Here is a 54,606-nt window from a genome sequence, read left to right on the forward strand (position 1 = left end):
ATCGGCAGCCGGGCAAATTCATTCGTATGCAAATGATATCAAGCCGGCAGGAATTGTCAAAGCCGGAGTTTGCGACAGCTCGGCCGGCACGCATTTGTTATATCGGCAGAGGTTGACGCGGCCGGCCATCTGGTAAAGTTTCTGCCTCCGGTCGCGGCAGCGGCATCGAGACAGAGAGAAGGAAGCCGCATGGCCGACGAAGCGCTTGTTGTCATCGACCTGCAGAACGACTTTTGTCCGGGCGGCGCGCTGGCGGTTGCCGGCGGCGATGAGATCGTGCCGCTGGTCAACGACCTGATCCGGCGGACCGACCATGTGGTGCTGACGCAGGACTGGCATCCGGCCGGTCATTCCAGCTTTGCCTCCAGCCATCCGGGCGCGCAGCCCTTCACGATGATCGAAATGCCCTATGGCCAGCAGACGCTGTGGCCGGACCATTGCATCCAGGGCAGCCTGGGCTCGGATTTCCATTCCGGCCTCGCCTGGACCAAGGCCGAACTCGTCATCCGCAAGGGGTTTCGGCCTGATATCGACAGCTATTCGGCCTTCTTCGAGAATGACCGCGCGACGCAGACTGGCCTTGCAGGCTACCTCCGGGAGCGCGGCATCGACACGCTGACCCTGGTCGGCCTGGCGACCGATTTCTGCGTCGGCTTCTCAGCGCTGGACGCAGTCAGCCAGGGCTTCAAAACCACGGTCCGGCTCGATGCCTGCCGTGGCATCGATCTCAACGGTTCGCTCGAGGCCATGCTGCAGCGCATGCGCGACGCCGGCGTGACGCTCGAAGACCATTTGTCGGATTGAGCTGACCGTGGGGCGCAAGAGGGGCTTTTTGCCGACCGCGGCGGCTGTGATGGCCGGTGCCGCAGTCGCTTTCGCACTGCTGCTTCCGGCACAGGCCTTGGCGGCAGAGGAGCACGGCCTGCCCGGTGCTTCGATGTCGCTGTGGTGGGCGCTGCCCTTCGCCGGGCTGCTGTTGTCGATCGCCACCGGTCCGCTGCTGTTCCACCATGTCTGGGAACACCACTACGGCAAGATCACGGCCCTGTGGGCGGCGCTGGTGATCGTGCCGCTGGCGCTTGCCTTCGGCATCCCCTCGGCGACCGAAGCGGTGCTGCATGCGCTGCTCACCGAATACATGTCGTTCATCGTCCTGCTGTTTGCGCTCTATACGATTTCAGGCGGCATCCTGCTTTCCGGCAACATCCACGGCACGCCGCTGGTCAATGCCGGGCTGCTGCTGGTCGGCGCTATTCTCGCCTCGGTCATCGGCACGACCGGCGCCTCGATGATCCTGATCCGGCCGATCCTGCGCGCCAACGACAACAGGCCGTTCAACGCCCATGTCGTCATCTTCTTCATTTTCCTGGTGTCCAACATCGGCGGCTCGCTGACGCCGCTTGGCGATCCGCCGCTGTTCGTCGGCTTCCTGCGCGGCGTCGACTTCTTCTGGACGACGACGAACCTCTGGCGCGAGACGCTGTTCGTTGTCGTCGTCGTGCTGGCCGTCTTCTTAGGCATCGACATCATCCTGCATCGGCGCGAAAACGGTGCGCCGAAGATCAAGGATCCGACGCCGGACACGAAGGTGCGTCTGCGCGGCCTGGCCAACCTTCCGCTGCTGGCGGGTGTGATCGGCGCCATCCTGCTGTCGGCGGCCTGGAAGCCGGGCGTGAGCCTTTCCGTGTTCGGCGTCAGTCTCGAACTGCAGAATCTGGTGCGCGACGCCATCATCCTGGCGCTGGCCCTGCTGTCGCTTCCCCTCTCCTATAAGAGCCACCGGGAAGCCAACGGCTTCAACTGGGGTCCGATATCGGAGGTGGCGAAATTGTTTGCCGGTATCTTCATCTGCATCGTGCCGGTCATCGCCATCCTGAGGGCCGGACATGATGGCGCGCTGGCGCCATTGGTCGCCCTCGTCACTTCGCCCTCGGGCGCGCCCAACGATATCGCCTATTTCTGGCTGACCGGTGCGCTGTCATCCTTCCTCGACAATGCGCCGACCTATCTGGTGTTCTTCGAGCTTGCCGGCGGCGACCCCCGGCACCTGATGACGGAATTCGCCTCGACTTTGGCGGCGATCTCGGCGGGTGCCGTGTTCATGGGCGCCAACACCTATATCGGCAATGCGCCGAATTTCATGGTCTACGCCATCGCCCGACATCGCGGCGTGAAGATGCCGGGCTTTTTCGGCTATATGGCATGGTCGGGCCTGGTGCTGATCCCGATATTTCTGGTTGCGGGCTTTCTGTTCTTTGGCTGATCAGCCCACGCCGACATAACGGCGAACCGCCGACGGGTCGGCGCGCAGCTCCTCGACATCGACCGTTTCTCGGTTGCGGCCATTTTCGATGAAACAAACCCGATCGGCGACCGAAAGCACCGCATCGACACGCTGCTCGACCAGGATGGTCGACACCCCCATGCCGCGCAGCTTCGACACCGTCTCGCGGATCTTGGCGATCATCGACGGCATCAGCCCTTCGGTCGGCTCGTCGAGCAACAGCACCTGCGGCTCGAGGCAGAGTGCACGCGCCATCGCCAGCATCTGCTGTTCGCCGCCGGACAGCGTACCGGAGCGTTGCCTGAGCCGCTGGCGCAGCAGCGGGAAGAGATCGAGCACGGCCTCCCGCGTCGCCTTGCCCTTGCCTCGCGCCATCAGGCCGATCTCGATGTTTTCGGCCACCGTCATTTCAGCGAACAGCCGCCTGCCTTGCGGCACATAGGCGACGCCTGCCTTGGGCACCTCGTGCGCCGGCAGCCCGGTCAACTCTTGGCCAGCCAGTTTGATCGAGCCGGCGCTTGAGGGAACCAGCCCCATTATGGCTTTGAGCGTCGTCGTCTTGCCGGCGCCATTGCGGCCGAACAGGCACAACACCTCGCCCTTGTTCAGCACCAGGTCGAGCCCATAAAGCACCTGGACCTCGCCATAGAAACAGTCGAGCCCCGAAATGGTGAGTGCTTGAGACTTCGCCCCGGCCTGGCTTGTTTCGGTCATGGGGCGGTCCCCAGATAGGCTTCCTGCACCGCCGCGTTCTCGCGGATCGCTTCGGGCGTGTCTTCGGCGAGAATCTTGCCGGCATTGAAGACAGTGATGCGGTCGGCCAGTTGCATGACGACCGGCATGTTGTGCTCGATCAAAAGCACGGTGGCGTTCTTGGCGATCTCGCGCACCAGGGTGATGAAATTGTCGATCTCGCTGTCGGCCAGGCCTTGCGTCGGCTCGTCGAGGATCAGCAAGCGCGGCTTCAGCGCCAGGCCCATCGCCACTTCCAGCAGGCGTTGATGGCCGTAGGACAATTGCCCGGCCGGCATGTGGGCACGATCGGCCAGGCCGGTGCGTTCGAGCGCCGCCATCACACCTGTCCGCACTGCACCCTTCGAACGGCCATCGCTCAAGGTCCGCTGCACCGGCAGCGCGACATTGTCGTAGGCGGAAAGATTGGCAAAGACGCTGGTGATCTGGAACGTGTAGGCGATGCCCTGGCGCACCCGGATATAGGCCGGCAGGCCGGTGATGTCGGCACCGTCAAAGACGATCATCCCCGATGACGGCTGGATGCGGCCGCTGACCAGGCTGACGAAGGTGGTCTTCCCCGCCCCGTTGGGGCCGATGACGGCGCGGATCTCTCCCGGCATCAGGGCGAAGTCGACACCGTCGACAGCACGCAGGCCACCGAAGTTGCGCGACAGGCCCTTGGTCGTCAAAAGCGGCATCATGGCAGCCACCCGAGCCAGCGCTGGCGGATGCTGCCCAGAATGCCTTTGGGGAAGAACAGCACCAAAAGGATGAGCGCGATGCCGACGATCAGCAGATAGGCCGAGGTGTAGCCGCTTGTGATGTCGATGACATAGTACATGAACAGCGTGCCGATCAGCGGCCCAAGCGTTGTGGCAGCACCCCCGAGCAGCACCCACAGCAGCGGCAGGATCGAATACTGCACCGAAGCGAAGCTCGATCCGACATAGCCGAACAGCAGCGCATAGGCGGCACCCGAGGCCGCGCAGATGGTGCCGGAGACAACGACGGCGGCGAGCTTGTTGGAGAAGGTGTCATAGCCGAGCATCTTCGTCCGCTCCTCGTTCTCGCGGATGGCGACCAGCACGCGGCCATATCTGGAGCGGACGATGGCTGATGTGATGAGCAGCACGATCGAAAACAGCCCCAGCGCCGTCATGTAACGCACGGTTGGATTGGTGAGCTCGAGCGATGTCGCGCCGAGGCTGAGCACCCGCGCCGGCTGCGGCACGACCATGCCCTGGTCGCCGCCGGTCCACGCCGCAAAATAGAGGATGAGCAGGTAAAAGACCTGGGCGAACATCATGGTGACGATCATGAAGGCGACACCCGTGGTGCGCAGCGCCAGCAGGCCTATCACCAGTGCCAGGGCCGCGCCGCAGGCAATTCCACCGAGGAAGGCCAGCGGGACGCTCCAGCCGAGCTGGATGACGGCAAGGCCGGCGCCGTAGAGCCCGGCGGCGAAGAACATGGCGTGGCCGAGGCTGAGCAGGCCGACATAGCCGAACAGCATGTTGTAGCCCATGGCAAAGACGGCCAGCACCATGATGCGGGCGAGCAGGCCGTGATAATACTCCGGCAGCAGGAAGCTCAGCACGAACAGCAGCGCGATGACGCCGAGATGCAGGGCATAGGCTTTTGCGGGCGAAGCTTCGCTCATCGCGACGCCGTCCCGAACAGGCCTTGCGGGCGGAACACCAGCACCATGGCGACCAGCAGCGTGGCGATGATCTTGGCCAAAGTCGGCGAGAAGAACATCGAGATGATGCCGTCCGACAGGCCGATCAGCACGGCGGCGACGACCGTGCCGCGCAGCGAGCCGAGGCCGCCGATGATGACGACGATGAAGGAGAGCAGCAGCGGGTCCTGCCCCATCAAATAATGCGCCTGGCTGATCGGCACGATCAGCACCGCGGCAATGGCCGCCAGCATGGCGCCAAGCGCGAAGACGCCGCCATAGACACGGCCGACGGGGATGCCGAAGGCCTGCGCCGTCTCGCTGTCATACTGCGTGGCGCGCATGATGAGACCGATCTTGGTGCGCGTCAGCACCAGCCAGGTCGCGATCAGCAGCAGCGCCGAAGCGGCGATAACAGACAGTTTGTAGCCGGAGTAACCGAACCACGGCAGAAGGATGCGGTAGCTGAACGGCGGCTCCACCGGTCGCGCCTCCGGACCATAGAAGGTCAGCGCCAGCTGCTGGATGATGTAGAGCATGCCGATGGTGGCGACGATGGTGGCTTCCGGATTGTAGTTGAGCCGGCGCAGCACCAGCCGCTCGGCGACCAGTGCAATGGCGCCGACGATCAGCGGCGCAATCACCAGCGCCGCCAGGAAGCCGAGCGCCGGATGGCCGCCGATCGCCGTTGTGATCGCCCAGGCGAGCACGGCGCCGAGCATGAAGAACTCGCCATGCGCGACATTGACCACTCGCATGACGCCGAACACCAGCGACAGCCCAAGCGCCGTCAGCGCCAGCACCGCTGAGGTGACGAGGCCTTCGAGGGCCGCGAGGAGGAGATGGGGACCGAAGTGCATTCAGGGCGCCCTTACCCTCCCCCTCGTGGGGAGGGTGACCGCGAAGCGGTCGGGTGGGGGGTGGGGCATGGGCCGTCGCGACCCCCACCCCGTCTCATAGGCTTCGCAAAAATGCGAAGCCTATTCGCCGACCCTCCCCACAAGGGGGAGGGTAAGGCGCCTCACAGCGCCTGCGTCGTATAATCCCCTTCAGCCTCGTAAAGACCATCCTCGATCTTGGTCTTGTGCACGACCTCGAGCTTGCCGCCTTCGACCTTGGAGATGTTCTGGATGCCAAAGCACTGGTGGATCTTGCCGTTGAAGGTCTTCGGTCCCTGCGGATGCTCGGGACCTTCGGCGAATGCGGTCAGGGCTTCGGTCGCCTCGACCAGCTTGGCGCGGTCTTCCGGTCCCTTGTAGCCGGCATCTTCCATCGCCTTCTTGACGACGTAGAGCGTCTCCCAGCAGCCGAACATGTGGGCCGCGGTAGAGACGTCCTTGGGATCGCCAACGGCGGCGCCATTGTCGTCGATGCCGACGGCGGCGCGATAGGCTTTCTGTGCCTCGGAATCATCGGCTTGCGCATAGCGCGGCGAGCCTTCCCAGAAATGGCTGCCGTCGAGGAATTCGAGGCCGGGGCTGTTGATGTCGGTGGCCTCGAGCGAATCGATGAAGCCGAACAGTTGCGGCCGGTTGGAGCCGTAGAACTCGCCGAGCTCCTTGACGAAGGTAAGCACGGCCGGGCCGACCATGACGTGGTAGATCACATCGGTCTCGGCCGGGATCTGCGGGAAGTATTTGGTGAAGGACGATTCCGTCGGCGGGATGGCGATCTGCGCGATGACCTCGGCGCCTTGCGCCTTCAGTGCCGGCGGCAGGTAGTCGCGATGATCGTAGCCGAAGGCGAAATCGGGGAAGATCTGCGTCACCTTCTTGCCTGCATTGGCCGCGATCCACGGCGCCATCGACTGGATCTGGCTCTTCACGTCGGTGATGCCGGGCTGGAAGACATAACGGTTCAGCTTGGTCGAGGCGACGTGGTGGCCTTCGCTGACGACGAAATAGGGCATCTTGTTTTCGCCGGCCGCGGGCGCCGAGCCGATGACGACATGCGAGAACAGCGTGCCGAAGACGATGTCGGTCTTGTGCTGGGTGGCGAACTTGCCGACCACTTCGGCGCCACGGCCGGGATCGGTGCCGTCATCCTCGATGATCACCTCGACCTGGCGGCCATTGATGCCGCCGGCGGCATTGATCGCCTTGACCGCGGCGGCCGTGGTCTTCTCGTACCAGCGGCCATAGGCGGCGCCGATGCCGGTGCGGTGCGACTGGAAGCCGATCTTGATCGGCGCCGAACTCTGCGCCTGGGAATAGCGGACGAAGCCGGGAGCAACGGCGAGGCCGGCGCCCGCGGCCAGACCCTTCAGCGCCGTTCGGCGGGTGAGGGCAGTCTTGGAGGTGAGGCCAGTCTTGGAGAGGTCGAAAAATCCGTTCTTGTCAGCCATGTTCGTTCCCCTGTTTTTCAGTCTTGACCAACGATAAGGCGGCTTCGGCATCCTCGCTCAGAGGACGCAAAAAATTGCATGTGTACAAACTAAATCACCAAAGCCCTGGTGTGGCAAGCGAGCTTCCCCAACGATATCGAGGTCGCCCTTTTCTCATCCGACGGTCGGCGTGGCAAGCAACCAGAGGCCGAAGACCGTATAGGCGATCATCAGCAGGGTGAGCGGGAACTGGCTGAGCGCGGCACAGGCAGGCTGCGGATGCAGCCGCCAGGCGAAGCTGTGGGCGACGAGGACTGCGAGCACATGGCCAAGGATGATGGCGCCGGCCTGGACATTCCACAGCCACCACGCCGAGTCCGCCCCGGCAACGATGCCGGCCTCGATCTGCATGTCGGCGGTGCCGAACAGGTTCCAGCCCAGTGCGAACGGATCGGACAGTGCGGCAAGCGCATATTGGCCGTCGACGAGCAGCGCCGTCAGATAATGCGCGACATGGTAGGCGAGCGCGATCGGCACGATCGACCAGACCAGCAGGCCTGCAGCCTGGCCGAGAGTGTGATCGCTCCTTGCGAGACGGTGGCCGAGCCAGACGGCAAGCAGGAACACAGCCGCCAGCAGCGCGAATGTCAGCACGAGCCCGAAAGTGCCGCCGCCGATCATCGCGGTGCGGCCGGGAAATTCGAGCGGATTGATGCCGAACAGGCCAAGCCAGAAAAAGGTTTTCGACAGGCCGTCGAAGGAGACCGACGATAGAGCCAGCAGCAGAAAGGCAATGCCGCTGGTCGGCAGCGGCTCCGCGGCGAGCAGTTTGGCGCCCGGCCAGCAAAGTGCAAGCCGACCGTTCTCGTCGCGCTCGACGATGGCGAAACGTGCCACCATCGAGAAGAAGACGGACAGAAATTCCCCGCTTCTGCTCCATTGCCGATGTCCGAACGCCAGCATGGCCAGGAAGGTGAACAGCCAGTAGAGACCGGCGGCCAAGGCCAGCCGCGCCGGATCGTCGGGCGCCGGATCGATGAGTTCGAACCAGGCAAAGGCGAAAAACAGCAGGACGGCCGGCCAGCAGCCGAGCCATCGAGGTAGACGCCATCCTCCTTCATCATTTGCACCGAACAGGCGCGAGGCGAGACGCCACGGGCCAACCCAGGGGTCCAGCCATGACCAGAGATCGCCGAAGACGCCCTGCAGCAAGGTGATGCCAGCCCATAGCAGGGTCCAGATCACCAGAGGCAGCGGGTTGGAGAGCGGATCGCGACTGCCGAAAAGGCCTGCGGCGATGAGAATTGCAAAGCCGGCAAAGGATATCAGGCTGATCGCTGTCCGGAGGGCGTCGCCAAAGGCGAAGAGCGGCAGGCACCGGCGCCAGAAACGATCGAGCCTATTCGCCGGCAGCAGCGCCAGCACGAGGAAGCTGATGGCCACGGCAAAGGCGCCGCCGACCAGATAGTAGCCGGTGGGTAACAGTAGGACGTGGCCACGGTCGGAAGCGTGGGCCAAGGCGGGGGTGGGGAGGAGGATCAACGAAGTGACGAGGCAAATGAGCGGGATTCCCGCAGGGCGGCGTTCTACGACGCCCCCCTCTGTCCTGCCGGACATCTCCCCCACAGGTGGGGAGATTGGCAGTTCGGTCGATCGGCGCTTTTCTTGCGATGTTGAAAATTGGCGAAAGCGTAGATGAAGGCGGATCTCCCCCCAAGTGGGGGAGATGGCCGGTAGGTCAGAGGGGGGCGCCAAGGAACTCATCCTATCCAGATTGCCATCTTGGCTGGCGTAGCCACCCCTCACACCTTGACCAGTTGCTCCACGCGATCCTTCTCCCCGAAAATCCTGAGATACCGCTCGATCTCTTTCTCATCACCCGTCGCCTTGGCCGGGTTGTCGGAAAGCTTCACCGCCCGCCTGCCATTGGCCTCGGTGACCTTGCAGACCAGCGATATGGCGTCGAGGCTGTTGGTTTCCGTCGGCGCGCAGCCTTCGAAATCATTGGTGAGGTTCGTGCCCCAGCCGAACGACATGCGCACCTTGCCCTTGAAGTGGCGGTAGGTCTCCTCGATGGTTTCGACCTCGAGCCCGTCGGAGAAGATCAGCAGCTTCTGCCGGGGATCCTTGCCCTTGTCGCGCCACCAGGACAGGATTTTTTCGCCGCCTTCGATCGGCGGCGCGCTGTCGGGGCGAAAGCCCGTCCAGTCGGCCACCCAGTCCGGCGCGTCGCGCAGGAAGGAGGCGGTGCCGAAGGCGTCGGGCAAGACGATCAGCAGATTGCCGCCATAATAGCGCTGCCAGTCCTGCAGCACCTTGTAGGGTGACTGTTTCAGTTCCTTTTCCGAATTGGCGAGGGCGGCGAACACCATCGGCAGTTCATGCGCGTTGGTGCCGAGGGCTTCGAGGTCGTTGTCCATCGCCAGAAGCACGTTGGAGGTACCGGTGAAGGCTTCGCCGATGCCTTCCTTCAGCGCTTCGACGCACCAGCGCTGCCACAGGAAGGAATGGCGCCGGCGCGTGCCGAAATCGGAGATGCGGATGCCGGGCAGCGCCTTCAGCCGCTCGGTCTTGGCCCACATCTTGGCCTTGGCGCGGGCATAGAGCACATCGAGGGCGAACGGGCCGAACGCCCGCATGGCGGCGCGCGAGCGCAATTCGTTGATGATCGCCAGCGCCGGGATTTCCCACAGCGTGGTGTACATCCACGGCCCGCTGAAGGTCAGCTCATACTGGCCGTCGCGCTTCGACAGCTCGTATTCGGGCAGCCGGAAATTCTCCAGCCAGGCGAGGAACTCCGGCTCGAAGATCTGCTTGCGGCCGTAGAAATTATTGCCGCCGAGCCAGATCATCTCCTTCTTGGAGAAGCGCAACGTGCGGGCATGGTCAAGCTGCTCGCGCAGTTCGCCCTCATCGATCTCGTTGGCAAGGCGCACCGAAGTTGTGCGGTTGATCAGCGAGAAGGTGGTGTCGACCTTGGGATACATGCCCCAGATCATCTGCAGCATCAAAAGCTTGTAGAAATCCGTATCGAGCAGGCTGCGCACGATCGGATCGAGCTTCCAGGTGTGGTTGTAGACCCGCCGCGCAATATCGGTCTTAGCCATGTTTCAACACCGCCTTCGCTGCCTGCCATCCACAACCGCGACAGGCCTCATAGCATCGAATTGGCCAAAGCGCTGCCCGGTTTCAGGCTGGCCCGACAAAAAGAAAACCCTGCATGGACTGACGATCACCGACGGTCGCGGGCAAGCACGGGCCGATCTCAGCTCCCGGTCTTCGCGCCGATGACCTTGAGCGCCGGACGCTTGCGGCGGCTGACGATGCGGCCCGCCACCGGCGCGTCGGCGCGGCCGTCATCCCCGGCCTTCTCGGCAAACAGCCAGTCGATGAACACCTGCACGATCGGCGTCGCCCGCATCTCGTTGCGGCAGACGACATAGAAATCGTCGACCGCCGGCACCGACAGGCTGAACGGCGCGACCAGCATGCCCCTGGCCAGCAGCGCGCTTGCCGTCACCGAATCGCCCAGCGCCACGCCATGGCCATGCACCGCCGCCTCGGTTGCCATGCGCGCATCGCCGAGATGATGGCGGCGGCCCCTCTCCAGGTCCAGCGCATCGGCCGCCGCCAGCCAGGTGTGCCACTCGCGGCCGTCATCGCCATGCAGGAAGACATGGTCGGCAAGGTCCCTGACGCTGCGGATCGGGCGGTTGTTGATCAAGGTCGGGCTGACCACGGGGAACAGTTCGAGGCCCGACCATTTGCGCATCCAGCAATCGGTCCAGCTGCCGTCGCCATAATGCACGCAGACATCGACGTTAGGCGCCCGCAAATCCCTAGGATCGTTGGAAGGGATAAGTGTCAGCCTTATGTCGGGATATTGCGCCATGAAACTGCCGAGCCGCGGTGTCATCCACAGCAACAGCAGCGCCGGCACGCAGGAGACGGAAAGCGTGCCGCTGCTCGCCGGCCTTGTCATGCGCTGGGTGGCGGCTGCGATGCTGTCGAAGGCGCTCGATACCGCCGGCAGCAGTTCGGCGCCATGCGGTGTCAGTTTGACCCGCTGGCCGACCCGCTCGAACAGCTTGACGCCGAGCGACTGCTCGAGCGCCTTGATCTGGTGGCTGATGGCGCCATGCGTGACGTTCAGCTCACTCGCCGCCTTGGTCAGCGAGCCATGCCGGGCCGTTGCCTCGAAGGCGCGCAGCGGATTCAGCGGTGGCAGGCGTTTGGCCATGGGTATGAACTTTATTGTGAGATTTTCTCACAGAAAACACCCTAACAATATCAATTGATTTTTCAATGCCGCTGCCAGACACTTGAGGCCGGAACAGCATCAAGACGTGAAATCTGCAGGCAGCCAGCGGGACAGCGACCCGGCCGGATGACGGTCAGTTCGCCAGGCATCGCCAACGGTCGCACTGCATCAGCCGGCAGGAGGAGTGCAGATGGGTTACGATCGCGGCAAGCTCGACGCGTTGCGTCGCAAATATGGTGAAAGCCATGGCGGCGAAATGTTCGACCCGAAGTTCCGCAAGGTCGCCGACAAGATATTTTCCAAGAGCGGCACGCGGCTGGCGCCCTATTCCGGCATTCCGACCTTCCTCGCAGCGCCCTACCGCGAAATATCAGCCGACAATCCGGATTTCGGCGATTTGCAGGTGGCGATGATCGGCGTGCCGATGGATCTCGGCGTCACCAACCGGCCAGGCTCGCGTTTCGGGCCGCGCGCTCTGCGCGCCATCGAGCGCATCGGTCCCTACAATCACGTGCTGGAATGCGCGCCGACGCATGAGCTCAGGGTCGCCGACATCGGCGATACGCCGTTCCGCAGCCGCTACCGGCTGGAGATCAGCCATGAGGATATCGAGCGCCGCACCAACCAGATCGTCGATGCCGGCGTCATCCCGCTTTCGATCGGCGGCGACCATTCGATCAGCCATCCGATCCTGAAGGCGGTCGGCAAGAAGGCCCCGGTTGGCCTGATCCATATCGACGCCCATTGCGACACCAGTGGCCTGTTCGACATGACCAAATTCCACCATGGTGGGCCGTTCCGCAACGCCGTGCTTGACGGCGTGCTCGATCCGACACGCACCATCCAGATCGGCATCCGCGGCTCAGCCGAATATCTGTGGGAGTTCACCTACGAGTCCGGCATGACCGTGGTCCATGCCGAGGAGGTGACCGGCCTCGGCATTTCCGCCATCATCGAGAAGGCGCGCAAGATCGTCGGCGACGGCCCGACCTATGTCTCCTTCGACATCGACAGCGTCGATCCGGCCTTCGCACCCGGTACCGGCACGCCGGAAGTCGGCGGGCTGACGACGCGCGAAGTGCTCGAACTGCTGCGCGGCCTGAAGGGCCTCAACATCGTCGGCGGCGACGTCGTCGAGGTGGCGCCGCAATACGACGCCACCACCAACACGGCGCATGCCGCCGCACAGGTGCTGTTCGAGATACTGAGCCTGATGGTGTTCAGCCCGGCGATAACAGGCAAGGGAGCCTGACGTTCAGAAAAGCAAAGGCGGCCGCCGTGCTGGAGCCGACGGCCGACCCAAACGAACAACGCGTCCAGACAGGGGAATAACAATGACAATCCGCAAGACATTTACATCCATTGCCACCGTGCTGATGCTTGGCACGGCCGGTTTCGGCCTCGCAATTCAGGCCGCCAGCGCCGATGCGCTGGCAGACATCACCAAAGCCGGCGCCATCAATGTCGGCGTCTTCGCCGATTTTCCGCCCTTCTCCTCAGCCAGCGCCGACATGAGCCTCAAGGGCTATGACATGGACGTCGCGCAATACATTGCCGACACGCTCAAGGTGAAGCTCAATCCCGTCGCCGTCACCGGCCAGAACCGCATCCCGTACCTCAACGACCACCGCGTCGATATCCTGATGAGCGTCGGCTATTCGAAGGAGCGTGAGCAGGTCATCGACTTCGCCGCCGCCTACGCACCCTACTACATCGCGGTGATCGGTCCGGCCGCGATGGCGGTCAAGGGCAAGGAAGACCTTGCCGACAAGTCGATCGCCGTCAACCGCGGTACGCTCGAAGACACCTCGCTCACCGAGGCAGCCCCCGCGTCGGCCGACATCAAGCGCTTCGACAACTACAATTCGGTGATCCAGGCCTTCATCTCCGGCCAGACACAACTGATGGTCGTCGGCAACGACGTCGGCGCGCAGGTGCTGGCCAAGCAGGACGCGCTGAAGCCGGAGCAGAAGTTCCAGCTTCTGACCTCGCCTTCGCATATCGGCCTCAACAAGAACGAGGACAGCCTGAAGAAGGCGGTCAACGATGCCGTCGCCAAGATGCTGGCGGACGGCAAGCTGGACGAAAGCTCGAAAGCCTGGCTGAAGACGCCGCTCAACCCCGACAACCTCAAGGATTGAGTTTCCGTGGCCTTTGCCTGGCTTCCAGGTGCTGTCGGCGACATCGCGCGCGGAGCACTCACGACGATCCTGTTGATCGCCGTGACCACGCTCGCGGGAACGGTCCTCAGCATCCTGGGCGCCGCCGGACGCCGAAACGGCCCGGTGCTGCTCAGGCGGGCCATCGCCTGGTATGTCGAAGTCATCCGCAACACGCCGTTCCTGGTGCAGCTCTTCTTCATCTTCTTCGGCCTGCCCAGCCTCGGCATCAGGCTCGATCCGGTGCTGGCCGCCATCCTGGCGATGACGCTCAATATGGCGGCCTACACCATCGAGATCGTCGGCGCCGGGCTTGACGCTGTGCCCGGCGGGCAGACGGAAGCAGCCCTGGCACTGGGCTTGAGGCCACGCCAGGTATTCATCAAGATCGTGCTGCCGCAGGCACTCAAGGTGATCTTTCCGGCGCTGACCAGCCAGATCGTCATCATGATGCTGGAGTCCGCGGTCGTGTCGCAGATCGCGGTGCGCGAGCTGACCTACGAGGCCGACATGCTGCAGGCACGCACCTTCCGCTCCTTCGAGACCTATTTTGTCGTGACGATGGTCTATCTCGTCCTGTCGATGGCACTGCGCCGGCTGCTGGTGACAGGCGGACGCCGCGTCCTGGGGGCTGGCGTGTCATGATCGAATTCACCTTCTGGGACATCGTGCGCAACCTGTTGCTTGCCGCCCGCTGGACGGTGCTGTTGTCGCTGGCCGCTTTCATCGGCGGCGGCATCGTCGGCCTGATCGTCCTGTTCTTCAGGATCGCCAAGAACAAATGGAGCCGGCGCATCGCCTCCGGCTACATCGCCCTGTTCCAGGGGACGCCGCTCTTGATGCAACTGTTCCTGATGTTCTTCGGCCTGCCGATGCTCGGCCTGCGCATCGAGCCATGGACGGCAGCGGTGCTCGGCCTCACCTTCTTCGCCAGCGCTTATCTGGCCGAGATCTGGCGCTCCGGCGTCGCTGCGCTGCCATTGGGCCAATGGGACGCCGGCGCCAGCCTCGGCCTGCACTATCTGCAGGAACTGCGGCTGATCATCCTGCCGCAAGCCTTTTCGATCACCCGCGCGCCGACGGTCGGCTTCCTGGTGCAGCTGATCAAATCGACGGCGCTGACCTCGATCATCGGCTTCGAGGAGCTGGTGCGGACCTCCAACGCCATCAACAATGCGACCTTCGAGCCGTTCAAGGTCTATGGGCTTGTGGCGCTGATCTTCTTCGTCATGTGCTTTCCGTTGACGCAATACGCGCGCAAGCTCGAAAAGCAGATGCCGGCGCGCTGAGCCGAAGGCATGTTGTGTTGACCACCACCAACGGCGACTGCAAGCCAGGAAGCTGTGCTTCCGGTTAGCGTTCGAATGCCTCCTTTGGCCATTTGATGACGTTAGGATTCGTCAGCTTCTGACCCAAGGAGACTCTCACAAGTGAAAGCGCGCACGACTGCATTGTGCCTCATGTCGGCCGCCTTGATCCAGAATTGCTTCGCCCAATAGCAGACATTCGAAAGCAGCACTTGTTGGTCGGCAGAGCGCCACAGGACGAGACGTTGTCAGGCGTACCGCCCATGGCCCCGAAAACCATGAACGCACGGACGCGCGCCGAAGCGCGGAGCTTTCTAGTCCCGAGCTTTGGGGGTAGAGAGTGTGTGCGGGATATCTCCGCAGCTATGGAGGCGAAGCGGGGCGACCGATGACAACCTTTGTTATGGTGCACGGCGCATGGCATGGGGGGTGGTGTTGGCGCAAGCTCGCTCAGTCACTGAAGGTTCCGGGCAGCGATCTGTATACCCCCACGCTTACCGGCCTCGGTGAGCGAGCACATCTCGCCTCTCCTGACATCGACCTGGAAACGCACATTTGCGATGTGCTCGGTGTGTTGGAGACCGAGGACTTGCGAGACGTTGTCCTGGTTGGACACAGTTACGCCGGAATCGTGGTCTCGGCAGCCGCGGACAGGGCGGCCGGCCGGGTAGCGCGAGTTATCTATCTCGACGCCATCGTTCCCCGCGACGGCCAGTGCCTGTACGACTGTGCATCGGCGCAGGCCAAGGACTACTTCGAGGAGCAGGCGCGCGTCGGAGGTGAGGGCTGGCGCATCCCCGCCAGCGCGGCGACCGTGCAATTCCTCGGGTTGAAGGAGGAGAAGGACGTAAGCTGGGTAATGCCGAGGCTTACCGCGCACCCGATCCGCACCTTCAGGGAGCCGGTCAAACTGAGCGCGAGTTTCCCACGGGTGCCGCGGACCTACGTCAATTGCATCGGCGACAAAGCACTTGGCCAGCCAAAGAGCGCGCAAGCCGCTGATATCGAGGACTACCACGAGTTGCGGACAGGACACGACGCCATGGTGACCGCACCAGACGATGTCGCCGAGTTGCTGAGCCGGATCGCGGAGGACACCACCGCCTAGCCTGGGGCTTCGGAGGACGCGCAGCAATCTGCTCGAACCTGAACGGCCGCTCGGCACAATTGTGAAGACGCCACTTAGCCAACGGCGACATTGGTCAAACTGCGACGCCTACCGAAGCCAGGCCAAGGACAGCTTTTGCAAATTGGCTGCTTAAAGCGGTCAGACTGTTGCCGGCCCCTATTGAGACGTTCATTGCTTCGGGACTAAGCGTCGGCTTATGGCGCTTAGCGAAGGTTTCGCGGCATTTTCTGGAGGCGCCGTTAGTGAGCCACAATGTGGGACATACATAAAGGCCGCCCCGGCACCAGCCGTTTCGCTTTCAATGTCCCAACGCCAATGGCGGCGCCAGGCGATCCCGCCGCAGCCAGCGCCCGAGAAGCAGGGCCGCCACCACGGCCAGCCCAGACGACAGGCCGATCCAGATGCCGACGCCATGCAGGCCGAAATGGAAGGCGAGCAGCACGCCGAGCGGCAGGCCGACGCCCCAATAGCCGATCGCGGCATAGATCATCGGCACCTTGGTATCGTGCAGGCCGCGCAGCATGCCGGCGGCCACCGCCTGCGCGCCGTCGAAGACCTGGAACAGCGCGGCGAAGGCCAGGAACGACACGGCAAGTGCGATCACCCTGGCATTGGCCGGATTGCTCAGATCGATGAAGGCGCTGATCAGCGGATGCGGCCAAAGGATCATCACCAGCCCCATCAGCGCCATGAACGAGACGCCGATGACAAAGGCGGTCCAGCCGGCGCGCGAAACGCCTTCCGGATTGCCGGCGCCGTGCGCAAGGCCGACGCGCACCGTCACCGCCTGGTTGAGGCCAAGCGGCACCATGAAGGAGATCGAGGCGATCTGGATGGCGATCGCGTGCGCGGCCAGCGAATCCGCGTCGATCAGGCCCATCAGCAGGGCCGCCGCATTGAAGATCGTCACCTCGAAGGCGAGGATGCCGGCGATCGGCAGGCCGAGCCGCAACAGCCCCTTGAAGCGCGGCCAGTCGGCGCGCCAGAACCGCCCGAACAGACGGTAGCGCCGGAACTTCTTCTCCAGCATCACCACGACAGCCAAGCCGATGAACATCAGCGTGCTGGACAGCGAGGTGGCAAGGCCCGACCCGGCAATGCCCATCGGGGCGACGCCGAGATTGCCGAACATGAACACCCAGTTGAAGAAGACGTTGCAGGCGACGGCGACGAAGACGATGACCAGCGCCCAGCCCGGCCGTTCCAGCGCCGAGATGAACGAGCGCAGCACGATATAGCCGTAGAAGGGCAGCACCGCCCATTCGAGCCAGCGCAGATAGATGCCGGCCTGATGGGCCAGAACCGGGTCCTGGCCCATTGCCAGCAGAATGGCTTCGCCGTGCCAAAGCACGAGCCAGATCGGGATCGAGATCAGGATCGCCAGCCACAGGCCCTGGCGCACGGTGCGGCGCAGGTCGCGCACCGAATAGCGGCGGCGGCCAAGCTCGGTGGCGATCATCGGCGAGGTCGCCAGCATCAGGCCGAGGCCGAAGATCAGCGGCATGAAATAGAGGTTGGCGCCAAGCGCGCCGCTGGCCAGCGTATCCGGGCCCAGACGACCCATCATCATGACGTCGGTGGCCGTCATCGCGGTCTGGCCGAGATTGGTCAGCACCATCGGCCAGGCGAGCGCTAGCGTCGCCCTGATTTCCTGACGCCAAAGATTTTCCGGCGCGCGAGCGCCGGCTTCGATCGCAGACATTGTTCCGCTCTTTCCAGGTACGGCACGTCGGCAAGGAGCCGGAAGCCGCATATCAAACGGCAAAACCTTCGGTTTCGCGGCGTTTGCGTCAGCTTTTGTACGAAACGCGACATGAAGGCAAGAGACGACGAGCAGGAACGGATTGAGCCAGGGACCGGCCCAGGGTCTACTTTATCGCGTCCAGCATCTGCCGCTGGCGGTGCATCTCGAGGAAGACCTTGTAGTCGCGGTCGAAACGCCCTGATGACTTCGGGTTCGACGCGCGCGTCCTGCCGCCTTGCTGCATGGCAAGACAGGCCGCATTGAGGTTGGGAAACAGCCCGGCCGCGGTAGCGGCAATCATGCCGGTGCCGAGCAGCACCGCCTCGTCGGCCTGCGGCTCGATCACCGTGCAGCCGGTGGCGTCGGCATAGAGCTCCATCAGCAGCGGGTTCTTGGTGTGACCGCCTGTGACATGCAGCGTGTCGATCAAATAGCCATTCTCGTTCAGCGCCTCCAGCACATGGCGCACGCCGAGCGCGATGCCGACGGCGGTGCGCCAATAGAGTTTGCACAGGCTGTCGAAGGAGGAATCCAGCGTCAGCCCGCTGACGACGCCGACGGCATGCGGATCGGCGAGCGGCGAACGATTGCCGTGGAAATCCGGCAGCACATGCAGCCTTGCGGCCAGGTTCTCGCCTTCGGAGGCGCGCAGTTCGGCGACACGCCCGGCGATTTTGGCATGCATGGCGGCATCCGGTTCGCCGCCGGCGCCGTGCCAGCGGATGATGTGGTCGAGCAGGGCGCCGGTTGCCGACTGGCCGCCTTCCGACAGCCACAGCTTCGGCAGTGCCGCGCCATAGTACGGCCCCCAAACACCAGCGAAGGGCTGTGGATCGGGCGACATCGCCATCACGCAGCTCGACGTGCCGGCGATCAGCGCCAGGTGGCGGCCGATATCCTTCTCGTCGCCGGCAAAGCCGCCGAGCACGCCGAGCGCGCCGGCATAGGCATCGATAACGCCGGCGCCGACCCGGCAGTTTTCGCTCAGGCCAAGCTCTGCCGCCGCTTGCGCTGTCAGGCGGCCGATATCGGTGCCGACCGAGCTGGCCCTCTCGGGTAGATTGCCATGCGCGAAAAGATCGTCGAGGCCGACGAGCGCGAAGAAATCGCGCCGCCAACCTGTTTCTTCATGCGCCAGATAGGTCCATTTGGCGGTCAGCGTGCATTGCGAGCGGGCCAGCGAACCGGTCGCTTGCCATGTCAGGAAATCGGTGAGGTCAAATAAATAGCCGGCTTCATTCCAGGTCTTGGGCAGGTTGCGCTTCAACCACATCAGCTTCGGTGTCACCATTTCCGGCGACATGACACCGCCGACATAATTGAGCACGGCGTGGCCGCTTGCCGTGCATTCGTCGGCCTCGGCAATGGCGCGGTGGTCGAGCCAGACGATGGTGTCCCACCGCCTGTCGCCGGTGACCGAGACACTGAGCTGGCCGCCATCCACACCCCGCACCACCAGCGAACAGGTGGCGTCGAAGGAAATGCCGACAATCTCCTCAGGTGCGACGCCGGCCTTTTCGCGGGCAGTGCGCACGGCGGCGCAGACAGCCGACCAGATATCGCGCGAATCATGCTCGGCGTGGTCTGGCTTCGGCTGGTTCATGACGATCGGCCGCTCGGCGCGGCCGAGCAAGCTGCCACTGGTGTCGAGAATGCCCGCGCGAGCGCTCCCGGTGCCGACATCGACCGCGCAAACAAACTGTTTCGTCAAGATGCTCTAACTCTCGCTCCCAGGCCTGCAATCAGATCGGGCAATTGCAGCATGTCAGCGAATATAAAGTCCGGCTCACTCGACGCAAGCCGCGCTTTCAAGGCCGGGTTGCCGGCATGCGAGCCGCCGGTGAAGGCAAACACGCGCATACCCGCCGCCCGCGCAGCCGTGATGCCGGCCGGGCTGTCCTCGACGACGAGGCATTTGCGCGGATGGGCTCGCATGCTGGCGGCGGCATGCAAGAACAGGTCAGGCGCCGGCTTGCCGCGCGGCACCATGGCGGCGCTGAACAGATGCGGCTCCATCAGCCCAAGCAATCCGGTGACGTTGAGCGCGTAGCGGATGCGGTCGAGCGTGCCCGAGGACGCGACACAGAACGGCAGCCCAAGCCTTGGCAGCATCTCCTTGACGCCGGCGATTGGCTTCAGTTCCTCGCGGAATCTGCGCATCAATTCGACGCGCATCTCGGTTAGGTGGCTGTCGGTGATTTCAAGCCCGAAGTCGCGGCCCAGGATTTCGCGCACGCTCTTCATGCTCTTGCCGAGGAAATGCTCGTAGGCGGCATCCTCGCCAATGCTGCCGCCGGCAAGCTTGACCATGCCGAGAAGCGTCGAGACGGAGAGCGCCTCGCTGTCGACCAGCACGCCATCGCAGTCGAAGATGACCAGTTCAGGCGTCATGGCGGCGAATGGCTCTCAGAGCTTGCCGGCGAGGTAGCGTGTCAGCGTGGCGCGCGTGCCGTTTGCCCACAGCACGTTGAGCGCATGGGCGAAGGCCTCGACAAACACCGTCGCTCGGCCGACATCGCCATAGATGTCCTCCATGGCAAGCCAGGCGGCGGGCGCGTCCTTTGCCGCCTTTGCCGTTGCTTGCAGCCGATCCCAGCTCGGGTCGTTGGGCTCGATGACGGCACCGCTGTCGGTCGTGCCGAAGCAGTAGCGGCACCAAAGCGCCGATTCCAGCGCCAGGCCGGCGACGCTTTTCCCGGCCTTCAGCCGGTCGGCGATGGTCGGGATGATAAATTTCGGCTGGCGGTTGGAGCCGTCGAGGCAGAGCCGGCGCACCGTGTCGCCGATCTTGGGATTGGAGAAGCGGCTCTCGATGAGTTGGTAATAGTCTTCCAGAACCGTGTCCGGCACCGGCGGCACGGTCGGGATGATTTCTTCCCGTTCGAGCTTGGCCAGAAACCCGCTCACCAGCGGCTCCTGCATCGCCTCATGCACGAAATGGATGTCCATCAGGCCGGCCGGATAGGCAATCGTCGCGTGGCCGCCATTGAGGATGCGGATCTTCATCAGTTCGTAGGGCGCGACGTCTTTGACGAACTGCACGCCGACCCTTTCCAGCGGCGGCCGGCCATTGGTGAAATGGTCTTCCAGCACCCATTGCCGGAACGGCTCGCAGAACACCGGCCAGTTGTCTTCGAGGCCAAAGTCCTTGGCCAGGATGCCGCGTTCGCGTTCGGTAGTGGCCGGCGTGATGCGATCGACCATGCCGTTTGGAAAAGCGACATGCTCGCTGACCCAGTTCGCCAGATCCTCGTCGATCAAACGGGCCAGACCAATGACGCCGTCGGAGGTGACATGGCCATTGTGAGGAATGTTGTCGCACGACATCACCGTGAACGGCACGGTGCCCTCGTCGCGACGCCGGACCAGCCCGGCGAGAATGATGCCGAACACCGTCTTCGGCGTGGCGCCCGGTTGGGCGTCCGCGACGATGTCGGGATGGGTCGGGTTGAACACGCCGGAGGCCGGGTCGATGAAGTAGCCGCCTTCGGTGATGGTCAGCGAAACGATCTTGATCGCCGGGTCGGCCAGCCGTTCGATGATACCGGCCGCATCGCCGGGCATCAGGAAGTCGATCATGGCGCCGGTCACGCGGGCGCTCATATGGCCGCTGTCCTGCTCGACCACCGTGGTCAGCCAGTCCTGCTCTTCCAGCTTGGCGCGGCCGATCTTCTCGCCCTCGAACACGCCGGCGCCGACCAACGCCCAGTCGTGGCCAATGCCTGAATTGAACAAATCGTCGAGATAGACGGCCTGATGCGAGCGATGGAAATTGCCGACGCCGAAATGCACGATACCGGCCTGGAGCGTTGCGCGGTCATACTTCGGACCGGCGACCTCAGTGGGCAGCTTGGATAGGTTTGAGGACGATAGTTTCACGGTCATCTGTTTTACCCTTTGGCCGGGTTTCGGCCTTCGTTACTCCCTCTCCCGGTCTTCACGCGGAGAGGATAGGGGGCAGCACATCTTGCGAGGTCGATGCGGCCTCTGATGTCGGCCTCTGCTCCCCGCGGAGGGACGGAGAGCAGAGGCCGGTCCCCGCCCTCAACTCATCCACTGGCCGCCGTCGACATTGTAGGTCTGGGCGACGATGTATTCGGCGTCGCTGCTGGCGAGAAAAACCGCCATGCCGGTAAGGTCCTGCGCCGTGCCCATGCGGCCGTACGGCACCGCCTCGCCAACCAGCTTCTTCTTCTCGCCCCTTGGCCGGTTTTCATATTTGGCGAACAGCGAATCGACGTGATCCCAGTGCTCGCCGTCGACGACACCAGGGGCAATCGCGTTGACGTTGATACGGTGCTTGATGAGGTCGAGCCCCGCCGACTGGGTCAGCGAGATGACAGCGGCCTTGGTGGCGCAATAGACGCCGACCAGCGCCTCGCCGCGTCGCCCGGCCTGGCTCGCCATGTTGATGATCCTGCCGCCCCGGCCAGCGGCGATCATCGCGCGAGCAGCCGCCTGCAGCATGAACAGCGTGCCGGCGACATTGACGGAAAACAATTTGTCGTAGCTTGCCTTGGTGATCTCGACGATCGGTGCCAGATCGAACAGAGCGGCGTTGTTGATCAGGATATCGAGGCCACCGGTCTTCGTCTCCACCGCTTTCACCGCCGCCTCGATGGAGGCGAGGTCGGTGACGTCGAGCTTGACAGCATAGGCCTTACCGCCAATCTCGGCGGCCGTCTTCTGCGCAGCCTCGAGATTGATGTCGGCGATGGCGACGGTGGCGCCTTCGCCGGCATAGGCTTCGGCGAAAGCTCTGCCGATGCCTCGGGCCGAACCTGTGATCAGCGCGGATTTGCCAGCCAGTCGCATGCTCACATTGCCTTTCCGTCGGCACCGAAGCGATGCAGCTTGGCCTTGTCGGGCGTCAGATAGATGGTGTCGCCATGATGGACGGCGAGTTCGCCGTCGGCGCGCACGGTCAGCGGACCGATGCCATCGGCCTGGACATGCAGGAAGGTGTCGGAACCGAGATGTTCGGCAACGCCGACGGTGGCTCTCCATTCGCCCGCCGTGGTCGAGATCTCCAGGTGCTCGGGACGGATGCCGATGGTCTTGGCGCTGTATTTGGCAGCCGGCGCGCCTTCGATCAGGTTCATCTTCGGCGAGCCGATGAAGCCGGCGACGAACAGGTTCTTCGGCGTTTTGTAGAGCTCCATCGGCGAGCCGACCTGCTCGATGTTGCCGGCGTTCAGCACGACGATCTTATCGGCCATGGTCATGGCTTCGACCTGATCGTGGGTGACGTAGATCATGGTCGTCTTGAGCTGATGGTGCAGCTCGCTGATCTCCAGCCGCATGGTGCCGCGCAGTGCCGCATCGAGGTTGGACAGCGGTTCATCGAACAGGAAGGCGGTCGGCTGACGCACAATGGCGCGGCCGATGGCGACGCGCTGGCGCTGGCCGCCGGAGAGTTGGCCGGGCCGGCGTTCGAGGTAGTTGGTCAGGTTGAGCACGCGCGCCGCGTCTCCCACCTTCCTGTCGATGGTCGCCTTGTCTTCGCCGGCCATCTTCAGCGGGAAGCCGATGTTCTTGGCCACCGTCATGTGCGGATAGAGCGCGTAGGACTGGAACACCATGGCCAGCTTGCGCTTGGCCGGTGCCTCGCCGGTGACGTCGCGGCCGTCGATGTTGATGGAGCCGCCGCTGGTGTCCTCGAGGCCGGCGATCAGGCGCAGCAGCGTTGACTTGCCGCAACCCGACGGGCCGACGAAGACGACGAACTCGCCATTCTCGATCACCAGGTCGAGACCGGGGATGATGGACGTCGCTCCGAAGGATTTGGAGACGTTCTTGAGCGTGATGTTTCCCATGGTTTCCTCCCCGAGGGGTTATTTTCGCCGATTGCTTCGGGCAAATTCCGTTACTTCACCGCACCGAATGTCAGGCCGCGCACCAGCTGCTTCTGGCTGAACCAGCCCATGATCAGGATCGGCGCGATGGCCAGTGTCGAGGCGGCCGAAAGCTTGGCCCAGAACAGGCCTTGCGGGCTGGAGAACGAGCTGATGAAGGCGGTCAAGGGTGCGGCTTCCGTGGTCGTCAGCCGGATTGTCCAGAACGCCTCGTTCCAGGCCAGGATGATGTTGAGCAGCATTGTCGAGGCGATGCCCGGCACCGCCATCGGCGTCAGCACATAGACGATCTCGTTCCACAGCGAAGCGCCGTCCATGCGGGCCGCTTCCAGGATCTCGCCCGGTATTTCGCGGAAGTAGGTGTAGAGCATCCACACCACGATCGGCAGGTTGATCAGCATCAGCATGATCATCAGGCCGATGCGGCTGTCGAGCAGTCCTGTGTCGCGGAAGATCAGGTAGATCGGGAACAGCACGGCAACCGCGGGCATCATCTTGGTGGACAGCATCCACATCAATATGTCCTTGGTTCGCTTGGTCGGCGAGAAGGCCATCGACCATGCCGCCGGTATGGCGACCAGCAGGGCCAGGATGGTCGAGCCGACCGAGAGCAGCACCGAGTTGAAGAAGAACTTGAAGTAGCCGCTCTGCGCCTGAACCTCGGAATAGCTCTCGAATGTCCCCGATGGGATGATGCTGAAACCCTGGATGGCTTCCTGCTCCGACTTGAACGAGGTGATGATCGTATAGAGGATCGGGAAGAAGATGAGCAGGGCGACGATCCAGGCGGCAACTGTCGCGATCGTCTTGTGCTGGGTGGTGACTGAGCGTGCCATCGTATCCTCCCTTACTTGTCCAGGTTCTTGCCGACGGCGCGCATGGCGAAGAAGGCAACGATGTTGGCGAGAATGACGGCGATCACACCGCCGGCGGATGCCTGGCCGATTTTGAACTCCAACAACGCCTTCTGGTAGACGAGGAAGGGCAGGTTGGTGGAAGCGTATCCCGGGCCGCCATTGGTGGTGACGAGGATTTCGGCATAGACCGACAAAAGGAAGATCGTCTGGATCAGGATGACGACCGTGATGGCGCGCGACATGTGCGGCAGCGTCAGATAGATGAAGCGGCTGATGAAGCCGGCGCCGTCCATCTCGGCGGCCTCCTTCTGCTCACCGTCGAGCGACTGCAACGCGGTCAAGAGGATGAGCGTCGCGAAAGGCAGCCATTGCCAGGCGACGATGATGATGATCGCCAGCATCGGATGCTGCCCGAACCAGTCGATCGGCTGAGCCCCGAAGAAGCGCGCTATATCGGCGAACACTCCATATTGCGGGTGCATGATCATGTTCTTCCAGACCAATGCAGCCACCGGCGGCATGACGAAGAACGGCGAAATGACGAGAATGCGGACTATGCCCTGGCCCCACATCGGCTGGTCGATCAGAAGCGCCAGAAGGATGCCGCCGATCACCGTGATCAAAAGCACGCTGACCACCAGGGTTAGCGTGTTGAGGATCGATTGCAGGAAGGCCGGGTTGGAATAAAACAGCGCGTAATTCGAGAAGCCGACGAAGCCGTCGCGGATCGGATTGAGCGGATTGTACTGCTGGAAGGAGAACCAGATGGTGATGACCAGCGGCACAATCATCCAGACGAACAGCAGCACCACGGATGGCGCCATCATGAAACGGGCAAGCGAACGGGTCTGCTGAGTAGCCATGACGGTCACCCTTCACTGGTCAGACTGAATTTTCAAAAGGCGTTAAAGGCGGCCGCCCGAACTGGGAACTCGGGCGGCCGTTGCCGGTCAAGGAGGCGACCGGCATTCGGCACCGGGAGGAGCCTTACTTGATGTATCCGCCTTCGGTCATTGCCGCAGTGGCAGCGTCCTGGGCCTGTTTCAGGGCATCGTCGACGCTCGACTGGCCGGCAAGAGCTGCCGAGAAGAGCTGGCCGACGGTGGTGCCAAGGCCCTGGAACTCAGGGATGGCGACGAACTGGACGCCGACATAGGGCACCGGCTTGACGGTCGGATGCGTCGGATCGGCGGCATTGATGGAGTCCAGCGTCATCTTGGCGAACGGAGCCGCCTTCTGGTACTCGGCATTGGCGTAGAGCGAGGTGCGCGTTCCGGGAGGAGCGTTGGCCCAGCCTTCCTTCGACGCGACCAGTTCCGCATAGTGCTTGCTGGTCGCCCAGGAGACGAACTTCTCGGCGGCATCAGCCTTCTGCGTGCCGGCGGGGATCGCCAGCGACCAAGCCCACAGCCAGTTGCCGCGCTTGCCCAGGCCATTGTCCGGCGCCAAGGCATAGCCGACCTTGTCGGCGACGGTCGAGTTCTTCGGGTCCGAAACGAAGGACGCAGCGACGGTGGCGTCGATCCACATGCCGCATTTGCCCTGCTGGAACAGCGCCAGGTTTTCGTTGAAGCCGTTGGAGGACGCGCCCTCGGGGCCGTCGGCCTTCATCAGGTCGACATAGAACTGCAGCGTGTTCTTCCATTCCGGCTGGTCGAACTGCGGCTTCCAGTTCTCGTCGAACCAGCGGGCGCCGAAGGAGTTCGACATGGCGGTCAGGAAGGCCATGTTCTCGCCCCAGCCGGCCTTGCCGCGCAGGCACACACCGTTCACGCCATTGGCGCGATCGGTCATCTTGTCGGCGGCCTGCTTGATGAAGTCCCAGGTCGGCGCATCGGGCATCTTCAGCCCGGCCTTGTCCATCAGGTCCTTGCGGTACATGACGAACGAGCTTTCGCCGTAGAACGGCGCGGCATAAAGCTTGCCGTCGACCGAAAGGCCGCCGGCGATGGCCGGGATGATGTCCTTGGCGTCATAGTCGTCGCCGAGCTTGTCGAGCGGCAGGAGCCAGCTCTGCTTGGCCCAGATCGGAACTTCATACGTGCCGATGGTCATCACGTCATACTGGCCACCCTTGGTGGCGATATCGGTGGTGACGCGCTCGCGCAGCACGTTCTCTTCAAGCGTAACCCAGTTGAGCTGGATGTCGGGGTTCGCCTTGGTGAAGTCTTCCGTCAGCTTTTGCATGCGGACCATATCGCCATTGTTGACGGTGGCGATGGTGATGGATTCGGCGTGTGCGGCAAACGCAAGAGCGCTGGCCGACAACAGACCCAGGGTGAGCGTGCGAAGTTTCATCAAATTCCTCCCTTGAACCAAGATGAGCATTTGCCTTGGCTTTGGGCAATTACTCACTTGGCATGAATTATGTCAAGTCGGATTCGATGCTGCAGCGCAGCACTCGGTGACGCCTCGGACCGGGAACGTGTGGAAATTGCCAGCGTGAGCCTCGCCCGTCGCCGGGACATCAGGTGACGATAGCGGAAGGGTTTGCGGGACTTGGTGCGGTACCGGACGGCTTGCCGTCAGCAGGCGATCTCGGCCAGCAGCCAGTCGCGGAAGGCACGGATCTTCGGCACGGTGCGGCGCGCCTGGGGATAGACCAGCCAGTAGGCGTGGCCGTCATCGCCGACCAGATCGAAAGGCTGGATCAGACGGCCGTCGGCGAGTTCCGCCTTGAACAGCGCCCTGGTCAGGATCGCGACGCCGTGACCGGCGATTGCCGCATTGGCCTCATAAGCCTGCGCGCCCATGCTGCTGCCGGGTCGTCTGGCAAGATCGTGCGAGTGCACGCCGGCCGCCGAAAACCACTCCGTCCACCAGATGTCGCCGGGATCGAGGATCGGCAGCCGCAGGAGATCGGCCGGTTCGTTGACGCCACCGATGCTTGCCGCGAGCTTCGGGCTCAGCATCGGCGTGAAATCGGCATCGAGCAGCTTGTGTGCCTCCAGGCCCGGCCATTTGCCGCCGCCCGAGCGGATGGCGATATCGGTATCCTCGCGGGCAAAGTCTGTCAGGCGGCTCGACGTCTCGAGCCGCACGGCAAGTGCGGGATGAGCGATCTGGAACGATCCCAGCCGGTGCGCCAGCCAGTTCGAGGCAAAGGTCAGAACGGTGGTGACGCACAGCAACCCGTCGGCGCCGGCGCGCGCCGCGGCATAGGCCTGGCCAAGAATGGCAAAGGCTTCGCCGACAGCGGGCGCCAGACGTTGTCCGGCCTCGGTCAACGCGATCTGGCGCGGCCGGCGCAGGAACAGCGGTGAGCCGATGCGCTCTTCCAGCACCTTGATCTGATAGCTGACCGCTGCCTGCGTCATGCCGAGTTCGCCGGCGGCCTTGGTGAAGGAAAGATGCCGCGCCACCGCGTCGAACACCCTGATCGCCTGCAGCGGGGGGAGTTGCGAAACCTGTCGCGAGCTGAGGTCAGGCATAAGGCCTCCTTATGGGCCATGATCAATGTTCGATTGGCTAAGGCGGCCGGCAAGACCGACATACAGCATCAACCCATCATTCGGGTTCAGGATAGCGGAGGTTGACGATCATGACCATGGCGCAGCAAAAATGCACTCCCACCCCGGATCATCGTTGGATTTCGTGGCTCACGGACGGATTTGGCTGGTTCGCGATAAAAAGGAGGGCACATCTGGACGTCAGGGATCTGTCGCCGCATCTGCAGCGCGACCTCGGCTTCCTCGATGGCAACGACCCTTTCGGCCGGCACAGATAGCTCGGCTGACTTTATCGCAAATCTGTTGCTAAGCTGCCATGCCCCACAAACAAAGGCGACCCCGTCAGACGCTGGCCAGCAGGGCAGCGGCGGTCCGCTCATCGGTGATGAGGCCATTGATCAGCCGCCGGTTGGCGGCCGCCAGTATGCCCGGCAGCTTTCGTTCGCCCATCGCCAATGCGATGACCAGCGATTTTTCGCGCGACGGCAGCGAAGCCGACGACACCCGGTCGTTGGTAATGCCCTCGATCATGCGGCCTTCGCGGTCGAACACCCAGCCGACGATCTCGGCAATGCCGCCGGCTTTCTGCAGCGCCTTCAATTCGCTCTCCGAAATGAAGCCGTCCTCATAGAGCGGCGCCTTGGGGCCGAGATCGCCAATGCCGATGAAGGTGACGTCGGCCTCGGCCGCCAGCGCCAGCGTCGGCTGGATCATCGGCTGGTTGAGCAGCATCTCGCGCTCCTCCGGCGAAGAGGCGATGACCGGCAGCGGCATCGGAAAGGAGCGCGCCTTGACCCTGTCGGCCATGGTGAAGATGACGTTGTAGAAGGCGGCCGAGCCGTCCGGCGAGATGTTGCCGGTCAACGACACCACCTTGTGCTGCGGACATTCCATCGGCGGCAGCTGCTCGATCGCCGCCTTCAGCGTGCGCCCGGTGCCGATCGCCATGACGATCGGGGTCGGTGACCGCAGCCGCCGCTCGATCTCGGCGGCAGCCGCCTCGGCGATGCCGATCGTCGTAGAGGATGAATTCGGATCGCTCGGCACCACTTCGACCAGATCGAGCGCGAAGCGCGATCTCAGCCGTGCCGCCAGATCAAGGCAGTTGGCGATCGGATGATCGACGCGAACCTTGATCAGGCCCTCCGACACCGCCAGTGATACCAGCCGCTGCGCCGTCTGCCGCGAGATGCCGAGCGTGGCGGCAATCTGGTCCTGTGTGTTGCCGGCAACATAATAAAGCCAGCCGGCGCGCGCCGCGTCGTCCAGCCTGTTGCTGCCACCATCCTGCCGGGTATTCACGTCCTGCCTCCCGAAACCGCCGGTCATGAGAGCGGCCCACGCCCACTTTCGCAGGGAACGGCCCGCTGCGCAATTGTCAATCTCCAGGGCAATTGCTTGCCGCCCGCCGGCGCAGGCGGGGCCAAATTTCCTTCTTCCACGATGTCGGTGTCAGGCAAAGAAGCGCGGTTGCGGTCCCGGTAGGCGGCAGGTTCTTCGATCCCGAAGGTTTATCTCCCGGCTCAAACCCTTTAAGGGATCGCAAAAAGGAGCGCTGCATGACACCGAAAGCGGTTTTCTGGGATATGGATGGCACGCTGGTCGACAGCGAACCGCTGCACGAGGCAGCCTTGGTGGCCGCGATGCGCAATGTCGGCCTCGTGCCGCCTGATGATCTGCATGAGCGCGTGCTGGGCGTTGCCGCCTGGCCGGTCTACGAGATGATGCGCGACGAGTTCGGCCTGGATCTGCCTTTCGACGACTGGATCGTGCGCAAATACGAGCACTATCTGCCGCTGGTCGAGCGCTTGCAGCCGCGTCCCGGCGCGATCGAGATCTTCAATGAGCTGCGCGAAAGGGGCGTGGCGCAGGCCGTGGTCTCGAATTCGGACCGGATGATCGTCGACGCCAATCTGAGCATGGTCGGCCTGACCTACCCCGGCATGAAGACGATCAGCCGTAACGACGTGCGCGAAGGCAAGCCGCATGCCGAGCCGTTCCTGCGCGCCGCCTATCTAGCCGATGTCGATCCCGCGCAGGCCGTGGCCATCGACGACAGCTGGCCGGGCGCCATGGCGGGGCTGGCGGCGGGAATGAAGACGATTTTCTGGCCGGAAGCGCCGATGGAAGGCCCGCCCGGCGCCGTCGTCATCAACAGCGCCGATCAGCTCCGGGCAGAACTAGGCCTGTAGGCCATCAATTCCGGTAGACCGGTTCCTGCTCGTCGAGGATCGCCTTCAGCTCGCTGAGATGGCGTTCGGCCTGGCCGGGATAGTCGTCCATCTCGCTTGCCGCCTTTTCGGCGATAGCATCGGACAGCGTGCGCAGCTCTCGGCCGGTCCATAGCGCCTTGATGTAGGTCTCGGCGGCGCGCTCGAAATAGAACATGCGGTTGAAGGCATCGGCGACCGTATCGCCGATGACCAGCACGCCGTGATTGCCCATCACCATCACTTTGACCTTGGGATCGACGAGAAGCTGCGAGCAGCGTTCGCCCTCCTCTTCGAAGGCCAGCCCGCCATAATGCGCGTCGACGACATGGCGGTTGAAGAACATCGCCGAATTCTGGTCGATCGGCGGCAGGCGAGAGTCGGCGAGCGATGCCAGCACCGTGGCGTGGATCGAGTGCACATGCATGACGCAGCGCGCGTGCCGGACATTGCGATGGATGGCGCCGTGCAGCCCCCACGCTGTCGGATCGGGCGCGTCCGGGCCGGAGAGCGTGTCCGGATCGTTGGCATCGATCATCAAAAGGTCGCTCGCCTTGATGCGTGAGAAATGCACCTGGTTGGGGTTCATCAGGAACTGCGTGCCGTCGTCATTGACGGCCAGCGAGAAATGATTGGCGACAGCCTCGTGCATGTTGAGCCGCGCCGTCCAGCGGAAGGCAGCGGCAAGATCGACGCGCTCCTCATAGAAGGGCAGGTTGGTCAGCGTTTCCTTTTGCAGGCGGGCGATGCTCATCGAAATTCCTCCGGTTTTGGCAAGAATGCCGTGACCAGCCCATGCCCGCAACTGGTTTTGGTTGGTGCAGGGATGGCTATCTCATGCAGCCGTGCTGGCAGCAGCAGCGCCGGCTCGCAGGCCGCCATGCTCGACGATGAAATCGATCACCTCCTGCAGCCCTTTGCCGCGCGACAGATCGGTGAAGCCGAACGGCCGCTTGCCGCGCATGCGGCCGGCGTCACTCTCCATGACATCGAGGTTGACGTTCACGTAAGGAGCGAGATCGCTCTTGTTGATCACCAGGAAATCGGAGCGGGTGATCGCTGGCCCGCCCTTGCGCGGGATCTCCTCGCCCTGGCAAACCGAGATGACATAGAGCGTCAGGTCGGCGAGATCGGGCGAGAAGGTGGCGGCGAGGTTGTCGCCGCCGGATTCGATGAAGACGATGTCGAGATCCGGGAATTTCCTGTTCATCTCGGCGATCGCCTGCAGATTGATCGAGGCATCCTCGCGGATCGCGGTGTGCGGGCAGCCGCCGGTCTCGACACCCATGATGCGATCCTCGGGCAGCGCCTGCAGCCGTGCCAGCATCATGGCGTCTTCCTTGGTGTAGATGTCGTTGGTGACGACCGCGATGGAAAACTCGTCGCGCAGCGCCTTGCACAGTTTTTCGGTCAGAGTCGTCTTGCCCGAACCGACCGGACCACCGATGCCGACGCGCAGCGGGCCATTTGTCTGTGTCATGCGGGAAACTCCGTGATGGCGAGGATGGCAAAGCCGAGCCCGATCAACAGGCACAGCGGCGAATAGTAGCGCAGGTCGAGCCGCGCGAAAGGCTGTTCCGGCGTCAGCCGCCGCCACCATGGCGTGAAACCGGCTATGCCGCGTCCCAGGAACACCAGCCCGATGAGCAGCGAAGTGGCGGCGAGACCCTCCTTGGGAAAGGGCGAAGCAAAGAAGCCGATGAGCGCCAGCGGCCACAGCGTCGCCAGGCCGAGACAGGCGGCAACGGCGAAACTGGCGAACGGCGTCGGCATCTCCTCGACGCCGCGAAAACCGACAACGGCACGAGCGCAGGTGGCCGCATCCTGGCCCGGCCAGATGCCGCCAAGGCCCCAATAGACATGCAGGGCGGTGATCAGCAACAGGACAAGGGAGAGCGCGAAGGCGAGTAAAATCATGAGCGGAACAATCGCGAATACTGGGTTTCGTGCTTCATCGCCATGACATCGGAAACGAACGCGCAGCCGCCGAGATCATCCAGTGTCGAGCGCGCGGCGCGGGCTGCGGTCGCCAGGGCCAATGGCTCGAAGCCGGCTAACAACATGGTCGCGCCGCTCTGTCCGACGACACCAAGCCGGATCGCAGCCTGGACGAGGTTGGAAAAGAAGGTCTGCAGGAAGGCGGACAGCGCATTCTGAAGCGCAATTGAATTGCCGCCGGCAATGGCGCCGACGGCAACGCAATAGGCGCATTCGGCCGGCAAGCGCTCCAGCACCGGATTTGACCAGGCCGCTGCCGCTTTGAGGAAGGCGGCGCCTTGCAGCATGGTCTCGGTGTGGCGTTCGCGCGAGCCGGCCAGCGCCTCGGCGAGTGCCGTTATTTCATCGAGATCGCCAGTGTGGCGTGCGCGGCGCCAGCTCTCAGCGAACAGCACGGCGTCGTTCCAGCCCGAACCCATCTCGACCAGCGTTTCCAGCCAGCCGGCGAGGCTCTCGGCATCGGCAACCAGCCCGTCATGCACCGCGCGCTCGAGGCCATGGCTGTAGGAAAAGCCCCCGACCGGAAAGGAAGGCGACAACCACGCCATCAGCCGCAGCAGGGCGATGTGCGAGGGCTGGTCAGTCATGGTCGTGGTGGTGGCCAGCATGACTGTGCGAATGGGAATGCGATTCGCTATGAGAATGGCTGTGCGCGTCGGCGTGGCTATGGGCATGCGCATGGCCGTGATCGTAGCTTTGCCCGCCATGGCCGGAATAGGCGCCGCGCACCGGCTTGAACGGCTCGGAAACGTCGGTCACCGTCGCGCCGAGCCCCTCCAGCATCGCCTTGATGACATGGTCGCGCAGGACGAGGATGCGCCCGGCTTCGATGCTCGCCGCAAGATGACGGTTGCCGATGTGCCAGGCGAGCTCGGCCAGATGCACGCCGTCGCGAGCCCGGATGTCGTAGACATCTTCCGGCGCCGCGATGATCTCGATATGGCCGCCATCCTCCAGCACCAGCCGGTCGCCATCATTCAAGGCGACGGGTTCGGGCAGGTCGACCAGCACCTTGCTGCCGTCGGCAAGTTCGATGGCCCGGCGACGCAGATGCCGCTCGTCATGGGCGAGCACGGCCTGGCCGGACGGCATGATGGTTCCGGCGTTGCCCGGGGTCAGCACCGAGATGGCGCGCGGGAATTTGGTGAAGTCGGTGTTGAGGTTGAGCTTCATTTCATGGAGCCTCCGTTAGCCTGCGCTCGTGCGCGAGCGGGCCGCGCCAGCACGCGGTCGAAATAGGCGTTGACGCGCTCGGACTCGATCGGGAATTTTCCGGCGCGGGCCCAGTTGCCCATGTCGCCCAACAGCACGTCGACTGCCGAAAACCGCTCGCCCAGCGCAAACGTTTTGTCGCCAAGCCGGCGATCCAGCGCCTTAAGCTCCGAGACGAAGTCATAGGTCGCCGCAGGACCGACATCGACCCGCATTTCCTTCGGCAGCAGGAAGCGATGGCGCAATTTGTTCCACAGCGGCGCTTCGAATTCCGATTGGGCAAAATGCATCCAGGAATCCATCTCGGCGCGGCCGGCGACGCCCGGATTGGCGCCCATGCCCTTGTCCGCGTGCTTATCAGCGAGATAGACGCAGATCGCCGCCGAATCCGTCACCGTCAGCTCGCCGTCGATCAGGATCGGCACCTTGCCCGAAGGGTTGAGTGTGTAGGCTTCCGGCGAGCGCAGCTTCACCTCGACGAATTCATAGGGTTGCCCGAGTTCCTCGAGCATCCAGAGAACGCGGCTGACCCGGGATCCACGCGATCCAACGGCTTTGTACATGCGCAAACCTGCCTTTCCCGAACAACCTAGACCATCGCGTTCGCTCAGACGATGGTGTCGAAGAGCCGCAGGATGAACGATATCTGATAGATGAGCGCCGCCGTGACAAAGGCGATGTGGAAGCGGCGATCGCGCACCAGGATCGCGGCGATGCAGAGCGCGACGAAGACCGGCGTGCGGAACAGGTACTCGTTGCCGAAGCGGGCGAAATGCTCCGGTCCTTTCAGCAGCGTGTCGACCACGTCGAGCAGGTAGGTCGCCGCCAGCAGGCCGAAGAACCAGGCCCGGCGCGAATAGAAGAAATCCTCGTAGCTCGTGTAGTCCAGCATCGAATCGGGAAACAAAAGCGCGCAGAGCAGGAACAGCGTGATCGCATAGAAAATGATGAACAGGTATTTGCCGAAGGTCCAGGTCTCGATGGCGTAGAGGCCGAACTCCCACCACCAGAAATGCACCAGCATCAGGAGCACCGAGACGACCCAGGCCAGATGCACGGTATAGAGCTTGTACTGGCCGGGATGCTGGACGATGCGCGCCACCCCCGACAGCAGGCGGGCGACGCCAAGCCCGATCACCATGCCCATGACGATGCGGATATGCGGGAAGATGTCGTGGGCGGAAGCGATTTCGGTGGCCATGCTTGATCACAATGCAGCTGTTGGTTGGCCGCATATTGCTGCCTCCCACCAAGGGCTGCAACGGATAATGCTCGCCCGGTCGGATCGCCGCTTCAGAACAGAAAATACCGCTGCGCCATCGGCAGCACCGTCGCCGGCTCGCAGGTCAACAGCTCGCCGTCGGCACGCACCTCGTAGGTTCCCGGGTCGACCTCGACATGCGGCGTGGCGTCGTTGAGCACCATCGAATGCTTGCCGATGCCGCCGCGGGTGTTTTCGACGGCGACGAACTGCTTGTCGACACCCAGCCTGCCGTGCAGGCCGGATTCGAGCGCTGCCTTGGAGACGAAGGTCACCGACGAGTTGGTCCTGGCTTTGCCATAGGCGCCGAACATCGGCCGGTAGTGCATTGGCTGTGGCGTCGGGATCGAGGCGTTGGGGTCGCCCATCGGGGCGGCGGCGATCATGCCGCCGATCAGCACCATGTCCGGCTTGACGCCGAAGAAGGCCGGGTTCCACAGAACCAGGTCGGCGCGTTTGCCGACCGCGATCGAGCCGATGTCCTTCGACAGCCCATGCGCGATGGCCGGATTGATCGTGTATTTGGCGATGTAGCGGCGGACGCGGAAATTGTCGTTGTTGCCGGTTTCCTGCGGCAGCGAGCCGCGCTGGCGCTTCATCTTGTCGGCGGTTTGCCAGGTGCGGATCGCGACTTCGCCGACGCGGCCCATGGCCTGGCTGTCCGACGAGATGATCGAGAAGGCGCCGATGTCATGCAGGATGTCTTCCGCCGCGATGGTCTCCTTGCGGATGCGGCTTTCGGCAAAGGCGATGTCTTCGGGGATTGACGGCGACAGATGATGGCAGACCATCAGCATGTCGAGATGCTCGGCCAGCGTGTTGACCGTGTAGGGCCGCGTCGGATTGGTCGAGGACGGGATGACGTTGGGCAGCCCGCAGACCTTGATAATGTCGGGCGCATGGCCGCCGCCGGCGCCCTCGGTGTGGAAGGCATGGATGGTGCGGCCCTTGATCGCCGCCACAGTGTTTTCGACGAAGCCGGACTCGTTCAGCGTGTCGGTGTGGATCATCACCTGCACGTCGTAGTCGTCGGCGACCGACAGGCAGCAGTCGATCGCCGCCGGCGTCGTGCCCCAGTCCTCGTGCAGCTTCAGCGAACAGGCGCCGCCCAGCACCATTTCCTCGAGTGCTGCAGGCAGCGAAGCATTGCCCTTGCCCGACAGGCCGATGTTCATGGGGAAGGCATCGAAGGACTGGATCATGCGGGCCATGTGCCATGGCCCCGGCGTGCAGGTGGTCGCCAGCGTGCCGTGCGCCGGGCCGGTGCCGCCGCCGAGCATGGTGGTGATGCCGCTCATCAGCGCTTCCTCGATCTGCTGCGGGCAGATGAAGTGGATATGCGCGTCGAAGCCGCCGGCGGTCAGGATCTTGCCTTCGCCGGCGATGATCTCGGTGCCGGGGCCGATGATGATGGTGACGCCATCTTGAGTATCAGGATTGCCGGCCTTCCCGATCGCAGCGATGCGCCCATCTCGCAGACCGATATCGGCCTTGAAGATGCCGGCGCTGGCGTCGACCACCAGCGCGTTGGTGATCACGGAGTCGACAGCGCCTTGCGCTCTGGAAACCTGGCTCTGGCCCATGCCGTCGCGGATCACCTTGCCGCCGCCGAATTTCACCTCCTCGCCATGGATGGTGAGATCCTTCTCCACCTCGATGAACAGCTCGGTGTCGGCAAGCCGCACTCTGTCGCCGACCGTCGGGCCATACATCTGCGCGTAGGCGGCGCGGGTAATTCTGGCCATCAGCGATTGCTCCCGAAATGCGGTTTGCCAAAATGCGGTTTGCCAAAAAAATGCGGTTTGATTGAAGCCCGGCTGCACATTGCCGCCATCCAATGGTCATGGAATGACCCGCTCGGCGACACCTTCTGATCCCATTTGGCGGTTGAGCTTAGGGGGTCACCCCAAACCGACCGTTTACCAAATCGATGGAAGGAAAATCCATGCGCAAAACGATAGTTCTTGCCGCTGCCGCCGCCACGCTGATGCTGGCGGGTGCCGCCGGTGCCCAGCAGCAACCCGCTCCGGCGCCGACCGCACCTGCCCCAGGGGCAACCAAGCCCGCCCCCAGCGCCCAGCCGGCTGTGCCGACGATCCTGAGCGTCAACATCGTCGACATCACCGAGCTGCCAAAGGACACCCAGACACAGGTCAACCAGGTGATTGCCCAGCGTGGCGATGACGGCTTGAAGAAACTGCGTAGCTCGATCGACGCCACGCCCAAGGTGAAGTCGGCGCTGGAGGCCAAGGGGCTCAGTTCGGCGCAAGTCGTCGCCGCCAGCATGGAACCCAATGGCGCACTGACCCTGATCACCAAGAAGGCGAGCTGACAAAGCGGCGCGGCGGGCCGGTATCCAGCCCGCCGGCCGCATCGGCAAAGGAACCTTCGCCGGACGGGAATCGTTTTGTTTCTTTGGCGCTAAACCGCGCCCCGAAACGACGTCTCTCAGGAGCGAGCGATGGCGAGCACTTCCTTTTCTCCCAAAAGACGGCTGCAGGCGGCCACCGCCATGGCATTCTTGGCGGTGGCAGGTTCTGCAGCCGGACTGAAGGCGCAAGGGCTGGAAAGTACGGAGACCGTCAACCGCATCATCGGCTCGCAGGTCAAGCAGGAAGAGGCCAACGCCGCCGCCGAAGCCCGGAACGTCAACACGGCAATCGACCGGACGCGTGAAAACATCGGCACGGTGCGCAAGACGTCCAAGCTTGACAAGGTGGATATCGTGTTCCTCACGGACGCCGCGCGCAGCGAAGGCGGCCCGCCGCCAGCGATCGAGAGCAAGGTCAGACAGCATCAGGACGACATCGCGGAGCTGCGCAAGGAGATCGAGGCCAACGCGCTGCTGTTCAACGCCATCGAATCGCGGCGCGTGCTTGCGCAGGATATTCTCGCCGTCGAATTCGGCGATCCCGGAAAGATCGTCATCTACGCTGCGGCCAAGCCGTCGAACTGAGCTGAGCACGCTGGGAGATCTCACAGCTTGCCCATCACCTTCTGCTGAAATCCGTAGACCTCGCGCTTGCCGCCAATCGGCACCAGCGTGACGTCGCGCTCCTGTCCTGGCTCGAAGCGCATGGCCGTGCCGGCGGCGATGTCGAGGCGCATGCCTCTGGCACGCTCGCGGTCGAACTTCAGCCCCTCATTGGTCTCGAAAAAATGGTAGTGGCTGCCGACCTGAATCGGCCGGTCGCCGCTGTTGGCGACTTTCAGGGTGACGGTCGGCAGACCCTTGTTCAGCTCGATGTCGCCGCTCACCGTAATGACTTCGCCGGGGATCATCGCCACCCTCACAGAACGCCGAAGACGAGGCCGAGACCAACCGCAGCGCAGGCGGCACCCGCGGCGCGGGCCAGGCCACGGAACCGGATACCAAGACCGAGCCCGGCGGCGATGCCGGTGGCATGGAGAGCCGCTGTGGCGATGGCAAAGCCGGCCATGTATTCAAGCCCGCCGGCATTCTCCGGCACTTCGGTGCCGTGGGCGTGGCCGTGGAACAGCGCGAACAGGCCAATGATGGCGACGCCGGCCGAGACCGGCAGATCAACCGCCAGTGCCACCAGCAACCCGAGCGCCACGACCGAGGCCAGTATGCCCGGTTCGACGAAGGGCAGCGGCATATGCAGCATGCCGAGCACACCGCCGACCAGCATGACGCCGACAAAGGCCGCCGGCCAGGCAAGAACCGCCTTGCCGCCCTTGAGCGCCGCCCACAGCCCGACCGCGATCATCACCGTCATGTGATCGAGGCCGGAGAGCGGGTGCATGAAGCCGGCCGTGAAGGAGGAGGTGGTGCCGATGCCGACATGGGCATAGGCCGGTATGGAAGCGGCCAGCAGGAGGATCGCCGACAGGCATAGGCGTTTGGCAGGGATCATTCTATTTGCCTTTCGTTGGGCCGGTCGTGGTGTTCACGCGGCCTTGCGGGGGCCGCAGCCTTCGGCCTTGAGAACGCGCCTGGTCGACGCCGGATATTTCTTCAGCATCGCCGCCGGCCGGAGCGGCCGCGCCGAAAAATTGCCGCCGCAATTGGGGCAGACGCCGCCCAACACCTGTTCCACGCAGTCGATGCAAAAGGTGCACTCGAAGGTGCAGATCAATGCGTCCGCCGCCTCCGGCGGCAGGTCCTTGTCGCAGCATTCGCAGTTGGGGCGCAGCTCAAGCATTCTTCTCTCCTCACCGGATCGGTTCGTGCACGGTCACCAGCTTGGTGCCGTCGGGGAACGTCGCCTCGACCTGCACGTCGTGGATCATCTCGGCGATGCCTTCCATGACTTGCGCGCGGGTCACGACATGGGCGCCGGCCTCCATCAGTTCGGCGACCGGGCGGCCGTCGCGGGCACCCTCGACGACGAAGTCGGTGATCAGCGCGATCGCTTCCGGATGGTTGAGCTTGACGCCGCGTTCGAGCCGCTTGCGCGCCACGATCGCCGCCATGGCGATCAGCAGCTTGTCCTTTTCCCTCGGCGTCAGGTTCATGCGTTTTCCCAAGCTGGTAGCGACAGGCCTACAGTGACCATAATTTGGGCAACCCCGCTCTTCCGTTGAGCAATTCGACGAGTGGAACCAGCCGTTGGCGCAGCTGGTAGCCATCCCCAGCGTAGAGCCTCGCAAGAAGCTTGCCAGATTTCTTCACGCTCCAGGCACTGGCGCTGCCGTGGTCGCCGACGATCGCCAGAACCGGATCGAGCAGGGCTTCGGCCCGCGGCGACACCAAAAGCAGCGTCGCCATCGCGATCGCGCCACCGGCAATCGCCGGGCGATCGAGCGTGGCGGCGATATCGGGTCCGATGCGGAAATCCTCGGCATGAATAAGGGAGCCATCCTGGCGGACCCGCCAGCGGTCGTGGAAATGCCCCTGCGTGGCCCGTTCGCCCATCGCCAGGCGGCCGAAGACGGCAGCTTCCAGCACCAACGCCTCGGCGCCGACGGCAAGCTCGACGTCGAGCGTGCGGGCAAAGGCCGCCCGGTCGAAGACGATGGTTTCCTGCGGCAGCCAGGCGATGCGGCCGTTTTCACCGACCGACAAATTGACCCGCACTTCGGCACGGTCGGATGCCGCCCGGTAGATCTTCTCGCAGGCCTGGGTCGTGATCGACGCCGAAGCAGCCGCGCCGACATCCATGTCCCAGGCGATACGGTCGCCGCCGGTCATCCCGCCGGCGGTGTTGATCAGCACCGCCTCGAGCGGATCGGCCGAGACAGAAGGCATCCTGATCTTGGCGGCACCGTCCTGATAGAGGCGCCGCAGGCGCGTGCGACCCTCACTGAGAGCGCAGGAAAGCCGCGCCACGCCCGCAACGCGCTGCGTCGAAATCCTGCCATGTTCAACCGTATCCATGCCTGCACGTTAAGCACTCCGGCGGCTTTGTCGACCTGGAGTTCGATATAGCTTGTTGCTTGACAACGTTTCGGTTTCTATAGAGGGAACCACCTTGGTACGGTCATGCAGCGCTTGGCGGGGGTATAAAACGACGACGGCGGCTTGATACCAGGAGAAAAAGGGGCGCTGCTCAGTTGGCGTCGGGAAACGTGACATAGTGGGGAAGAAACCGAATGGCCGACCAGCTGGCAACGGATATCATCGCGAAGATCAAGGCTCATGCCGAGCCGGGCGGCGAAGAAATCACCACCACCACCGAATTGACCTCGCTTGGTATCCATTCGCTCGAGCTGACGGAGATCATCTTCGATCTTGAGGAAGAGTATGGCATCGAGATCGAGATGAACACGGTCGACGCCTGGAGCAATCTGAAGAATGTCGGCGATATGGTCGAAGCCGTCCGCGCGCTGATCGCGAAAAAAGCCTGACCTGAATGCGGCAGCGCGTTGTCATCACCGGCATGGGCGGCATTTGCGGGCTCGGCACCAGCGCGCCTGCGATCTGGAACGAGATGCGCGCCGGCCGCTCGGCCATCGGCCAGATCACAAGTCCGCAGCTGCATGACCTGAAGGTCAAGGTCGGCTGCGAAATCAAGACACTTCCCGATCACGGCATCGACCGCAAGCAGACCGTGTCGATGGACCGCTTCAGCCTGTTGGCGACGATCGCAGCCAGGGAAGCTATGCAGCAGTCCGGCCTGGTTTCGAATGAGGCCACCACCTATCGGATGGGCACCGTCGTCGGTGTCGGCGTCTGCGGCTGGGAGGCGATCGAAGAAAGCTATCGGGCTATCCTGATCGAGGGCAAGAATCGCGCCGGCATCTTCACCGTGCCAAAGGTGATGCCAAGTGCGGCCTCCGGCCACGTCAGCATGAATCTCGGCCTGCGCGGCCCGGTCTTCGGCGTCACCTCGGCCTGCTCGTCGTCCAACCACGCCATCACCTCGGCCGTCGACCAGATCAGGCTCGGCCGTGCCGACGTCATGGTCGCCGGCGGCACCGATGCGCCACTGGTCTGGGGTATCCTGAAGGGCTGGGAAGCCTTGCGCGTGCTGGCGCCCGACACCTGCCGGCCATTTTCGGCCGATCGCCAGGGCCTGTCGCTCGGCGAGGGCGCCGGCATGGCGGTGCTGGAGACCTATGAGCACGCCATGGCGCGCGGCGCCACCATCCTTGCCGAAATTGCCGGCGCCGGCCTCTCCGCCGACGCGTCCGACATCGTCGCGCCGACCATCGACGGACCAACGGCCGCCATGCGTGCCTGCCTGGCCGACGCCGGGTTCAATCCCGAGGATGTCGACTATCTCAATGCTCACGGCACCGGCACCAAGGCCAACGACCAGATCGAGACGGCGGCGATCAAGCGCGTCTTCGGCGACCATGCCTACAAGCTTTCCGTGTCATCGACCAAGTCGATGCACGCCCATTGCCTCGGCGCATCGGGCGCGCTTGAGATGATCGCCTGCGTGAATGCGATCCGTGAAGGCATCGTGCCGCCGACCGCCAATTTCCGCGAGGCCGATCCCGATTGCGACCTCGACGTCACGCCGAATGTGGCGCGCGAGCGCAAGGTGCGCACCGCGATCAGCAACGGCTTCGCGTTCGGCGGCACCAATGCGGTGCTGGCCTTCAAGGCTGTCTGATCCCAGGCGATCCTGACCGGACCCGTGGTTACACCTGACTGATATTGCGGCTAGTTGGACGAGGCGTAACGGTCGCGTGCAGAACGTCCGCCAAGCGACCTTGCAGGACGATCAAATTAGTTCTGTGCAAGAGCCGACTGAAAGTCCTTGGTGTTATTCCGATTGGGATAGGGCTGGTCCGGCACTGGCACGCCAAGATGCAGGCAGAGCGGCTCCCATCCGTCTCCCAGATTGTGGACCAGCAGCCGACCTGACGGCACTGTCGCAACGACCGCCCTTACATTGGCTTCGTAGACGGCCATGGCATTGGCGCGATCGTGCGGCCGGCTGTCGAAGACCTGCCTGGAGATCAAGGCAAGACCCAGCGATTCCTGATCCGTGCTCTGGCTGATGCCCGCCAGGATCGTGTTCTCGAAGCTTGTCCACCAGCTTTCCGGCGATCGGTATGTCAGGATGACCCGGGCGTCCGGATAGAACTCAATCAGGTCACGCCAATAGTGCGCCGAGGGCCAGTCGATGCAGGACGCGTAGCCCGCAAACAGCTGGTTCCAGTCTGGTGCCGCGCCCTTCGCCAGCGCACGCCAAAGCCGCTTCTGGTCGTCATTGGCCATGACTTCGAACATGTGGTGACAGGGGCCGAAACCAAGGATCGCCAGCGCCTCGCGCATCGAGTCCGTTCCTGTCCGGCCAAAGCCCGTTCCGATTACCCTTATCACCATTGTCCCTCCTGGTTCAGGCCCACAGCCGTCACGTCAGTCGCTTGCGAGCACCACCCGCAGGCGGTTTCCCTCGGGATCGGAGAGGTCCAGCGCCCCGTCCGTTTGCAGCGAGGGCACGTGCGCATCGTCGAGACGTCGCGCGATGGCCGCGAGGTCTTCCTGGCTGGGAAGCACGAGTGTAAAATGCTCGAGACCTGCCGCGCCGAGTGGTGGCTCTTTCAACTCGTCGCGAGCCCAGATGTTGAATGCCACCATGTGTGGGCGTTCCCCGGTGCCGCAGTCGAACAGGCCAAACGTTGCAGACTGGATATGTGGCTTGAAGCCAAGCACGCCGAGGTAGAACGCCATCAGCGTTTCGGGCGACCGCGCACGCATATGAATGTGGCCGATGAAGCTGTCCGCCGCCAGCGGAACCTTGACACGGTCCGCCGTGCCAAGCTCCTGCAGCAATCGATCGATATCCAGAGGTTCGAGGCCGGAATGCCTTGTGCCGTCCTTGGCGACAAGCGAAACACCGCCGCCAGCCGTCTCTTCCCTGGAGGCGAGGCGCCCGGGCGTGTCGAAGCAGATCTCGATCCCGTTGCCTGATGGATCGGAAACGTACAAGGATTCCGAGATCAGATGATCCTGGGCGCCGTGCCTCAGGCCTGAGGCACGCAGCCGGGCTGCGACCCGGGCCAATTCCTTGCGTGTCGCGACATGAATGGCGACATGAAACAGATCGCGGGACTTTGGCGGCAGGAGGGTTGCTGCTCCAGCGTGCAACACGATAAGGGTCTTGCCGTCGACGCCGAGTTCGACGATCCCGCTGTCCCTGGTCAGCGTCGAGAGGCCGACGACGTCACGCCAGACCGGCAAAGCGGCTGGAATGTCGACGACGCGCAGATGGACCGGCCCGAGACGGGTGGCGTTGGCCAGAGTTTCTTGCCTCGTCATCGGCCGTTGCCTCCCTGCGGCGCTGGAACATTAGCCGCGAAAGATATGCCTGTCTTGCGCATAATTCGGGTCGACCTCGCCAGGGGTAGCCGGCCGTTGCCGCCCCCTGTTGTCGCTTGGATGTCCGGCGGGCAATCCATGACATGGTGGACCCGTCCGTGGGTAGTTTGACGCGCCGACTGCCGCCGCGTTGATGGCCATCGCGAGAGGCGTGCTGCCATACCCACAAATTCCTGCGACTGTCCGTGCACGGCGAAACTGCTGCTGGCATATTGATCAGGATCGGCCGCGCCCCTAATTCTGCGTGGACCCGCCAAAACCGCGCCGCTCGACGCCAAATCCCATTCAGGAGTTTTCCATGGCTGACCTGTCCGCCTTTCCGATTGCAACACGCTGGCCGGCCAGGCATCCCGACCAGCTCCAGCTCTATTCCGCGACAACGCCGAACGGCGTGAAGATATCGATTGCCCTGGAAGAGCTCGGCCTGCCCTACGAGCCGCATTGGGTCAACATCGGCCAGAACGAAAGCTGGACGCCGGAATTCCTGTCGCTCAATCCCAACGGCAAGATACCGGCAATCATCGATCCGAATGGTCCCGACGGCAAGCCGATCGGCCTGTTCGAATCCGGCGCCATCCTGCTCTACCTCGCTGAAAAGACCGGCCTGCTCATGCCCGTCGACGCCGCGCGCCGCTACGAGACCATCCAGTGGGTGTTCTTCCAGATGGCCTCGATCGGGCCGATGTTCGGCCAGGTCGGTTTCTTCCACAAATTCGCCGGCCGCGAGATCGCCGACAAGCGCCCGCTGGAGCGCTATCGCGATGAATCAAAGCGGCTGCTCGGTGTGCTCGACATCAGGCTGAAGGGCCGCAAATGGATCATGGGCAATGACTACACCATTGCCGATATCTCGTTGCTCGGCTGGGTGCGCAACCTGATCGGCTTCTACGAAGCGCGCGAACTCGTCGGCTTCGACGATTTCACCAATGTGGGAACATGGCTGGAACGCGGTCTGGCGCGGCCAGCGGTGCAGAAGGGCCTGACCATACCCGCCAAAGCCTGACGCAAGCTAGGTAGGCCTTGGAGAAGGCTACTTTGCCTTCGCCTTGGCTTTCGAGCCGCCCTTGCCGACCATGGAGGCTGCAAACGATGCGGTGCCCCTGGCGGCGATGACGACCGCGCCCGCCGCTACATTGGCCGCAGCCTTGACCGTCCGCATGGCGCTGCTCGAGATCGATGCATCAGCGCTCGCTGCCTTTTTGGGCTTTGCGGCTTTCGGCGCAGCTTTTGCCGCTGTCGGCACCACTTTCTTCGGCGCCGCCTTGCCAAAGGCCGGCTTGGCGTCCTTCGAACGGGCGGTGATCGCCGGGCCGGCGCCTGCCTTGGATTGGGTTGCCTTGCCCTTGGCGGGCGCGGGCTTTCTTGCCTTCTGTGCCATCGCACGGACTCCCTCTTTTGGCGGAATTGCCTTGTCGGCGATAACGGCCTGAAAGTCTTAAGGTTCCCCTTGCGCAATCCGTAGAATCAAGCGGAAAGGCCGATCACCAGATCGGCGGCACTGCGGCGGGCGAGCACGCGCTCGATATTGGGCATGTCGTTGGAAGCGATCCAGGCGCGCGCATCCGCATCGGAGCGGCCGTGCTCGTGCCAGCGCTCCAGCAGGCGGCGCTCGAGCTCATTGCGCGGCACGTCGACGAAGATCGAGAAATCGAACAGCGGCGCCAGCCGCGACCACGGCTCCTCGTCGAGCAGCAGGTAGTTGCCCTCGACCAGGATGAATTTGGTCTCGGTGGCGACGATCGAAGCGGCGGCGCGCGACAATTCCATGTTGCGGTCGAAGACCGGGATGGCAATGTCGGGTTCACCGGCCCGGATACGCTTCAGCAGGGCCTCAAAACCGGCAAAGTCGAAAGTTTCCGGCGCGCCCTTGCGCGCCCGCAGTCCGCGCCGCTCGAGCACGGCGTCGTCATAGTGGAAGCCGTCCATCGGCACGACTTCCGAAGCACCTTCGGGCAGCAGGTCATGCAGCCGCGCCGACAGCGTCGACTTGCCGGAGCCTGGCGGCCCGGCAATGGCGACGATGAAGCGGTTTGCCTTGCCGGCACGCTTGAAGATGGTGGCGGCGAGATGGGCGATTTCGGACATGACAGCCTCTCTGGCAGGAGCTTCAAATCCACCATGTTCCGCATGATGATTTCGGCCACATCTTGCCGGCAGTTCGTGGAAATTTCAAACCCTGCGGTCGCGCAATCCCATCAGGCGGCCGCGGGCCGACCGATGCGCAGGAAATCGCTGTCGAAGGGAACCTCCCAGGACGAACCTCCGGCTGCCAGCCGCATGCGGCCATCCGCCGTCGTGACCTCCTGCGGCGGCTCGCTGCCGGACAGCGGTATCGCGCCGATGACATGGCGAAAGGAAACGCTTTGGCCTTCGCCCAGCGCGAAGGCGGTTGCTACGCCTTCGCGCTTCAGCCAGTTGTCGCCGATCGAGGCGGCATGGCCGACGGCAGCGCGGCCGTCCTCGATGCCGAGCACGCCAAGGTGGCGGGCGCTCCAGGGTGCGTAGTCGCGCCCGCCATTGCTGAGCCACAGCATGGTGATCGGCAGCTCGGCGGGGTTCTTCAGCACCAGCACCAGGTCCTCTTCGGCCTGTCGCGCAAGCGCGGTCCAGCCCGGCCCGCCATGATCGGCCTCGACCAGCGTGATGAAATCCTCACGGCGGTCGTCCATACGGTATTCCGTGAGATCAAGCGTGCCGCCGCCGGCGGCGGGAAAATGGCTGAGATCGGCGGAGCGTGCCGGATAGGCGAGCATGAAGCGGCCGCGTGCGGGATCGGGCTCCAGCGGATCGTCCAGCGTCGCGGCAAACCGCTTTGGCGAAAAGGCCAGCCTGCCGCCGCCCGTCATCGATGTCATCGGGTGATGCGCGACCGAAATGGCGCCATGGCCGCCGCAAAACTCATGCTCCTGGTAGAGGAAGGGATGGTCGTCGCGCAGCGTCAGGATCTTGTCGACGCTCGCGCCCATCACCTTGTGCCGCAAGCGGTAGACCGCGCGCCAGCCATCGCCTGTTGCAGCGCTGTCGACGACGTCCCAGGCGCTGTTGGCCGGCCAGCCATGCAGCGGCGCTTCCTCGACATCGCTGCGTGAAAACGGCGCGCAGAGAAAATCGCCGGACAGCCGAACCGTGCCTTCCGGCAAATTGTCCGGCAGCGTCTCGTTCGCATCGACCCAGGGCGCGCGGTGCAGCGGCTTCAGCTGCCGCCCGCCACCGTCGACGACCATGTCGGCGATGTGGCCGACCGTGAGGTCGAGCGAAACCGAAATACCCCTGGCCTTGATCGTGCTGATGGTCATTGCGTTCTCACCGATTCTGCAGGCGCAAACAGAACCCGTTCGGCGGCGGTTGCGCAAGCACTGCGGCAGGCATTTTGCATCAAGGGTTGCCTTCACCCTCCCCCTTGTGGGCGAGGAACCCAAGCGAGGGCATGACATTCCTTTGTATGACCGGCATTAACCAAATGGACGCAACAGCCGCGTTACGTTAGCTTCGCCTCATCTCAGCAACAGCTTGATCCGAACAGACTTGCCCTTGTCCAACCTGCGTCCCCTTCCGCTCATCCAGAGAGTTTTCGCGGCACTAGCCCTGCTGGTGCTGCTTGCCGGCTGCGCCACGACACCGCCCGACTCGGTGCTGGCTGTACCCGCGCCAGCGCAGAAATATGCCGCCATCGTCGTCGACGCCAGGACCGGCAAGCAGCTGTTCGAGGTCAGTTCGACGGCGCAGCGCTATCCGGCCTCGCTGACCAAGATGATGACGCTCTACCTGCTGTTCGAGGCGCTGGATTCCGGCCGCGTCACCAAGGAGACGCAGATCCCGGTGTCGGACCATGCCGCCTCGCAGCCGCCGACCAAGCTGCGCTTCAAGCGCGGCGAGAGCATCGATGTCGATTCGGCGATCCGCGCCATCGTCGTCAAATCGGCCAATGACGTGGCGGTGGCGGTCGGCGAATATCTCGGCGGCTCGGAGGAGCAGTTCGCCGCCATGATGACGTCCAAGGCGCGCCAGCTCGGTATGACCAGCACCGTGTTCCGCAACGCATCCGGCCTGCCCGACGACGACCAGCACACCACGGCGCGCGACATGGCGGTGCTCGGCATGGCGCTGCATCAGCGCTTTCCCCAGCAGTTCCACTATTTCTCCGAAAGCGACTTCATGTTCCGCGGCAGGCTGGTGCGCGGCCACAACGACATGCTCGGCCGCGTGCGCGGCGTCGACGGCATCAAGACCGGCTACATCAGGGCGTCTGGCTTCAACATCGTCACCTCCTACAACGCCGACGGCCGCAACCTGATCGTCGTGGTGATGGGCGCCGACTCAGCCCGCCAGCGCAACGATCATGTCGAGGCGCTGATCCAGCGGAGTTTGTCGCCGGCCATGGACGGCACCAAGACAAGGCTGATGTTCGCCGAGCAGTAGTAGGCGGCAGCGCGATTTGCGCCTGGCTTGCCCCGGCTGCCAGGGCAATCGATTCAGGTTTCGAACTCGCACCATCTCCCTTTTCGGGCGTTGATGCCGCCCCTCACCTGCCTGCCGGCATCCTCTCCCCGTATAGTGACGGGGAGAGGGGCGCTCTCGTCGCCGGTTTCGCCAATCATCAACGTTGCAAGAAGGACACCGTCGTTGCGGCCACCCCCTTCTCCCCGTCACTATACGGGGAGAAGTGCCCGGCAGGGCGATGAGGGGCGGCGCCGACCTCGACAATTGCCCGATGACGGCAACTATGCTATAAACTTGCGTATGGTGCTGATTTGCGCCAGTGACCCGCCGCAAGGCGGGTTTTTTGTTGCCGGTGCCATCCTTCCACAGACTCGGAGCAAGGAGCGAAGCAACGCAGCGCAGATCCCATGGTCTTCGCGACGGAGCGTCGCCCACGGATGACGACGATCTCCAATGCCTCACCGCGCCGTCGCCTGCCACATCGCCTCTCCGATCAAAACCACTTGTCCGGCCCGCGAAATCCGTGTCCCGCGCTGGCTATGCGCCGCCACCTCTGCTTATCGTCCTTCGCAGCACCACAGCAGGAGCCCGCACCATGAGCACCGTCCCGAAAACGCCCGAGCAGGCGGCAGAGAACGACAATGGCGGCGAATATTTCGAGGCGCCGATCATTGGCGAGCACGAGGCCGACCAGACCTCGGACGAGCAGCTCGAAACGCCTGATGTGCCGGACTCCGAACCATCCGCTCCAGGCGCATCGCGCGGCAAGCCGAAGAAAAAACCATCGGCGATATCGGGCCGCAAATTCCGCAAGCGCGATCTCGTGCGCATCGACACGCTGCGCCCGAGCCTCGCCGACCGCATCCACGCCGATCACCCGGACCTGCCGACCGGCGCCCGCATCAGCCGCGCCGAGCTCGGCCGCTACCGCATGCGCTACATGGAGGAGCTGCTCCAGCAGGAGCACGGCGAATTCTCCGAGCTCGACCGCCAGGTGGTCGAATCGATCGCCAGGCAAGACACGATTTCCGAAAACTCGGAAGAAGAATTCGAGGAGCACCGGACCTTTGCCGACCGCGTCTCCGACAACATGGCGGCCTTCGGCGGCAGCTGGTGGTTCCTGATCTCGTTCGGCAGCGTGCTGCTGGTGTGGATCGGCATCAATTTGATCGCGGGCATGAGCAGCGCCTTCGATCCCTATCCCTTCATCCTGCTCAACCTGCTGCTCTCCTGCATCGCCGCCATCCAGGCGCCGATCATCATGATGAGCCAGCGGCGGCAGGAGTCCAAGGACCGCCTGCGCTCCTTCAACGACTACCGCGTCAACCTCAAGGCCGAGCTCGAAGTGCGCCATCTGCACGAAAAACTCGACTACCTCATCTCGCGCCAATGGACGCGCCTGGCCGAAATGCAGCAGATGCAGCTGGATGCGATGCACGAACTGACGGGTGCGAAGAAGCCGAAGCGCGCGGTGCGCGGACGGCGGACGGTGAAGAGGGAGGCGGCAACCTCATAGGCCGCAGCCCGGACGCACCGAGCCAAGTCGCTGCGCCAATCTCCAATTGCCCGTTGAAGCCCGAGCCCGCTTCCGCTAAGAAGCCGTGACTTGCCGGTTCACCGGCTGGTTCGTTTTCCGGATTCCGGAAAGCACCCGTAGCTCAGCTGGATAGAGCGCTGCCCTCCGAAGGCAGAGGTCACAGGTTCGAATCCTGTCGGGTGCGCCACACGCGTAAATTGCTTACGTGGTGTTTGGACGTTTGCCGACCACGTACCCACCTGCCGATCATGTATCATACATCGTTCGTGTGAACCTTTTTCGCCCATCGAAACGGAAAGTTCAGAACCTCAGATTAACCATGATCAGAAACTAGGAGAATCGTCCTATGGCTGATACTTCGATTGAATGGACCGACGCGACGTGGAACCCGGTAGCAGGTTGCACGATTCTGACGGCCGGTTGCACAAATTGCTATGCGATGCGCATGGCTGCGCGACTCGAAGCGATGGGCCAAGAGAAATACCAGGGTCTGACCCGCAAGAGCGGCGGCCGCGCCAAATGGACAGGTAAGGTGACGCTCGATCCCAAGTCACTAGGTACGCCAGCGACGTGGAGCAAGCCGCGCCGGGTCTTCGTCAACTCGATGTCCGACCTATTTCACGCCGATGTGCCGGCAGACTTCATTCGCCAAGTCTGGACTGTGATGAAGGACACGCGGCGGCACACCTACCAAATCCTGACGAAGCGACCGGAACGTATGGCCGAAGTTCTGACCCGTGGCGACTTTCCTGTGCTTGAAAACGTTTGGCTTGGCACAAGCGTTGAAGATAATCGTGTTCTCAATCGATTGGACGAGTTGCGCAAGGTACCGGCTGCTATAAGGTTTGTCTCGCTCGAACCACTTATCGGGTCAGTGGCCGGCGCCGATCTAACCGATATTGATTGGGCGATCGTCGGCGGCGAGTCCGGTCCGGGCTCACGTTATATGGATCCACGCTGGGTCGATGAAATCGAAACCATGTGTCGGCGCTCCGGTACGGCTTTCTTCTTTAAGCAGTGGGGCGGTCGCAACAAGAAGGCGACCGGGCGTACGCTCAACGGCCGGACCTACGACGAGATGCCTGCGGCTTCGGCGCATATTTCCGGTTGACGTAGCGGACAAATTTCTCGGCAAGTTCGGTCGCCTTTGGATCGGGGTTGGCCACTGCCAAGAACAACGAAAATGTGTGGCCGCTGTGGGGGGTCATGATCGGAAGCGATTCCGATACGAAAGCAAAAGTTTCCCGCAGCAGCCCTTCAAACCACTGATCAATCTGCTTCTTGCTGACGATCCTCCGAACGGTTGACTGTTTTGGAGGCGCATCAAACAAGCCCGCAAATATATCGGTTTGCCCAGAAGGGTTTTCCGGCTGCATGGCGTATAGCTCACGCCATCGCGGGCTAAGAACGCGATCGAGCATCGACTCCTTGTTGCCAATCCCAGCGTAGTCATGAGCCAGTTGCCGGGTGACGGCCGCAACGTTGAACAAAAACCAAATGTCGAGGCATTCAGTTTGGCTGAGCGCCTCCAGCGTCGACCAATCGACCTGCATGGAAAATGGATCCAGAAAGACCACGCCACGCGAACGGCTGCGCGATTTGCTAGTCCATGGCGCTTTCCCGATGATCTCCAAAAGTTCATCGTTGGCATCACCGCGCAGGACTTGAATTTCGGCATTTGGCCAGTCAACTCGAACAGATTCGAGCGCCGCCGCGCGCTCCGGATCCTTCTCGATAAAAATAAAGTGCTTAAATGGAGGTTCGATTTTGAGGCCGCGCCGAGCTGAACCGTCTAAGGTTTCAATAACGGTTTCCATCTCACGCCCCTCGAAGATGCCGCCAACCTGACGCTCAGCCTCGCGGTCACCAGAGCCCGCAAACGCGTCGATGTACCATAAGTCCATCTTCGCCCAAGTCAGCGCCTTTGCATAACACTGTAAGTAATATTCTACCGCGTCTAGTTTGATCTCTGACCACGGCCCCCCGTATTTGTGTGCCATGTCTTGCCCCACCCCTCCGAATCCATCTGATCTAACGATCTTTCCCAACAGACTGCAAGTCGTGCGGAACATAGGCGCTTGAGGCGACCTCCTCAGAAGATAAGACGAAATGAGATATGCGCCCCTCCTTCCCGATCCGGGCGTCGCCGACGAGGCGTCCATTTTTTCGGCCCTGACCGGATACGACGAAGAGCGCCTGCTGACCTACATCCGGTTGCTCGACACCGCAGCCGAAGACGTCGACTGGCGTGAGGTCGCCAAGATCGCCTTGCATATCTATCCGGAGAAGGAACTGGGCGGGCGTCCGAGGCTTGGGAGACGCGCCCTGTGAAAGACGACGAACGGCTGCGGTGTTTTCTGGCCGGCGGGCGCCGCATTGAACCTCCTGCGAGGCGGCGGCTTGCTTTCGATCAGTTTCGAACCCATCGCCCTGCTTCTAAGGCTCAGAGGCGCTCTTCTCCGGGGTTCAACCGCGGGACGGAGCCCAATACGCTTAAAATCCCCTTAGGCACAGGTCCAGAGCCTTTCAGGAGCACTCCGAGCCCTTCGTCGTCAAATGTGATGTCCCCTCCCGCGCCCTTCGTCGGCGGCATCATCGCGCTCCAGCCGATTATCCAAGGGTGATATGTGGCATTCATTTCGATCTCTTGGCGCGCATAGCCGACGAAGAAAACATCTTGCCGAGCGGCTAGCGGGAAGAATTCCGAAGTCGCCGGCCCGTCGCGGTGGATGGTGATCGCGGACGTATGAGGCCCAATTCCAGGCCCTCCGCATTTGCGTATTTGCTCGGTAAGGAAGGCGGCCAACTCGTCCGGGGCAGGACGTTGATGCTTGAGCTCTTCCACAATGGCCCCTACGACGTGCTCATGGTTAAAGCCGATCGCACTCACCCAAGCTCCGCTGTTTCCGGACCAATGCCGGGGCGGGTGGGCCGCTTTGTGCGTTCCGTTGGGATGAATCGAGAACTCTTTGATCAACGGGCGAACTGCACCTGCTTCGAGCTTGAAGCCGGCGATGCAGAGCTGTAGGCGTTGGCCAACTGACAGGAGCGAACCAAGCTTCTTCAGCAGGTGCCCAGTCGCATGATTCATGGGCCAGCGATTCGTGGGACGCCCTCTGAATATGCCCCGCCGTTCGTTCAGATTTCGGCGGCCCAGATCGGGATCACCTGATAGGAATGCGGCTATTACCTCGTCGGTTGGAACGCCTCCAAGGACTGCCTGGCCTGAGTACCCGATGCTGACCACCGCATCCTTGGCTCGATAAAGAACCTGTTTCGTAGCGATCTCGTCGAGTGGCGATAGCTTTCCACCGACCGACTTGGACACAAGGCGATCTCCTACTTGAACCACGACGATCGGAGTTGCGACGGTCAGAATCAAGGTCATTCGTTGGTCCGGCGTACGAGGGAGTCGAGCCTGGAAAAATGTGAGAGAAACCTATTCGATCTTGTCGGCAATGTCGCGATAGCGAGTGAGAGCAAGATCGTGCGTTCCCTTTGCCCGTGAAATTGCGGCAGCCGGCGCTTTCGCCGGGACGGCTTCAAAGTGCGTCTCTCCGGCCGTTACAACAGCGTCGGTCGCCCACTTCGGATGAAGGAGATGATCTTCAATGCCGTTGGGCCACTCCTTTCGTTTTGCGGCTGGCGTTCCAATGCGTGAGCGTGAGGCGACGGCCGGTCGTCATTCGTTCCGCCGTTGCTCGCGGCCGCCCACGAACAACTAGCCGCATCAGGATGTCAACTGGCCGGGCGCCGAGCGCCGTCCCCCGCCTCCACCAATTGTCACACCCCCATCACCCCCCGCACACTCTCCCGCTCCACCAGCGGACACTCCAGCTTCGTGATTGGGTACCGCCCCCGTCCAGGCGCCGCCGGCGCTTCCAGCTGTTCGATCGCCCATTGGCCCATCGCCATGTGCGGCAGGATCGAGGTCGTCAGCGGCGGGAACAGGTGGCGGGCGATTTCTTCGTCGTCGTAGCCGACCACGGAAATGTCTTGCGGGATGTGCAGGCCGGCTTCCTTCAGCGCTTCGTAGCAGCCGATCGCGGTGCGGTCGTTCTGGCAGAAGATGGCGGTCGGGCGGTCTTTCAGCGCCAAGAGCTTGACGGTCGCGGCGTAGCCGGCGCTGGCCGACCAGTCGCCCTCGACCACCAGTTCGGGATCGAACGGGATGTCGGCGGTGGCGAGCGCGCGGCGGTAGCCCTTCAGCCGGTCCTGCGCCGCCTGCATCCACGGCTCGCCGGTGATGGTGGCGATGCGGCGGTGGCCGTGGCTGATCAGATGGCGGGTCGAGCTCTGGCCGCCGGCGATCTCGCTCGGCACCACGGCAGGGAAGGCGTAGTCCGCCGTGTAGCAGTTGAGCAGGATCACGGGGATGTCGAGGCCGTAGAGATAGTCGGGCGCTGTGATCTCGCGGGTGAAGATGGTCATGTAGATCAGCGCCGAAATGCCCCGCTTGGTCAGCGCTGCGATGGCGCGCGGCTCCATGACGGCATCGCCCAGCGTCTGCGCCACCAGCAGCACATTGCCGGCATTCCACGAGGCCTGGCGAGCGCCCTCGATGGCGACCACGGCTTCCGGGCTGGTGGCGAGCTGGTCGACGGCAAAGCCGATCACCCCGTCCAGCCCCTCGAAGGCGGGTATCGGCGGGTGAAGGGCCTCGAAAGCGGGCGCGGTGTAGCCAAGGGTCCGCGCGGCTTCGATCACCCGCTCGCGGGTCTGCTGCGACAGCTTGATGCCTGGCGAATTGTTGAGCACGAAGGAAACGGTCGCCTGCGAGCAGCCGGCCGCCCTGGCGATATCGATCATGGTGACGCGGCCCTTGGTGCCCTTGGCCGGCGCCTTGCGGCGCCTTATCGTGTCGCTGGCCGGATCCGTCGTCTCGCTCATGGCACCCCCAAATCCCAAACTGTCCTAGCGGCAGCCGGCCATGCCGGCAAGATGGCGTGATGCCGTCGATTGATGGAAATCGTCAAAGGCATTTATAACTATTAGTATCCTCAAGGTCCATCCACCATACGACTCCGCACAGGCTGAAATGCAGATACCGCAAGGCTCGCACCTTGGCGCAGCCGAGGGCGGCTCGTCGGCGGATTCGCCGCGAGACTACGACCATGCCTTCCGAATAGGCTTCGAAACTAATACTGTTTACTAATACAAAAATGCGCTGTACCGTCAATCCGTCGCGTCCGGCCCGGTTGGTGCGGGGCGGCGGGAGTGTACGAGAAATAGCCCGATGGCGAGCGGATATTACCTCCGCAAGCCTTGTGTCGAATATGTGATATGTCTGACAAATCGGACTATTTACGAATGAAGGATGAGTCTCTAAGGTCGCTGTCGTGGCTGGAACGACGCCATTCCTTCGGTGCCGGGAACCCCTTTGAGGAGGAGGGCGTCCAAGCTGCAAACGGCAAAATCAGGTCAGTG

The 54,606-nt window shown here is 63.1% G+C and carries 58 protein-coding genes and 1 tRNA gene; 19 read left to right on the forward strand and 40 right to left on the reverse strand.

The window, feature by feature from the left end:
• Window positions 1–189 precede the first annotated feature (189 nt).
• A complete protein-coding gene (gene pncA, locus EJ076_RS05495; protein WP_126067178.1) occupies window positions 190–804 on the forward strand; it encodes a bifunctional nicotinamidase/pyrazinamidase in 615 nt (204 codons plus the stop codon).
• A 49-nt stretch (window positions 805–853) separates the two neighbouring features.
• Window positions 854–2,263, forward strand: a complete 1,410-nt coding sequence (locus tag EJ076_RS05500; RefSeq protein WP_126067179.1) for a sodium:proton antiporter — start codon at window positions 854–856, stop codon at window positions 2,261–2,263.
• Here the strand turns inward: EJ076_RS05500 and EJ076_RS05505 are convergent, their stop codons facing one another.
• The 8 genes from EJ076_RS05505 to gcvA (EJ076_RS05540) form a co-directional block, all read right to left on the reverse strand.
• The gene (locus EJ076_RS05505; RefSeq protein ID WP_126067180.1) at window positions 2,264–2,998 is read right to left on the reverse strand and encodes an ABC transporter ATP-binding protein; all 735 of its coding nucleotides are present in this window, start codon (window positions 2,996–2,998) and stop codon (window positions 2,264–2,266) included.
• Entirely contained in the window at window positions 2,995–3,720 is a 726-nt protein-coding gene (locus EJ076_RS05510; protein WP_109667755.1) for an ABC transporter ATP-binding protein, read from the reverse strand. The genes EJ076_RS05505 and EJ076_RS05510 overlap by 4 nt, the downstream gene beginning before the upstream one ends.
• Window positions 3,717–4,679 (reverse strand): branched-chain amino acid ABC transporter permease, encoded by a 963-nt coding sequence (locus EJ076_RS05515; protein ID WP_126067181.1) that lies wholly within the window; start codon window positions 4,677–4,679, stop codon window positions 3,717–3,719. The genes EJ076_RS05510 and EJ076_RS05515 overlap by 4 nt, the downstream gene beginning before the upstream one ends.
• Window positions 4,676–5,557: a branched-chain amino acid ABC transporter permease gene (locus EJ076_RS05520; protein WP_126067182.1), complete on the reverse strand. Its 882-nt coding sequence runs from the start codon at window positions 5,555–5,557 to the stop codon at window positions 4,676–4,678. The genes EJ076_RS05515 and EJ076_RS05520 overlap by 4 nt, the downstream gene beginning before the upstream one ends.
• Window positions 5,558–5,718: 161 nt before the next feature.
• Complete coding sequence (locus EJ076_RS05525) at window positions 5,719–7,041, reverse strand: ABC transporter substrate-binding protein (RefSeq protein WP_126067183.1); 1,323 nt, start codon at window positions 7,039–7,041, stop codon at window positions 5,719–5,721.
• A 153-nt stretch (window positions 7,042–7,194) separates the two neighbouring features.
• Entirely contained in the window at window positions 7,195–8,637 is a 1,443-nt protein-coding gene (locus EJ076_RS05530; RefSeq protein WP_126067184.1) for a hypothetical protein, read from the reverse strand.
• Between the two features lie 185 nt (window positions 8,638–8,822).
• Window positions 8,823–10,127, reverse strand: a complete 1,305-nt coding sequence (pncB, locus tag EJ076_RS05535; protein ID WP_109667193.1) for a nicotinate phosphoribosyltransferase — start codon at window positions 10,125–10,127, stop codon at window positions 8,823–8,825.
• Between the two features lie 158 nt (window positions 10,128–10,285).
• Complete coding sequence (gcvA, locus tag EJ076_RS05540; RefSeq protein WP_126067185.1) at window positions 10,286–11,260, reverse strand: transcriptional regulator GcvA; 975 nt, start codon at window positions 11,258–11,260, stop codon at window positions 10,286–10,288.
• A gap of 211 nt (window positions 11,261–11,471) precedes the next feature.
• Here gcvA (EJ076_RS05540) and speB point away from each other — a divergent pair, with 211 nt between their 5' ends.
• From speB to EJ076_RS05565, 5 genes are all read left to right on the forward strand, one after another.
• Complete coding sequence (gene speB, locus EJ076_RS05545; RefSeq protein WP_126067186.1) at window positions 11,472–12,533, forward strand: agmatinase; 1,062 nt, start codon at window positions 11,472–11,474, stop codon at window positions 12,531–12,533.
• Between the two features lie 82 nt (window positions 12,534–12,615).
• Entirely contained in the window at window positions 12,616–13,422 is an 807-nt protein-coding gene (locus EJ076_RS05550) for a transporter substrate-binding domain-containing protein (RefSeq protein ID WP_126067187.1), read from the forward strand.
• A gap of 6 nt (window positions 13,423–13,428) precedes the next feature.
• A complete protein-coding gene (locus EJ076_RS05555; protein ID WP_126067188.1) occupies window positions 13,429–14,085 on the forward strand; it encodes an amino acid ABC transporter permease in 657 nt (218 codons plus the stop codon).
• Entirely contained in the window at window positions 14,082–14,729 is a 648-nt protein-coding gene (locus EJ076_RS05560; protein ID WP_109667181.1) for an amino acid ABC transporter permease, read from the forward strand. Before EJ076_RS05555 ends, EJ076_RS05560 begins: the two co-directional genes overlap by 4 nt.
• 406 nt (window positions 14,730–15,135) lie before the next feature.
• The gene (locus EJ076_RS05565; RefSeq protein ID WP_126067189.1) at window positions 15,136–15,855 is read left to right on the forward strand and encodes an alpha/beta fold hydrolase; all 720 of its coding nucleotides are present in this window, start codon (window positions 15,136–15,138) and stop codon (window positions 15,853–15,855) included.
• 319 nt (window positions 15,856–16,174) lie between these two features.
• Here EJ076_RS05565 and EJ076_RS05570 read toward each other — a convergent pair whose 3' ends face one another.
• The 10 genes from EJ076_RS05570 to gcvA (EJ076_RS05615) all read right to left on the reverse strand — a co-directional run bounded on the left by EJ076_RS05570 (window position 16,175) and on the right by gcvA (EJ076_RS05615) (window position 27,763).
• A complete protein-coding gene (locus EJ076_RS05570) occupies window positions 16,175–17,578 on the reverse strand; it encodes an MATE family efflux transporter (protein WP_126067190.1) in 1,404 nt (467 codons plus the stop codon).
• 166 nt (window positions 17,579–17,744) lie between these two features.
• Complete coding sequence (locus EJ076_RS05575; protein ID WP_109667174.1) at window positions 17,745–19,331, reverse strand: FGGY-family carbohydrate kinase; 1,587 nt, start codon at window positions 19,329–19,331, stop codon at window positions 17,745–17,747.
• Window positions 19,328–20,011 carry an HAD family hydrolase gene (locus EJ076_RS05580; RefSeq protein ID WP_126067191.1) on the reverse strand — a complete coding sequence of 228 codons (684 nt, stop codon included), beginning with the start codon at window positions 20,009–20,011 and terminating at the stop codon, window positions 19,328–19,330. Before EJ076_RS05580 ends, EJ076_RS05575 begins: the two co-directional genes overlap by 4 nt.
• Before the next feature lie 15 nt (window positions 20,012–20,026).
• Entirely contained in the window at window positions 20,027–21,505 is a 1,479-nt protein-coding gene (locus EJ076_RS05585; RefSeq protein ID WP_126067192.1) for a mannitol dehydrogenase family protein, read from the reverse strand.
• A 159-nt stretch (window positions 21,506–21,664) separates the two neighbouring features.
• Window positions 21,665–22,435 (reverse strand): L-iditol 2-dehydrogenase, encoded by a 771-nt coding sequence (locus EJ076_RS05590; protein ID WP_109667168.1) that lies wholly within the window; start codon window positions 22,433–22,435, stop codon window positions 21,665–21,667.
• A gap of 2 nt (window positions 22,436–22,437) precedes the next feature.
• Window positions 22,438–23,436 (reverse strand): ABC transporter ATP-binding protein, encoded by a 999-nt coding sequence (locus EJ076_RS05595; RefSeq protein WP_126067193.1) that lies wholly within the window; start codon window positions 23,434–23,436, stop codon window positions 22,438–22,440.
• Between the two features lie 50 nt (window positions 23,437–23,486).
• A complete protein-coding gene (locus EJ076_RS05600; protein WP_109667163.1) occupies window positions 23,487–24,311 on the reverse strand; it encodes a carbohydrate ABC transporter permease in 825 nt (274 codons plus the stop codon).
• 11 nt (window positions 24,312–24,322) lie between these two features.
• On the reverse strand, window positions 24,323–25,195 hold the full coding sequence (locus EJ076_RS05605) for a sugar ABC transporter permease (RefSeq protein WP_013528414.1): 873 nt from the start codon (window positions 25,193–25,195) through the stop codon (window positions 24,323–24,325).
• A 124-nt stretch (window positions 25,196–25,319) separates the two neighbouring features.
• Window positions 25,320–26,630 carry a sugar ABC transporter substrate-binding protein gene (locus EJ076_RS05610; RefSeq protein ID WP_109667159.1) on the reverse strand — a complete coding sequence of 437 codons (1,311 nt, stop codon included), beginning with the start codon at window positions 26,628–26,630 and terminating at the stop codon, window positions 25,320–25,322.
• A 227-nt stretch (window positions 26,631–26,857) separates the two neighbouring features.
• On the reverse strand, window positions 26,858–27,763 hold the full coding sequence (gcvA, locus tag EJ076_RS05615) for a transcriptional regulator GcvA (RefSeq protein WP_126067194.1): 906 nt from the start codon (window positions 27,761–27,763) through the stop codon (window positions 26,858–26,860).
• A 110-nt stretch (window positions 27,764–27,873) separates the two neighbouring features.
• On the opposite strand from gcvA (EJ076_RS05615), the gene EJ076_RS05620 reads away from it, so the two are divergent.
• Entirely contained in the window at window positions 27,874–28,059 is a 186-nt protein-coding gene (locus EJ076_RS05620; protein WP_109667750.1) for a hypothetical protein, read from the forward strand.
• A gap of 64 nt (window positions 28,060–28,123) precedes the next feature.
• On the opposite strand, the gene EJ076_RS05625 is transcribed toward EJ076_RS05620, so the two are convergent.
• Window positions 28,124–29,083: a sugar-binding transcriptional regulator gene (locus tag EJ076_RS05625; protein ID WP_109667747.1), complete on the reverse strand. Its 960-nt coding sequence runs from the start codon at window positions 29,081–29,083 to the stop codon at window positions 28,124–28,126.
• A gap of 257 nt (window positions 29,084–29,340) precedes the next feature.
• Here EJ076_RS05625 and EJ076_RS05630 point away from each other — a divergent pair, with 257 nt between their 5' ends.
• Entirely contained in the window at window positions 29,341–29,973 is a 633-nt protein-coding gene (locus EJ076_RS05630; protein ID WP_109667154.1) for an HAD family phosphatase, read from the forward strand.
• Between the two features lie 4 nt (window positions 29,974–29,977).
• On the opposite strand, the gene EJ076_RS05635 is transcribed toward EJ076_RS05630, so the two are convergent.
• The 8 genes from EJ076_RS05635 to ureC all read right to left on the reverse strand — a co-directional run bounded on the left by EJ076_RS05635 (window position 29,978) and on the right by ureC (window position 36,210).
• Entirely contained in the window at window positions 29,978–30,745 is a 768-nt protein-coding gene (locus EJ076_RS05635) for a class II aldolase and adducin N-terminal domain-containing protein (RefSeq protein ID WP_126067195.1), read from the reverse strand.
• An 81-nt stretch (window positions 30,746–30,826) separates the two neighbouring features.
• A complete protein-coding gene (gene ureG / locus EJ076_RS05640; protein WP_126067196.1) occupies window positions 30,827–31,471 on the reverse strand; it encodes an urease accessory protein UreG in 645 nt (214 codons plus the stop codon).
• Complete coding sequence (locus EJ076_RS05645) at window positions 31,468–31,908, reverse strand: DUF3995 domain-containing protein (RefSeq protein WP_126067197.1); 441 nt, start codon at window positions 31,906–31,908, stop codon at window positions 31,468–31,470. The genes ureG and EJ076_RS05645 overlap by 4 nt, the downstream gene beginning before the upstream one ends.
• Window positions 31,905–32,576, reverse strand: coding sequence for an urease accessory protein UreF (locus tag EJ076_RS05650; RefSeq protein ID WP_164548548.1), 672 nt, complete (start codon window positions 32,574–32,576; stop codon window positions 31,905–31,907). The genes EJ076_RS05645 and EJ076_RS05650 overlap by 4 nt, the downstream gene beginning before the upstream one ends.
• Entirely contained in the window at window positions 32,569–33,162 is a 594-nt protein-coding gene (locus EJ076_RS05655) for an urease accessory protein UreE (RefSeq protein WP_126067198.1), read from the reverse strand. Before EJ076_RS05655 ends, EJ076_RS05650 begins: the two co-directional genes overlap by 8 nt.
• Window positions 33,159–33,764, reverse strand: coding sequence for a glutathione S-transferase family protein (locus EJ076_RS05660; protein ID WP_126067199.1), 606 nt, complete (start codon window positions 33,762–33,764; stop codon window positions 33,159–33,161). Before EJ076_RS05660 ends, EJ076_RS05655 begins: the two co-directional genes overlap by 4 nt.
• 44 nt (window positions 33,765–33,808) lie before the next feature.
• Window positions 33,809–34,402: a hypothetical protein gene (locus tag EJ076_RS05665; RefSeq protein WP_109667140.1), complete on the reverse strand. Its 594-nt coding sequence runs from the start codon at window positions 34,400–34,402 to the stop codon at window positions 33,809–33,811.
• 92 nt (window positions 34,403–34,494) lie between these two features.
• Complete coding sequence (gene ureC, locus EJ076_RS05670) at window positions 34,495–36,210, reverse strand: urease subunit alpha (RefSeq protein WP_164548821.1); 1,716 nt, start codon at window positions 36,208–36,210, stop codon at window positions 34,495–34,497.
• 197 nt (window positions 36,211–36,407) lie between these two features.
• On the opposite strand from ureC, the gene EJ076_RS05675 reads away from it, so the two are divergent.
• Together EJ076_RS05675 and EJ076_RS05680 are read left to right on the forward strand one after the other, a co-directional pair.
• The gene (locus EJ076_RS05675; RefSeq protein WP_126067201.1) at window positions 36,408–36,794 is read left to right on the forward strand and encodes a hypothetical protein; all 387 of its coding nucleotides are present in this window, start codon (window positions 36,408–36,410) and stop codon (window positions 36,792–36,794) included.
• A gap of 129 nt (window positions 36,795–36,923) precedes the next feature.
• Window positions 36,924–37,418 (forward strand): hypothetical protein, encoded by a 495-nt coding sequence (locus tag EJ076_RS05680; RefSeq protein ID WP_126067202.1) that lies wholly within the window; start codon window positions 36,924–36,926, stop codon window positions 37,416–37,418.
• 20 nt (window positions 37,419–37,438) lie between these two features.
• On the opposite strand, the gene EJ076_RS05685 is transcribed toward EJ076_RS05680, so the two are convergent.
• From EJ076_RS05685 to EJ076_RS05705, 5 genes are read right to left on the reverse strand one after another with little or no spacing between them, the layout of a single operon-like run.
• Complete coding sequence (locus tag EJ076_RS05685; protein ID WP_126067203.1) at window positions 37,439–37,744, reverse strand: urease subunit beta; 306 nt, start codon at window positions 37,742–37,744, stop codon at window positions 37,439–37,441.
• A gap of 8 nt (window positions 37,745–37,752) precedes the next feature.
• Window positions 37,753–38,340, reverse strand: a complete 588-nt coding sequence (locus EJ076_RS05690) for a HupE/UreJ family protein (RefSeq protein ID WP_126067204.1) — start codon at window positions 38,338–38,340, stop codon at window positions 37,753–37,755.
• 33 nt (window positions 38,341–38,373) lie between these two features.
• Window positions 38,374–38,628 carry a DUF1272 domain-containing protein gene (locus EJ076_RS05695; RefSeq protein ID WP_126067205.1) on the reverse strand — a complete coding sequence of 85 codons (255 nt, stop codon included), beginning with the start codon at window positions 38,626–38,628 and terminating at the stop codon, window positions 38,374–38,376.
• Between the two features lie 10 nt (window positions 38,629–38,638).
• Window positions 38,639–38,941: an urease subunit gamma gene (locus EJ076_RS05700; RefSeq protein WP_023693076.1), complete on the reverse strand. Its 303-nt coding sequence runs from the start codon at window positions 38,939–38,941 to the stop codon at window positions 38,639–38,641.
• Window positions 38,942–38,969: 28 nt separating this feature from the next.
• Window positions 38,970–39,803, reverse strand: a complete 834-nt coding sequence (locus EJ076_RS05705; RefSeq protein WP_126067206.1) for an urease accessory protein UreD — start codon at window positions 39,801–39,803, stop codon at window positions 38,970–38,972.
• A gap of 215 nt (window positions 39,804–40,018) precedes the next feature.
• Here EJ076_RS05705 and EJ076_RS05710 point away from each other — a divergent pair, with 215 nt between their 5' ends.
• Window positions 40,019–40,273, forward strand: a complete 255-nt coding sequence (locus tag EJ076_RS05710; protein WP_013528393.1) for an acyl carrier protein — start codon at window positions 40,019–40,021, stop codon at window positions 40,271–40,273.
• Window positions 40,274–40,278: 5 nt separating this feature from the next.
• Window positions 40,279–41,487: a beta-ketoacyl-[acyl-carrier-protein] synthase family protein gene (locus EJ076_RS05715; protein ID WP_126067207.1), complete on the forward strand. Its 1,209-nt coding sequence runs from the start codon at window positions 40,279–40,281 to the stop codon at window positions 41,485–41,487.
• Window positions 41,488–41,603: 116 nt separating this feature from the next.
• On the opposite strand, the gene EJ076_RS05720 is transcribed toward EJ076_RS05715, so the two are convergent.
• On the reverse strand, window positions 41,604–42,206 hold the full coding sequence (locus EJ076_RS05720; protein WP_109667124.1) for a sulfotransferase family protein: 603 nt from the start codon (window positions 42,204–42,206) through the stop codon (window positions 41,604–41,606).
• A 33-nt stretch (window positions 42,207–42,239) separates the two neighbouring features.
• The gene (locus EJ076_RS05725; RefSeq protein WP_126067208.1) at window positions 42,240–43,142 is read right to left on the reverse strand and encodes a VOC family protein; all 903 of its coding nucleotides are present in this window, start codon (window positions 43,140–43,142) and stop codon (window positions 42,240–42,242) included.
• A gap of 358 nt (window positions 43,143–43,500) precedes the next feature.
• Here EJ076_RS05725 and EJ076_RS05730 point away from each other — a divergent pair, with 358 nt between their 5' ends.
• Window positions 43,501–44,205: a glutathione S-transferase N-terminal domain-containing protein gene (locus EJ076_RS05730; protein WP_126067209.1), complete on the forward strand. Its 705-nt coding sequence runs from the start codon at window positions 43,501–43,503 to the stop codon at window positions 44,203–44,205.
• 27 nt (window positions 44,206–44,232) lie between these two features.
• Here EJ076_RS05730 and EJ076_RS05735 read toward each other — a convergent pair whose 3' ends face one another.
• From EJ076_RS05735 to EJ076_RS05745, 3 genes are all read right to left on the reverse strand, one after another.
• Window positions 44,233–44,580 carry a hypothetical protein gene (locus EJ076_RS05735; RefSeq protein WP_126067210.1) on the reverse strand — a complete coding sequence of 116 codons (348 nt, stop codon included), beginning with the start codon at window positions 44,578–44,580 and terminating at the stop codon, window positions 44,233–44,235.
• Between the two features lie 86 nt (window positions 44,581–44,666).
• The gene (locus tag EJ076_RS05740; protein ID WP_126067211.1) at window positions 44,667–45,287 is read right to left on the reverse strand and encodes a nucleoside triphosphate hydrolase; all 621 of its coding nucleotides are present in this window, start codon (window positions 45,285–45,287) and stop codon (window positions 44,667–44,669) included.
• Window positions 45,288–45,397: 110 nt separating this feature from the next.
• Window positions 45,398–46,498 carry a hypothetical protein gene (locus EJ076_RS05745; protein WP_126067212.1) on the reverse strand — a complete coding sequence of 367 codons (1,101 nt, stop codon included), beginning with the start codon at window positions 46,496–46,498 and terminating at the stop codon, window positions 45,398–45,400.
• A 235-nt stretch (window positions 46,499–46,733) separates the two neighbouring features.
• On the opposite strand from EJ076_RS05745, the gene EJ076_RS05750 reads away from it, so the two are divergent.
• From EJ076_RS05750 to EJ076_RS05770, 4 genes are all read left to right on the forward strand, one after another.
• Window positions 46,734–47,621 carry a D-alanyl-D-alanine carboxypeptidase family protein gene (locus EJ076_RS05750; protein WP_126067213.1) on the forward strand — a complete coding sequence of 296 codons (888 nt, stop codon included), beginning with the start codon at window positions 46,734–46,736 and terminating at the stop codon, window positions 47,619–47,621.
• A 616-nt stretch (window positions 47,622–48,237) separates the two neighbouring features.
• A complete protein-coding gene (locus tag EJ076_RS05760) occupies window positions 48,238–49,158 on the forward strand; it encodes a DUF1003 domain-containing protein (protein WP_126067214.1) in 921 nt (306 codons plus the stop codon).
• Window positions 49,159–49,289: 131 nt separating this feature from the next.
• Window positions 49,290–49,366: transfer RNA gene (locus EJ076_RS05765), tRNA-Arg, on the forward strand.
• 159 nt (window positions 49,367–49,525) lie between these two features.
• A complete protein-coding gene (locus tag EJ076_RS05770) occupies window positions 49,526–50,290 on the forward strand; it encodes a DUF5131 family protein (protein ID WP_126067215.1) in 765 nt (254 codons plus the stop codon).
• Here EJ076_RS05770 and tcmP read toward each other — a convergent pair.
• The gene (tcmP, locus tag EJ076_RS05775) at window positions 50,235–51,179 is read right to left on the reverse strand and encodes a three-Cys-motif partner protein TcmP (protein ID WP_164548550.1); all 945 of its coding nucleotides are present in this window, start codon (window positions 51,177–51,179) and stop codon (window positions 50,235–50,237) included. The two genes, EJ076_RS05770 and tcmP, sit on opposite strands and share 56 nt — an antisense overlap.
• A 109-nt stretch (window positions 51,180–51,288) precedes the next feature.
• On the opposite strand from tcmP, the gene EJ076_RS05780 reads away from it, so the two are divergent.
• Window positions 51,289–51,510 (forward strand): DUF2285 domain-containing protein, encoded by a 222-nt coding sequence (locus EJ076_RS05780; protein ID WP_126067217.1) that lies wholly within the window; start codon window positions 51,289–51,291, stop codon window positions 51,508–51,510.
• Window positions 51,511–51,622: 112 nt separating this feature from the next.
• Here EJ076_RS05780 and EJ076_RS05785 read toward each other — a convergent pair whose 3' ends face one another.
• Window positions 51,623–52,567: a hypothetical protein gene (locus tag EJ076_RS05785; RefSeq protein ID WP_126067218.1), complete on the reverse strand. Its 945-nt coding sequence runs from the start codon at window positions 52,565–52,567 to the stop codon at window positions 51,623–51,625.
• Between the two features lie 395 nt (window positions 52,568–52,962).
• On the reverse strand, window positions 52,963–54,069 hold the full coding sequence (locus tag EJ076_RS05790; protein ID WP_206438769.1) for a LacI family DNA-binding transcriptional regulator: 1,107 nt from the start codon (window positions 54,067–54,069) through the stop codon (window positions 52,963–52,965).
• Window positions 54,070–54,606 lie beyond the last annotated feature (537 nt).

It is taken from the genome of Mesorhizobium sp. M7D.F.Ca.US.005.01.1.1 (assembly GCF_003952545.1).
Lineage (GTDB): Bacteria > Pseudomonadota > Alphaproteobacteria > Rhizobiales > Rhizobiaceae > Mesorhizobium > Mesorhizobium loti.

What these genes read in the sequence shown, in the direction of transcription:
- pncA (WP_126067178.1), top strand. Translation starts at nt 190, where the DNA reads ATGGCCGACGAAGCGCTTGTTGTCATCGACCTGCAGAACGACTTTTGT.
- EJ076_RS05500 (WP_126067179.1), top strand. Translation starts at nt 854, where the DNA reads ATGGCCGGTGCCGCAGTCGCTTTCGCACTGCTGCTTCCGGCACAGGCC.
- EJ076_RS05505 (WP_126067180.1), bottom strand. Translation starts at nt 2,998, where the DNA reads ATGACCGAAACAAGCCAGGCCGGGGCGAAGTCTCAAGCACTCACCATT.
- EJ076_RS05510 (WP_109667755.1), bottom strand. Translation starts at nt 3,720, where the DNA reads ATGATGCCGCTTTTGACGACCAAGGGCCTGTCGCGCAACTTCGGTGGC.
- EJ076_RS05515 (WP_126067181.1), bottom strand. Translation starts at nt 4,679, where the DNA reads ATGAGCGAAGCTTCGCCCGCAAAAGCCTATGCCCTGCATCTCGGCGTC.
- EJ076_RS05520 (WP_126067182.1), bottom strand. Translation starts at nt 5,557, where the DNA reads ATGCACTTCGGTCCCCATCTCCTCCTCGCGGCCCTCGAAGGCCTCGTC.
- EJ076_RS05525 (WP_126067183.1), bottom strand. Translation starts at nt 7,041, where the DNA reads ATGGCTGACAAGAACGGATTTTTCGACCTCTCCAAGACTGGCCTCACC.
- EJ076_RS05530 (WP_126067184.1), bottom strand. Translation starts at nt 8,637, where the DNA reads ATGTCCGGCAGGACAGAGGGGGGCGTCGTAGAACGCCGCCCTGCGGGA.
- pncB (WP_109667193.1), bottom strand. Translation starts at nt 10,127, where the DNA reads ATGGCTAAGACCGATATTGCGCGGCGGGTCTACAACCACACCTGGAAG.
- gcvA (WP_126067185.1), bottom strand. Translation starts at nt 11,260, where the DNA reads ATGGCCAAACGCCTGCCACCGCTGAATCCGCTGCGCGCCTTCGAGGCA.
- speB (WP_126067186.1), top strand. Translation starts at nt 11,472, where the DNA reads ATGGGTTACGATCGCGGCAAGCTCGACGCGTTGCGTCGCAAATATGGT.
- EJ076_RS05550 (WP_126067187.1), top strand. Translation starts at nt 12,616, where the DNA reads ATGACAATCCGCAAGACATTTACATCCATTGCCACCGTGCTGATGCTT.
- EJ076_RS05560 (WP_109667181.1), top strand. Translation starts at nt 14,082, where the DNA reads ATGATCGAATTCACCTTCTGGGACATCGTGCGCAACCTGTTGCTTGCC.
- EJ076_RS05565 (WP_126067189.1), top strand. Translation starts at nt 15,136, where the DNA reads ATGACAACCTTTGTTATGGTGCACGGCGCATGGCATGGGGGGTGGTGT.
- EJ076_RS05570 (WP_126067190.1), bottom strand. Translation starts at nt 17,578, where the DNA reads ATGTCTGCGATCGAAGCCGGCGCTCGCGCGCCGGAAAATCTTTGGCGT.
- EJ076_RS05580 (WP_126067191.1), bottom strand. Translation starts at nt 20,011, where the DNA reads ATGACGCCTGAACTGGTCATCTTCGACTGCGATGGCGTGCTGGTCGAC.
- EJ076_RS05585 (WP_126067192.1), bottom strand. Translation starts at nt 21,505, where the DNA reads ATGACCGTGAAACTATCGTCCTCAAACCTATCCAAGCTGCCCACTGAG.
- EJ076_RS05590 (WP_109667168.1), bottom strand. Translation starts at nt 22,435, where the DNA reads ATGCGACTGGCTGGCAAATCCGCGCTGATCACAGGTTCGGCCCGAGGC.
- EJ076_RS05595 (WP_126067193.1), bottom strand. Translation starts at nt 23,436, where the DNA reads ATGGGAAACATCACGCTCAAGAACGTCTCCAAATCCTTCGGAGCGACG.
- EJ076_RS05600 (WP_109667163.1), bottom strand. Translation starts at nt 24,311, where the DNA reads ATGGCACGCTCAGTCACCACCCAGCACAAGACGATCGCGACAGTTGCC.
- EJ076_RS05605 (WP_013528414.1), bottom strand. Translation starts at nt 25,195, where the DNA reads ATGGCTACTCAGCAGACCCGTTCGCTTGCCCGTTTCATGATGGCGCCA.
- EJ076_RS05610 (WP_109667159.1), bottom strand. Translation starts at nt 26,630, where the DNA reads ATGAAACTTCGCACGCTCACCCTGGGTCTGTTGTCGGCCAGCGCTCTT.
- gcvA (WP_126067194.1), bottom strand. Translation starts at nt 27,763, where the DNA reads ATGCCTGACCTCAGCTCGCGACAGGTTTCGCAACTCCCCCCGCTGCAG.
- EJ076_RS05620 (WP_109667750.1), top strand. Translation starts at nt 27,874, where the DNA reads ATGACCATGGCGCAGCAAAAATGCACTCCCACCCCGGATCATCGTTGG.
- EJ076_RS05630 (WP_109667154.1), top strand. Translation starts at nt 29,341, where the DNA reads ATGACACCGAAAGCGGTTTTCTGGGATATGGATGGCACGCTGGTCGAC.
- EJ076_RS05635 (WP_126067195.1), bottom strand. Translation starts at nt 30,745, where the DNA reads ATGAGCATCGCCCGCCTGCAAAAGGAAACGCTGACCAACCTGCCCTTC.
- ureG (WP_126067196.1), bottom strand. Translation starts at nt 31,471, where the DNA reads ATGACACAGACAAATGGCCCGCTGCGCGTCGGCATCGGTGGTCCGGTC.
- EJ076_RS05645 (WP_126067197.1), bottom strand. Translation starts at nt 31,908, where the DNA reads ATGATTTTACTCGCCTTCGCGCTCTCCCTTGTCCTGTTGCTGATCACC.
- EJ076_RS05650 (WP_164548548.1), bottom strand. Translation starts at nt 32,576, where the DNA reads ATGACTGACCAGCCCTCGCACATCGCCCTGCTGCGGCTGATGGCGTGG.
- EJ076_RS05655 (WP_126067198.1), bottom strand. Translation starts at nt 33,162, where the DNA reads ATGAAGCTCAACCTCAACACCGACTTCACCAAATTCCCGCGCGCCATC.
- EJ076_RS05660 (WP_126067199.1), bottom strand. Translation starts at nt 33,764, where the DNA reads ATGTACAAAGCCGTTGGATCGCGTGGATCCCGGGTCAGCCGCGTTCTC.
- EJ076_RS05665 (WP_109667140.1), bottom strand. Translation starts at nt 34,402, where the DNA reads ATGGCCACCGAAATCGCTTCCGCCCACGACATCTTCCCGCATATCCGC.
- EJ076_RS05675 (WP_126067201.1), top strand. Translation starts at nt 36,408, where the DNA reads ATGCGCAAAACGATAGTTCTTGCCGCTGCCGCCGCCACGCTGATGCTG.
- EJ076_RS05680 (WP_126067202.1), top strand. Translation starts at nt 36,924, where the DNA reads ATGGCGAGCACTTCCTTTTCTCCCAAAAGACGGCTGCAGGCGGCCACC.
- EJ076_RS05685 (WP_126067203.1), bottom strand. Translation starts at nt 37,744, where the DNA reads ATGATCCCCGGCGAAGTCATTACGGTGAGCGGCGACATCGAGCTGAAC.
- EJ076_RS05690 (WP_126067204.1), bottom strand. Translation starts at nt 38,340, where the DNA reads ATGATCCCTGCCAAACGCCTATGCCTGTCGGCGATCCTCCTGCTGGCC.
- EJ076_RS05695 (WP_126067205.1), bottom strand. Translation starts at nt 38,628, where the DNA reads ATGCTTGAGCTGCGCCCCAACTGCGAATGCTGCGACAAGGACCTGCCG.
- EJ076_RS05700 (WP_023693076.1), bottom strand. Translation starts at nt 38,941, where the DNA reads ATGAACCTGACGCCGAGGGAAAAGGACAAGCTGCTGATCGCCATGGCG.
- EJ076_RS05705 (WP_126067206.1), bottom strand. Translation starts at nt 39,803, where the DNA reads ATGGATACGGTTGAACATGGCAGGATTTCGACGCAGCGCGTTGCGGGC.
- EJ076_RS05710 (WP_013528393.1), top strand. Translation starts at nt 40,019, where the DNA reads ATGGCCGACCAGCTGGCAACGGATATCATCGCGAAGATCAAGGCTCAT.
- EJ076_RS05715 (WP_126067207.1), top strand. Translation starts at nt 40,279, where the DNA reads ATGCGGCAGCGCGTTGTCATCACCGGCATGGGCGGCATTTGCGGGCTC.
- EJ076_RS05720 (WP_109667124.1), bottom strand. Translation starts at nt 42,206, where the DNA reads ATGGTGATAAGGGTAATCGGAACGGGCTTTGGCCGGACAGGAACGGAC.
- EJ076_RS05725 (WP_126067208.1), bottom strand. Translation starts at nt 43,142, where the DNA reads ATGACGAGGCAAGAAACTCTGGCCAACGCCACCCGTCTCGGGCCGGTC.
- EJ076_RS05730 (WP_126067209.1), top strand. Translation starts at nt 43,501, where the DNA reads ATGGCTGACCTGTCCGCCTTTCCGATTGCAACACGCTGGCCGGCCAGG.
- EJ076_RS05735 (WP_126067210.1), bottom strand. Translation starts at nt 44,580, where the DNA reads ATGGCACAGAAGGCAAGAAAGCCCGCGCCCGCCAAGGGCAAGGCAACC.
- EJ076_RS05740 (WP_126067211.1), bottom strand. Translation starts at nt 45,287, where the DNA reads ATGTCCGAAATCGCCCATCTCGCCGCCACCATCTTCAAGCGTGCCGGC.
- EJ076_RS05745 (WP_126067212.1), bottom strand. Translation starts at nt 46,498, where the DNA reads ATGACCATCAGCACGATCAAGGCCAGGGGTATTTCGGTTTCGCTCGAC.
- EJ076_RS05760 (WP_126067214.1), top strand. Translation starts at nt 48,238, where the DNA reads ATGAGCACCGTCCCGAAAACGCCCGAGCAGGCGGCAGAGAACGACAAT.
- EJ076_RS05770 (WP_126067215.1), top strand. Translation starts at nt 49,526, where the DNA reads ATGGCTGATACTTCGATTGAATGGACCGACGCGACGTGGAACCCGGTA.
- tcmP (WP_164548550.1), bottom strand. Translation starts at nt 51,179, where the DNA reads ATGGCACACAAATACGGGGGGCCGTGGTCAGAGATCAAACTAGACGCG.
- EJ076_RS05780 (WP_126067217.1), top strand. Translation starts at nt 51,289, where the DNA reads ATGAGATATGCGCCCCTCCTTCCCGATCCGGGCGTCGCCGACGAGGCG.
- EJ076_RS05785 (WP_126067218.1), bottom strand. Translation starts at nt 52,567, where the DNA reads ATGACCTTGATTCTGACCGTCGCAACTCCGATCGTCGTGGTTCAAGTA.
- EJ076_RS05790 (WP_206438769.1), bottom strand. Translation starts at nt 54,069, where the DNA reads ATGAGCGAGACGACGGATCCGGCCAGCGACACGATAAGGCGCCGCAAG.